The organism is Rhodanobacter sp. T12-5, from assembly GCF_008329435.1.
GTDB lineage: Bacteria > Pseudomonadota > Gammaproteobacteria > Xanthomonadales > Rhodanobacteraceae > Rhodanobacter.
The window spans coordinates 286,040-338,860 of the sequence record NZ_NPKN01000004.1; the positions used below are offsets into that span (position 1 = coordinate 286,040).

A 52,821-nucleotide genomic window follows, 5' to 3' on the forward strand; every position below is an offset into this window, starting at 1 on the left:
TGGATCGGCAGCCAGTGCGGCTCCTTGCGCACGTGATCGATGTACAGGTTGCGCGCTACGCGATACAGCCAGGTGGCGAGGCTGGCGCGCGCCGGGTCGAACAGGGCCGCCTTGCGCCACAGCGTCAGCAGCGCCTCCTGCACCAGTTCGTCGGCCATCGACTCGGGCACGCCGAGATTGCGCAGGTAGCGCTGCAGGCGTGGCGAGAAATGATCGTAGATGCGCATGAAACTGGCGCGGTCGCGCTGCGCCGACACCGCGGCCATCTGGGTCGACCAGTACAGTGAGTCCGGGACGGCGTTGCTCACGGGAGGGGGCACGGCTCGTTGCGCCCGGAAGGGCGCCACCTCGGCAGCAAATTGATCTGAACGCATCATACGCAAATTCCCGCTCGCGACGGTCGCTGGACAGCCCAGCGACGAAGCGTGCTTCTTACCGGTGGCATACGTGAGACCGGGGGAATCGGATTCATCCGATCGGGGCAGGCGCGTGCCAGGAGCCAAGGAGCGCCGGGGCCTGGGGACTTGGGAGGTGATCCGTTGCTGGATGGTGGGCCCGCCAGGACTCGAACCTGGAACCAAGGGATTCGCTTGTCCCGGAGGTTTCCCTTCGGAGCGGACTATCTCTTCACCCTTCGCGCGATGCAGTGGCATCGGCGAGTGGGGTGCGGGACGCTCGAGCCTGTGATCAAGGGCACTGAAGCCCTCAGGTAGTCTCTGCACCTTCCGGCGGTGTACCACCGGCTTGGCTCAGGGTTGCCACCGGCCGCGTTGCGCGCCGCTGAGGTTTCCCTGAATTCATCCCGATCCCATCCGCGGATTACGCCGCGGCGGCACCTTTCGATGAGTCCCCTGCTCTAACCATTGAGCTACAGGCCCACAAGCGGGCAATGGTAGAGGAGTTGCCGGGGGCGTGCCAGCGGGCAGCCGCCATTGTGGGAGCGGCTTCAGCCGCGATGCTCTTTGAGGTGGCAGAAAAAGCGTCGCGGCCGAAGCCGCTCCCGCAGGACGCAAAAGCCCCGCCGAAGCGGGGCTCTTCGGTTGCAACCATCGCGATATTTATTCGACGTCGAGGAACGAGCGCAACTGCTCGGAACGACTCGGGTGACGCAGCTTGCGCAGCGCCTTGGCCTCGATCTGGCGGATCCGCTCGCGCGTGACGTCGAACTGCTTGCCGACTTCTTCCAGCGTGTGGTCGGTGTTCATGTCGATGCCGAAGCGCATGCGCAGCACCTTCGCTTCGCGCGGGGTGAGCCCGGCGAGCACGTCGCGCACGGTTTCCATCAGGCCGGTTTCCGTCGCCGAGTCGATCGGCGAGCTGGCGTTGCCGTCTTCGATGAAGTCGCCCAGGTGGGAATCCTCGTCGTCGCCGATCGGGGTTTCCATCGAGATCGGTTCCTTCGCGATCTTCAGTACCTTGCGGATCTTGTCCTCGGGCATTTCCATTTCCTTGGCCAGTTCTTCCGGCGTGGCCTCGCGGCCGAACTGCTGGAGCATCTGGCGGGAAATGCGGTTCAACTTGTTGATCGTCTCGATCATGTGCACCGGAATGCGGATGGTGCGGGCCTGGTCGGCGATCGAGCGGGTGATCGCCTGGCGGATCCACCAGGTGGCGTAGGTCGAGAACTTGTAGCCGCGGCGGTATTCGAACTTGTCGACCGCCTTCATCAGGCCGATGTTGCCTTCCTGGATCAGATCGAGGAATTGCAGGCCGCGGTTGGTGTACTTCTTGGCGATCGAGATCACCAGGCGCAGGTTGGCCTCGACCATTTCCTTCTTGGCGCGACGGGCTTTCGCCTCGCCACTGGCCATGGCGCGGTTGATGTCCTTGATGTCGATCAGCGGCAGGAACAGCTTGCGCTCGATCGCGGCGAGCTTCTCCTGCTCGGCGTCGATCGCCTCGCGATGGGTCTTGATGTTCGGCGACCACTTCTGGCGCTTGCGGCTGAGTTCGGCCACCCACTCGAGATTGCCCTCGTTGCTGGGGAAGGTCTTGATGAATTCGGCCTTGGGCATCTTCACCTGCTTGACGAAGATGTCGAGCAGCACGCGCTCGTGATGGCGGATGTCGCCCACCACTTCGCGCAGCTTGCGCACGAAGCCGTCGATCAGCGCGCTGGGCAGCTTGAGCTTGAGGAACTCCTCGGCCATCTGGTCGCGCAGCTTGACGATCTTCTTGTCGGTGATGCTGGCGGCTTTCGGCGCGGCCTTCTGGAACTTCGCGTAGTAGTCGCGCAGCAGCTCCATGCGACGCTTGACCTCTTCCGGATCGGGACCGGTCGGGCCGGCTTCTTCCTCGTCCTCGGTGGTTTCGTCGTCGTCCTCGTCGCTCTCGTCGTTCGGGTCGGGTTCGGGCAGCAGCGCGGCGGCGGCTTCCTTCTCCTTGCGGGCGAGGTCGGCGGCTTCTTCCAGGTCGAGGAAGCCGGCCAGGATTTCGCTGAGGCGGCGCTTGCCGTCCAGGTGCTGGTCGTACTCTTCCAGCAGCAGTTCGATGGTCAGCGGGAAGCTGGCCAGCGCGGTCTGCACCTGGCCGAGGCCCTCTTCGATGCGCTTGGCGATGGCGATTTCGCCCTCGCGGGTGAGCAGTTCGACCGTGCCCATCTCGCGCATGTACATGCGCACCGGGTCGGTGGTGCGGCCCACTTCGGCGTCCACGGCGGAGAGCAGGGCGACGGCTTCTTCGGCCGCTGCCTCGTCGTCGCCGGAGGTGCTGCCGGGAGCGGCGCCGTCGGCGATGGTGTCGGTGTCGGGCGCAGCGTCGTGCACCTCGATGCCGACGCCCTTGAGCACCGCCATGATGTCTTCGATCTGCTCCGGATCGACGACGTCGTCGGGCAGGTGGTCGTTGATTTCGGCGTAGGTCAGGTAGCCCTGCTCCAGACCTTTGGCGATGAGCGCCTTGATTTCCGACTGTTGCTCGTGGGGAGCTTTGCTATTCATTAACCGACCGCCGCGGGGTTCAAGAACCGGACATTATAGCGATGTGCTGCTTTTTTGACCAGTTTTCAAGTGAGAAAAGATTCCAGGGGGCTACGCAAAAATCGCGCCAGATCACGGTTTTACCGCGCGCTGGGCGTTGCGTGCCCGCGCGTCCCTGCAGGTGTGCGCTTCAACCGGTGTCGAGCCAGAAAGTGACCGGCCCATCGTTCACCAGATGGATGACCATATGGGCACCGAAGCGCCCGGTTTCCACCCCTGGATGTGCGCCGCGGGCCAGCTCCAGCAGCCGCTCGAACCAACGCCGGGCGTGTTCCGGCGTCGCCGCGGTGGTGAAGCTGGGTCGCATGCCGGAGCGGGTGTCGGCGGCGAGGGTGAACTGGCTGACCAGCAGCAGGCCGCCGCCGGTGTCGGCGAGCGAACGGTTCATGCGGCCGGCGTCATCGGCAAACACGCGGTAGCCGAGCAGGCGTTCCAGCATGCGCTGCGCCTGTGTTTCGCCGTCGTCCGGCTGCACCGCCACCAGCGCCAGCAGGCCGGGGCCGATCGCGCCGACGGTGGATTGGTCGATGTCGACGCGGGCGGAAAGTACACGCTGGATCAGGGCAATCATCTTGTTCGGGGATTCGGGATTCGCAAGAGCATAAGCGAAGGACGGCCAGCGACTGCACGCGTCCTCTACACTTTCATGCATGCGCTTCGACATCTATCTGATCTATCTGTTCCTGCGTCTGCTGGCGCTGTTGCCGTTGCGATCGTTGCACGGCCTGGGTGCCGCTTTGGGCCGGTTGATGCTTTGGCAGCATGGACGTACGGCCCACAACACCGCGATGAATCTGCGGATCGCGCGGGCCGGGCTGGATGACGCGGCGCAGGCGGCGCTGCTGCGTGAGGTGATGGTCGAGGGCGGCAAATCGGTCAGTGAACTGGTCAAGATATGGGGCGGCGGTGCCGAGCGCGCGCTGGGACTGGTTCGCGATGTGCGCGGCGAGGCGCTGCTGGACGCCGCGCTGGCTTCGGGGAAGGGGGTGATCATCGCCGCGCCGCACCTGGGTTGCTGGGAGTTGTTGAACTACTGGCTGTGCCGCAAGACGCCGATGGCGATCCTTTACCGGCCGCCACGGATCGCGGCGATCGAGGGTCTGTTGCGGAAGGTGCGCGGTGCGCTGGCGCCAGTGCAGATACGGGCCGATGGCGCCGGTGTGCGCACGTTGTACAAGCGGCTGGCTGCCGGCGGCACCGTCGGCATCCTGCCGGACCAGAAGCCGCGCGCGGGCGAGGGCCAGTTCGCGCCGTTCTTCGGTCGCGAGGCGCTGACCATGGTGTTGTTGCCGCGACTGGCCGCACGCACCGGGGCGACGGTGCTGCTCGCGTTCGCCGAGCGGTTGCCGAAAGGTTCCGGCTACCGCATCCACCTGCTTCCGGCGCCGGCCGGGCTGGCCGATGAGGATCTCGGCATCGCATGCAGCGCGCTCAACCGGGGCGTGCAGAACTGCATCGAGCTGGCTTTCGCGCAGTACCAGTGGCAGTACAAGCGCTATTCGGCCCACGGCCGGCCCAGCCCCTACGACCGTGCGGACAAATAGCCGATTGCCGGGATTCCGGTATGCGTCAGGGTTGCGGCTTTTCCAGCCGCCGCAGAAATACCGTCATCTCTTTTTCCGCCTGCTTGTCGCCGCGCTGGCTGGCGGCAGCGATGCCGCGGCGCCAGGCGTCGGCGGCAGCGGCCTCGTCGCCGCTGGCCAGACAGGCCTTGCCCAGCAGCTTCCACGCCGCCGAGTACGCCGGATCGAAAACGATCGCGCGCGTGAGCTCCCCGATGGCCGCGTCCGCGTCCCCGTCGGCAAGCAAGGCGTTGCCGAGCGAAAAACGCAGCAGCGCGCCATCACGCGGGCCGTCGCACTGCTTGCGCAGGCTGGCGATCAACTCCGCGCTCATGGCTGCATGCTCACGGCTGCGTGTAGTGGCGCCCGCCGTCGGCCGAATACATCTGGGTGGGCTGAGGCGGTTCGGGCGGGGTGTGGCCGGCACGCAGTTCGGCCAGCGAGGTGGCCTGCCAGATCACCAGCCACGATGAGCGAAACGGCTGTACCAGCAAGGCGTAGCGCAGGTCATTGGCGTCGAGCTTCTCCGGGTGGACCACGATCACTCCGTCGGGGTGGGCACGGGCAAAATCCTGCACCGCCTGATCGCCGAACAGCTCGCTGACGGGGTGGGTCAGCCGCCCCTCGAAATGGAACTGGCCGTCGTAGCTGCCCAGGTAGCCGATCGAGCGGTCCGCCCGTTCGACCGCGCCCAGCAGGCGGGTGCTCGGGCGCAGGTCATAACGTGGCCACAGGGTCAGCGTGAACAGCGTATTGAGGGCGAGCGCGCCGATCAGTCCGGCGAAGGCGAGGCGGCGCAATTCGCCGCGTCCGCGCAGCAGCAAAAGGCCGCCCAGCAGCAGGAAGACCCCGCCGAAATAACGACTGTAAGGGGCGGCGGAGTCTGCCCATTCGCCATGCAGGTGATTGCCGGCGACCAGCGTCGGCAGGGCGAACAGCAACAGCCCGAACACGATGCCACCCACGCCCAACGGCCAGGTGCCGAACCAGGGGTTTTCGGCAAGCGCCGGCCGGCGCTCGCGCAACACGGCGATCGCGCCAGACATCAACAGCACGATGCCGCCGGCTTCCGGAAACAGGTAATACGGCTGCTTGCCGCTGATCAGCGAGAACACGATGAAACTGGGGATCAGCCAGCACAGCGCAAAGCGCAGGCCCGGGTCCAGCGGCCGCCGCAAACCGGCGATGGCCACCCACACGCGCGGCCAGCCACTGAACGGAAACAGCAGCGGCAACAGCCACAGCAGGTAGAACCAGAACGGCTCGGCATGGTTCTGCAGATCCTTGCCTTCTGACAGCTTGTCGACCACACGGCCGGCGGTCTGAGTGAAGAACAGTCGTTGCCGGTACGCCTCGCCGCCGGAGAACCCGGCCGGCAGCGCCCATGCCAACAGCATCGCGGCGCCGAGCAGCAGCGAGAGCGTGCCGCCGCCGTACCAACGTGCGCGATGCTGACGTGCCCAGTCGTTCCACAGCGGACCGAGCAGCCACGGAAAGATCACGTGCAGCAGCATCACCGGGCCCTTGGTCAGCAAGCCCAGACCGATGCACAGGCCGAACAGCAACCAGCGCGGTTCGGCCCGCTGCATCTTCGGGGTCAGGCACAGCAGGGCAGCCAGCGTCCACATGGCCAGCAACCCGTCGTACATGATCTGCAGGCCGAACAGGAACGCGCAGCCCAGCGCCAGCAGCATCCACGGCGCCGCCTTGGCCATCCACGGCCGGCTCGGGAACAGCCGCCGCGCCAGCAGCGAGACGAGCACCAGTTGCGCACCGCCGATCAGTACCTCCAGCACGCGCGGCCAGATGTCGTTGACGCCGAACACGAACCAGCCGGACTGGATCAGCCAGAACAGCAGCGGCGCCTTCTCGCTGTAGGGCTGGCCGTTGATGTGCGGAACCAGCCAGTGGTTCTGGCTCCACATCTCCCACGCCACCGCCAGGGTGCGGGTGGAATACAGCGGCATCGGCCCATGCGAAAAGATCGCCAGCAGCGCCACCGCGGTCCACAGCGGCAGCCACGGCCATACGGCGCGCAAATGTTCGGTACGACTATAAGGACGAAGTGACACAGGCGGACCCTGGACTGGTTGAGGCTCGATTCTAGCCTGCACGTTGCGTTGGCAAGACGATTACGCCGCACCCCAGTAGCCGATGCGCCGGCGTATCTTCAACTTGCGCCACAGGTTCAAGGGCTTGCGCCGGCGGTTGCGCGCGCCCGCGGCGATGAAGGCGTCGATCGCATCCAGCACGCGTTCGCTGGAGCGGCCATCGCGGTAGGGATGGATCGCGTCGGCGTAGTCGCGGATCGCCTGCAGCAGTTCCGGCGGTCGTGCCAGTGCGCGTTCGATGGCGCCCTCGAACTGCGCCGGGTCGTCGATGTCGATCAGCTGCGGGCCGGGGCGTCGGTTCTTGAACGTCACCACCGGCTTGCCGGTGAGCAGAAATTCGTTGAGCGCGGACGAGGTGTCCGAGCACATCATGTCGACCTGCGGGAACAGCTCCAGGATGTTGTCGTTCTCGGCGAAGGTGAGGTAGTCGTTCTGCAGCGCCTTGAACCTTGCGGTGGTCTCCGGATTCATCTTCGGGTGGAAGGTGACGATCCAGCGCCAGCGGCCGTCGCGCGACAGCCGCTTCACTTCCCCGTACAGCGTTTCGGCGGCGCTCCACGACGGCGAGAAGGTGGAGTGGTACAGGATCACCGGCGGCTGCCGTACCGGCGGCAACGGGCCGCTGATCTCCTTCATGAACGGGTCGATCTTGGGAAAGCCGGTCTCGATCACGCTGAAATGGCCGAGCCTGTCGGCGATCGCCTGGAACTGTGCGGTGTCGCGTGGCCCGGTGGTGCAATACAGGTCGAAGAAACCGCGCACGTAGATGTGCCGTGGCTTGCCGGCGTCGAAACCGTGGAAGGTCTCGACCTTCACGCCGGGAAAGAAGTGCGGTACCGCGTTGGACGAGGTGATCACCGCGAGCGGCTTCCATGCGCGCACTTCGGCCACCGTCAACAGGCGCTCGCCCGCGACCAGGTCCTCCGCGCCGGGGCCGTCGAAGAACCAGGCGGCTTCATCGCCGCGGGCGCGGATCGCTTCCTGCAGCGGACGCAGGATCGCCAGCGCGTAGCGCTCGGAGCCGTAGAGGAGATAGTGTTTTTTACCAGTCATCAGCGATCGATTTCGTGCTTGTGGAGCAGTGCCGCCGCACGCGTCACCGACTCCGGGTGATTGACCATCTCGTAGTAGCGCATGCGTTTGTACAGCGCATAGCTGGCGGCCGTCTGCGCGATGACGAAGCCGCGCCAACCGTCCAGGAAAGCGAGCCGGAACACATAATCCTTGAGGAAGGCCAGCGCGTACACGAACGGTGCCTGCCACATCCTCACAGGCTTGCGCCGGTCCAGCCAGTCGCGGCATTTCAGCTCGGCGTAGCGCAATACCTTGAGCTGCTTGTGCGGCAGGGTCGGGTTGTTGGCGTGGTCGAACGGTGCGTGCAGGGTCGGCGCGATGCCGTCGAAGCGCAGCGATTCGTGTACCCGCACGTCGCTCCAGCGTGCGCGGCCGCGGTGATACAGCCGCGCCAGTTTTTCGCCCACGTTCGGCCGATACCAACGCATCGGCCGCCCCATGTAGATCGTGCGGCGTCGCAGGTACGCTGCCGGCGCGTCGCCGGCCATCAACTCGGGCAGGCGCTGGCGCAGTTCCGCAGCGAGTTCCGGGCTGAGGTATTCATCGGCGTCCAGCACCAGGATCCAGTCATGGCTGCACTGGCTGCTGGCGAAGTTGCGCTGCGCGCCGAAGCCGAGCCAGTCCTGGTGGATCACGCGGGCGCCATGCGCCTGCGCGATCGCCACGGTGTCGTCCTCGCTGCCACTGTCGACCACCAGTTTCTCGGCCGCGAACGGCACGCTGTCCAGACAGCGGGCGATGTTCCCGGCCTCGTTGTGGGTGATGACGGCGAGGGTCAGCGGCAAGGTCGGCATGGGCGCGATTCTAGCCGATCGCCGCCGTCGGGCCGTGCAGCGAATCGGGCGCCAGAAGCCCGAGCTCCTCCTAGGCCAACTGTTGCAGTGCGCCCTGCAGCAGGCCCGGGAAGGCCCGCTGGTTCGCCTCGAACCATGCACGTGCCGCGGCACCCAGGCTGGCCTGCTGGGCGGAACTCATCGTGCGCAGTCGCTCGATCGCCTCCTCCAGCGCCGATTCATCGAAGCGGTAACGCATCGCCGCATTGAGCGGTCCGATTTCGCTGGCGCTGACCAGCAGGCCGCGATCCGGTCGCACCAGTTCGTTCATCGGCGGCGCATCGCAGGTTACGACCACGGCGCTGCAGCTCATTGCCTCGGCAATGTAATGGCCCCAGCCCTCCGTCTCCGACAGGCACAGGTGAAACGCGTGGCTGTTCTGCAGCTGGCGGACCTCGTCAATGCGGGACAGCGTGGCGATCCGGTGCTCGACGTTGTGGTGATCCGGCGTGGCTGGCTCGTCGCGCAGGGTATTCGGCGATTGCAGCACCAGCAGCGGCGGCCATTCCGGATGACGCCGCCACACCTCCAGCAGGCGTCGCGTGCCCTTCATGTCGCTGGCCCCGGCCAGATGCAGGAAGCGGGGTTGCCGCACGACATCCGCAAGCAGGCAGTCGCTGCTGCGAAAGCCGATGTAGATCGTGCGCACGCCGCGTGCCTCGAAGGCGGCGACGGCAACCCTGGTCTTGGCGAGCAGCGCGTCGAACCGGTGCAGGTGACGCTCGTCCCGCGGCGAGAACCATTCCGGATTGGGAATGAACAGGTTCCGCTGCGCCACTCCGAAATAGGCCGGTTGCACATGTTCCAGCATGATGTTGACGTCGAACAGCCGCGACCCGCGCCCGCCGGCGCGCAGCCATTGCCATGACAGCCGCAGGTGCAGCAGCAGGGCCTTTATCGATCGCCGACGCCGGCGCGGGCCCACCGCGGTGAAATGCACATGGTGGCCCAGCGCCTCGAGCGCCTCGCGCAACAGGCGCAGGTCGTGGCTCAGGCCGCGGCTGTTGTCCCAGCCGATCAGGTTGATGCGCAGCGACCGTTCAGTCACCCGGCGCCTCCCGTGGCGACAGGTTGCGGCTGGCGATCAGTACGGCCAGGCCGAGTACGAGGAAGAAATACAGCGACTGCGGCATGGCGCGATAAAACACGTTGTCGGTCAACGCACACAAGGCATACATCACGATCACGGCCACACCTGCGGTCGCCACGACACGCATGGCCTGATCGCCGCGACGCGCATGACGGATGAAATAGGCCAACGGAAAGCCGAAGAGCGACAGTAAAACCAGCAACCCGGGCACGCCACCGGTAGCCGCCCACTCCAGGTATTCGTTGTGCGGGTGATCGTACTTGGCGATCTCGGGGCTGGCGTGGCCTTGCGCCACTTGCTCGCGCACATAGGGGCCGAACCGATCGAGGCCCACTCCGGTCAGCGGGTGATCGAGCGCGGCATGACCGGCGATATGCCACATCTCCAGTCGTTCGCCCACGGAACCCAGCTCGTCGCTGCTCTGGTCATAGCGGACCACCTCCGTGCCCACCCTTGCGAAACGCGCGAGTACCTCGCCATGCAAGCTGATCCCGGCCAGTACGCCGCCGCAAACGACGGCAGCGATCAGCAGCAGGCTGCGGCGCCAGTGTCCGGTGTCGCGTGCGTAATTCATCAACACCAGCAGGAACACCGGAACGAAGGCGAGCAGAGGACCGCGACTCTGGGTCAACAAGGCGCCGTACATGCCGAACACGAGCCCTCCGCCATGCACGACCTTTTCCAGTCGGCCACATTGCGAGTACAGCAACTGCAACAGCGACATCAGTGCCAGCACCAGCAGAAACATGGCGAACTCGATGGCGGCCCAATCGCCGCCGTTGAGGCCATAGGCGCGAGGGGCCCCGAGCACGAGGTGCTGCACGATGCAAACCGAGCCGAGCAGGACGGCCGTCAGGCTGAAGCCAAGCCAGATCATGCGCATCCGCAGCGGCAGGCTGAATACCGCCGCTATCATCATGTACAGCAGGATATGCGACGGCCGGTCGAAAGCCGCCCAGCCCAGCCGATGGCCGAAAACGTTCAGTGCGGCATAAAGCAGTGCCAGCGCGCTAACGGCGACAACCATCCGCGCGCGCCGAAAGCTGTGCCGTGTTTCCGCCCGGCAAGCCAGCAGGCCCAGCCCCGTCAGCATGAGCAGTGCCAGAGGCAGCACCTTGACGCGCCCGGAAATCGCGAACGAAAGCGGTGTCACGGCGACCAGCAACGACAGCACATCGAGTCCATGGGTGCTCAACCTTCCATATGCACCATCGTCTTTCAATCGAATCGCCTCCCGGGTGGCATGGAATACGCGAACAGCCGCGCTTGTCGAGCCGGCGTGCATGTTACTTTAGGGCAGTACAACGGCGCCTCATTGTGGTCCTGCCGTAACGATCACGTTCACGTTTCCCCGCCATGTCGTCGAGGGCATCGTCCGATGCCGGATAGATGCCTTGAAACTGCTGTTTACCAACTTTCATGATGGCGATGGCGGCGGCCATACGACCTACGTACTCACTCTGGCAGCGGCGCTCGCCGCCCGGCATGCCGTGCATGTGGCAGCGCCGGCGACCAGCCGGCTGTATCGGCAGGCCGGCGCCGTCGCTGGCGTGCATGCCCGGGCGCAAGCGTTCCCGACGGGCGTCAGGCTGGCCGCGCACTGGCGTGCGTGGCGACAGTTGCGGGCGTTGCTGCGCGAACAGGATTTCGACGTGGTGCATGTCAACGGCTCCGCCGATCACCGGCTGGTGATCAGCGCCCTGCGCGGACGGCAACGGCGGCCGCGCATCGTGCTGACCAAGCACAATTCCAAGCCGATGACCGGCATCGGCCAGTGGTGGCGGGCACGTCAAGGAACCGATCAGGTGATCGCGGTTTGCGAATACACACGCCGCGAGCTGATGGTTTCGCCCTATCGGCGTTGTCGACTGGCCACCGTCCACAACGGCGTGGACATCGGGCACTTCAGCCCGTGGCTGGATGCGCCGGCCAGACAGGAGCGGCGGCGCTGGATGGGTGATCGGCCGGGGCTGCTGCTCGGCAGCAATGCCGGCACGGCCGACTACAAGGGCTGGATGGACCTGGTCGAGGCGCTCGCACTGCTGCCTGCGGAGCAGCGCCTGCTGGTGCATCTGCTCATCGCCGGCAAGCTGCCCTCGGAATGCGCGCGGCAACGCATTGGGGAGCTCGGACTGGCCGGACAGGTGCACTTTCCCGGCCTGCTGGCCGACGTGCGGCCGACGATCGCCGCGATCGATGCCGGCTTCGTGCTTTCCTGGGGGGTCGAGACGATCTCGTTCGCCTGCCGCGAAATGATGGCCATGGGCAAGCCGGTGCTGGTCAGCGAGTACGCGGGCCTGGCCGAGAACATCCGCCCCGGACGCGATGGCTGGAGCGTGCCGCCACGCGACCGCCCGGCCATGGCGCGCATGCTGCAACGCTTGTTGGAGGAGCGACCCGAACTTCCCGCGATGGGCCGCGCGGCTCGCGAGCATGCCGAGGAATCTTTCGGGGTAGACCATTTCGTCGAACGCACCGAAGCGGTCTATGCGGCGCTGCTGGCCGGCGAAGTCGTTGTTCAATCCGACGAATCCTGATCGCTGTCGCCGCCGCGCGGCACGCAACCGGGCACCACCGCATCGGCCCTGAACATCCACCATTCACGACGATTGGCGTGGCCGACGTGGATGGCGCGCCGGCGATCTACGCAAGCGCCCATCGCCTCGTCGAGGCTGAAGATCCAGCGCTGCGCAGGCGCTTGTTGCAGCCACGCAACCGCATCGGCATATTGCTGTGGCCATGGCTTGAGAAAACCGAATTCGGCAACCGGACCTTGCGCCATCAGCAGGTTCTGCTCCTTCCAGGCGAGCAGGCCGATGGTTGCCTCGGGTCCGGCGATCGTGCGCGCCTGCACCATCACGTCGCGTGCCGAGCGATCGCCGTTGAGCATCGGGTAACCCCACAGCCCGTACACGCACCACAGCACGCTGGCGAACAGCAGCCAGCCGAGCGGCGCGCGGCGCACCCGGGTGAATGCAGCGATGATCAAACCGGCCACACCGATGCCGAGCAGCATCCACCAGATCTGCGGGTCCAGGCTTTGTTCGATCCTGATCGCCCAGGCCGGATGCCGATGAATCGCCAGCGCGGCGGCGATACCGAGTATCGCGGACAGCAGCAGGGTCAGAACGAACACCGCGATGCGCACGCCGCGCCGACGCAGCAAGCCGGGCAGCAGCGGCGCCAACGCCAGCGCGGCCATCGGCAGCGCCGGCAGGATGTAGACGTCGCGCTTGCCCGGGCTGAACGAGAAGAACAGCAGCACCAGCACGATCCAGCCCAGCGGCAGCAGGAATCGCGCGTCGCGACGCTTCAGCCGTCGCCACCACGCGGGCAGCGCCCATGGCAGCAGCAATGACAGTGGCAGCCAGTCGACCGCGATGATGCCGAGAAAGTAGAACGGCGAATGGATGTGGCCGCTCGGGGTGGCGTAGCGATGCACGGTCTGCCCGAACAGGATGTTCTGCACGTAGGCGGCGTGCTGCGGATCGCCATCGGCGCGGGCGGTCAGCAGCATCGGCAGCAACCAGCCGAGGATCGGGATCAGGAAACAGGCCAGCCCTCCGGCCCAGCGCCAGCCGCCGGTGGGCAAGGCCGCGTGACGCCAGTATCCGGGGCGCGCGATCACGTAGGGAATCAGCATCAGCAGTGCCAGCACGCCGACGCCCTTGGTCACCACGCCGACGCCGGCGAAGAAGCAGCCGACCGCGAACCAGCGCCATGACGGCCCCAGCAGCAGGTGGCGCAGCAGGCCGTAATTGGCCAGGGTGATCCAGCCCAGCAGCAGGGGATCGATCTGCGCGTTGCGCATCTGGTAGGTGAAGTGGATGGTCAGCAGCAGCGTGGCGGCGGCCAGCAATGCGCTGCGGTGGTTCCACAACCGGCGCGCGAGGTCGTAAACCAGCGCCAGCGCACCGAGCGCGGCAGCCAGCGAGGGCAGCAGGAAGGCCACTCGCCAGTTGCCGCACACCAGATAGGCAAGTGCCTGCAGCCACATGAACACCGGCGGCTTGTCCGGGTACAACTCGTGGCCGCGATGCGGGAACAGCCATTGTCCGTGTTCCACCATCCAGTGGGCGACCAGCGCGAAACGCGGTTCGTCGGACGGCCACGGATCGCGCATGCCGATACCGATGCCGAGCAACAGCAGCGCGAACACGCCGAACAGCAGCAGTTCCCAGCGGGCACTGCGCAGCCACAACGGGCGCGCACGGGACAAGGAGGGCTTCACGGGCGGGAGGGTTCCGTCGGTGCGGTCAAGGGAGTGCCTAGCATAGCCGTCAGAGTGTCATGCCGACCCAGGGCATTGCCTGGCGCGACTTCTGCAGCACGGCGTAATACATGCCGTCGAGGTCGCCGTCGCCGGGCAGGATCTGCCAACCGATCGTCGCGGCCTGCCCCGCCGGCAAAGTGAACGACAGCGCCTGTCCGTCGGCTTGCGCGTCCAGCAGCCCGGCCACGATCGCCTCGTTCTCTGCGCGCAGCAGCGAGCAGGTGATGTAGACCAGCCGCCCGCCCGGTGCCAGCAGCGGCCACAAGGCGGTCAGGATGCGTTGCTGCTGCGCATGCATCGCGGCGATGTCGCTTTCGCGCCGGTGCAGGCGCACGTCGGGACGCCGGCGCAGCACGCCGGTGGCCGAGCAGGGTGCGTCGATCAGGATGCGGTCGAATGGCTGACCGTTCCACCAGGTCTTCGGGGCGCCGGCATCGCCGACCACGATTTTCGCGTTCAGGCGCAGCCGCATCAGGTTCTGGCGGATGCGTTCGGCGCGCGCAGCGTCGAACTCCAGTGCGGTCAGGTCGATGTCGGCGCGCTCGAGCAGGTGACAGGCCTTGCCTCCGGGGGCGGCGCAGGCGTCGAGCACGCGCAGGCCGTCACTCAGGTCGGCGAGGTCGGCGGCGACTTGCGCGGCACCATCCTGCACCGCGAACAAGCCGTCGTCGAAACCGGGCATGCGGGTGACGTCGGTGCTGTGCGGCAATACCAGCGCGTCGCTCAGCCACGGATGGATTTGCGCGGCGTGACCGGCGGCCTGCAGTTGTTCGAGCAAGGCCTGGCGCTCGCCGCGCTGCCGGTTGACCCGCAGCATCAGCGGCGGCTCCAGGTTGTCGGCGGCCATCACGGCCTCGGCTTGCGCGGGCCAGTCGCGTTGCAGCGCCGCGGCCAGCCAGGCCGGATGCGCGTGGCGGGTCTGCGGCTTGGCGTCGAGTTTCGCCAGCAGGCTTTCACGTTCACGCTGCCACCGGCGCAGCACCGCGTTGACCAGTCCGGCCAGCTGCGGTCGCTTGAGTGCACGCACGGCCTCGACCGTGGCGGCCACCGCGGCGTAGTCCTGCAGTTCGAGGATCTCCAACTGGACCAGGCCAAGCACCAGCAGGGCATGCACCGCCGGGTCCTTGTGCCGCAGGGATTTTTCCAGCAAGCCGTCGATGGCGGCGTCGAAGCGCAGCCACCAGCGGGCGCCTTCGCTGAGCAGCGCCATCAGCAGGGCGCGGTCACGCGGATCGGCCAGTCGCGGCGCGCTGCGCTCCATCACGTCGCGCAGCGAGGCGCCGCGCAAGGCGATCTCGGACAATCCCCGGGCAGCGAGCGCGCGGGTATCGGCTTTCATCGGCCCGGCTTTCATGGACGCTGGCGCAGTTCGGGGCGCGCGTTGAGATAGTCGATCGCGCCGATGCGCCTGCCGCCGGCGCGTTGCAGCGCAGTGACGCGCAGCGCGCCGTCGCCGCAGGCGAGGTCGATGCCGTCGCGACCGGCCGCGAGCACGCTGCCGGGGGCGCCGTGGTGATCGAGCGCGATCGCCTGCGCCGCCCATATCCGCAAGGGCTCGCCAGCGATCACGCCTTCGGCCACCGGCCACGGATCGAACGCGCGTACCTGGCGTTCCAGTTCAGTTGCCGGGCGGCTGAAATCGAGCTTCGCCTCGGCCTTGTCCAGCTTGTGCGCGTAGCTCACGCCGACTTCCGGCTGGGACGTGGCGATCAGCGTCTCGCCGGCCAGGGTGCGACGCAGGCCTTCGGCCAGCACTTCGGCGCCCAGCGCGGAGAGGCGATCATGCAACGAGCCGCCGGTGTCGTCGCGGCTGATCGGAGTGCGCCGCTGCAGCAGGACCGGTCCGGTATCCAGCCCGGCCTCCATCTGCATCAGGTCGACACCGCTCTCGGTGTCGCCCGCGAGGATCGCGCGCTGGATCGGTGCCGCGCCACGCCAGCGCGGCAGCAGACTGGCATGCACGTTCCAGCAGCCGAGCCGCGGGATCGCGAGCACCTTGCGCGGCAGGATCAGGCCGTAGGCGACCACCACCAGCAGATCCGGCCGGTAGGCGGCCAGCGCCTGCTGCACGTCGGCGGATTTCAGCGATTCGGGCTGTTCGACCGCGATGCCGGCGGCCAGCGCGGCCTGCTTGACCGGGCTGGGCGCGAGCTTGCGGCCGCGGCCGGCGGGGCGATCGGGCTGGGTATAGACCGCCACCACCTCGGCACCGCTGGCGCGGCAGGCATCGAGGCAGGGTACGGCGAACTCGGGAGTGCCGGCGAAAACCAGCCGCAGGGGCTGGTTCAAGCGCTCGCCGCCTGCTTGCGCTGCTTGTCGAGCCGCTTCAGCAACAACGTGCGCTTCAGCGACGACAGGTAGTCGACGAACACCTTGCCTTCCAGATGATCCAGCTCGTGCTGGATGCACACCGCCAGCGGGCCCTCGGCCTCGACGACGATGTCCTTGCCGTGCACGTCCTGCGCCTTCACTTTCACGCGCAGCGCGCGGGTGACGTCGGCATACAGGCCGGGGAACGACAGGCAACCTTCCTGATAGACCTGCGACCCCTCTTTTTCCACTATTTGCGCATTGATCAGCGCCAACGGCTGCTTGCGGTCGTCGCTCATGTCGGCCACCAGCACGCGCTGGTGCACGTTGACCTGGGTCGCGGCTAGGCCGACGCCATTGGCGGCATACATGGTTTCGAACATGTCGGCGACCAGCTGTTCGAGCCGGGCGTCGAACACGCTGACCGGCTCGGCACGGGTGCGCAGGCGCGGGTCGGGGAATTCGAGAATGGAGAGTACGGACATGGATGTTTGCCTCGGCGCCGGAATTGCGGGCGATTTGGTAAAAAAGCCACCCCGGTGCGATCTAGAATGTGTCTCATTGTACGTCGGCAAGCATCCGAGTGCAGACGATTTTTGCCAACTGGCGCCTGTTGCGTGCATTAACCATTCGGTTACACTCGACCGAGCATATGGGGAAGGGGGATTCCCGCCAATGATCAGAAAAATTATCGTGTTGCTGGCCGGCATGCTGGTTACGGTGGCCGTCTATGCAGCTGGCGCGCAACTGCGGGCCAACCACCCCGACACCTATACCGTGCGCAGGGGCGATACGCTCTGGGACATCTCTGCGAAATTCCTGTCCAAGCCATGGCTGTGGCCGGAGATCTGGCAGGCCAACCCGCAGGTACGCAATCCCCATCTGATCTATCCCGGCGACGTGCTCAACCTGTCCTTCATCAACGGACCGAGCCTGCGCCTCGAGCCGAGCGTGCATCGCGAAGGCGAGGCGGTGCCGGCGATCCCGCTGTCGGAACTGAAGATGTTCCTCAAGGACATGCGGGTCGTGAATTCCAACGAGGTCAGCTCCGCGCCTTATGTGGTCGGCTTCGAAGAAGCTCGCCTGCGCGGCGCGGTAGGGCAGAACATCTACGTGCGCGGTCTCAAGGGCGAGCCGGGGCAGCGCTGGGCGATCGTGCGTCCCACCCACGTTTTCCGCGGATTCGAGCAGGACGATGCGAACGACGCCGACAACGGCATTGTCAGCCACACGCTCGACAGCAATGCGGCGATGGTCAACTCGCCATGGCGCGAGGATTCCCGCAACGACGGCCACTACGGCAAGGGCGACGACCTGGGTGTCGAAGTCAGCGTGATCGGCACGGCGGAAACACTGCGGATGGGTGATCCGGCAACCTTGTTGCTGCTCGATTCGACCCAGGAAATTCGCAGCGGCGATCGCCTCATGCCCGTCGACGACAAGCCGTATGATCCCTTCTATTACCCGCACTCGCCGAAGTCGGTACCGGCCAACGCCCGGGTGATCGGTTTTGCCGATGCACTTGATGCCGCCGGTTCGCGTCAGGTCGTGATGTTGTCGGTCGGTGCGCACGACGGGGTCGACAATGGCCAGACCTTCACCATTTACGAGCCGGGCGAGACGATCCATGACGACGTGGCCAGCAACAGCTGGAATCGTGGTGTCGGCAAGAAAGTCACCCTGCCGGACGAATACGTCGGGCACGTGATGGTGTTTCGCACCTTCGACCGGGTCAGCTATGGCCTGGTGATGGACAGTTTGCGGCCGGTGCACATCGGTGGCCGTCTGCGCATGCCGGAATAACCCTCGGCGCGGCTTCAACGGCATTCACCTACAGCACGGCGCGGTCACCACCGCGCCGTTTCTGTTTGGGCCGGTTCCGTAAACTGCGGGCATGGAGATGAACGACATGGATGAACTGCGCGCATGGTTGATCGCCTTGCGCACGCCCGGCCTCGGACCCGGCGGCCTGCGCGAGCGGCTGGATGCCGCTGGTGGCGATATCGCGATCTTGCTGGCCGGGCTGCGTCGCCACAGCGCGCCGCTGGGCGAACTGGCGCGTGCATGGCTGTACCAGCCCGACGAGACGCAGCTGGCGACCGATCTTGCCTGGCTGGCGCGGCCCGGGCATCGGCTTCTGCGCTGTACCGAAGCGGACTTTCCGTCACAGCTTGAAAACATCCCGCAACCGCCCGCCGCGCTGTTCGTGGCCGGCGATGCCAGCTTGCTGCTTTACCCGCAGGTGGCGATCGTCGGCGCCCGTCGCGCCAGCGCAGCAGGGTTGGCGCATGCACGCGCGTTCGCGCGGGAGCTGGCGCTGGCCGGCTTCGCCATCACCAGCGGCATGGCCGACGGCATCGATGGCGCCGCCCACACGGCGGCGCTGGAGGTCGGCGCAGCGACGCTGGCGGTGATCGGCACCGGGCCGGATCGGGTCTACCCACGCAAACATCACGCACTGGCCCGGCGAATCGCCGGCAGCGGTGCGCTGATCAGCGAATTCCCGCCCGGCACGGCGGCCCGGGCCGATCATTTTCCGCGGAGGAACCGGATCATTTCAGGTCTGTCGCTGGGTACGCTGGTGATCGAGGCCGGGTTGCGTTCCGGTTCGCTGATCACCGCCCGCCTGGCCGGCGAACAAGGCCGTGAGGTATTCGCATTGCCTGGCTCCATCCATAATCCGCTGGCCCGCGGCTGCCACCGTCTGATCCGTGATGGCGCGCGGCTGGTGGAGGGTGCGGCGGAGATTGTCGAGACATTGGCCCCGGCAGCGCGCATGCTTGGCGGCGAACTGGCGGCTCGCCTGCAGTCGGACAGCGGCAGCGAAGCCGTTTTGCCTGGCTCGGTCGAAGGTGCGGATGGCATCGAGACGCCGGCGTCGCGGAGACTTATGGCCGAACTTGGTCATGATCCAGCGACATTGGACGAACTTGTAGAACGTACCGGGCAGTCGGCCGCCGTGTTGTCCTCGACCTTGCTGATGCTGGAACTGGAGGCGAGGGTGGAGTCCTTGCCGGGTAATCGCTATCAGCGGTTGCCGCCCGGCGCTGGCGATGGCTGACTCTCCGCGACGCCGCCGTTTCGCCTCGCTTTGACCGCGCCGGGCTTGACAGCCGCTGGCGTGGCATGGTTTCAACTATATATATGTCCGGCACGGAAGCGCCGGTGGATCACTTGCGGAATTCAAGCTTCATGGCAAAAAACCTGCTCATCGTCGAGTCACCGGCCAAGGCCAAGACGATCAACAAATATCTCGGCAAGGACTTCCAGGTCCTCGCCTCCTACGGTCACGTGCGCGACCTGAAGCCGAAGGAGGGCGCGGTCGACACCGAGCACGGTTTCACCATGGCCTACGAGATCATCGAGCGGAACGAGAAGCACGTCGACGCGATCGCCAAGGCGGCCAAACTGGCCGACGACATCTATCTCGCGACCGACTTGGATCGCGAAGGCGAGGCGATCTCCTGGCACATCAGCGAGATACTGAAAGAGCGCGGCCTGACCAAGGGCAAGCAACTGCACCGAGTGGTGTTCTCCGAGATCACGCCAAAGGCGATCAAGGCCGCTGTTGCAGCGCCGCGCCAGCTGTCGCACGACCTGGTCGACGCGCAGCAGGCGCGCCGTGCGCTGGATTACCTGGTCGGCTTCAACCTGTCGCCGGTGCTGTGGCGCAAGGTGCAGCGCGGCCTTTCCGCCGGTCGCGTGCAGTCGCCGGCGCTGCGCATGATCGTCGAGCGCGAGGAAGAGATCGAGGCGTTCAAGGCGCGCGAGTACTGGACCATCGAAGCCCAGCTCAAGCACGCCGACGGCGATTTCACGGCGCGCCTTTCCCGCCTCAACGGCAAGAAATTCGAGCAGTTCGATCTCACCAACGAAGCCGACGCACAGGCCGCCCGCGATGCGCTGAAACAGGCCGCGCATGGCCGCCTCACCGTCAGCGAGGTCAGCTCGAAAGAGCGCAAGCGTCGTCCCGCCGCGCCGTTCACCACGTCCACGTTGCAGCAGGAGGCCGCGCGCAAGCTCGGTTTCACCACCAGCCGCACGATGAAGGTGGCGCAGGGCCTGTACGAGGGCGTGGCCCTGGGCGACGAGGGCAACGTCGGCCTGATCACCTACATGCGTACCGACTCGACCATGCTCGGCGACGACGCGATGGCCGAGCTGCGCCAGTTGATCGCCCGCGACTTCGGCGGCCACGCACTGCCGGACGCGCCGCAGGTCTACAAGACCAAGTCGAAGAACGCGCAGGAAGCGCATGAAGCGATCCGTCCGACCTCGGCGATGCACACGCCGAAATCGGTGGCCGCCTACCTGAACGACGACCAGCGCAAGCTGTACGAATTGATCTGGAAGCGCACCGTCGCCTGCCAGATGATCCACGCCACCTTGAACACCGTTTCGGTGGAATTCGCGCTGCCGGACGTCGTTGGCGGCGACGCCTCGTTCCGCGCCAGCGGCACCACCGTGATCGACCCGGGTTTCCTCGCCGTGTACGAGGAAGGCAGCGACCAGAAAAAGGCCGACGACGACGATGAAGGACGTCGCCTGCCGCGACTGGAAAAAGACGAGGCGGTGCCGTTGCACGAGATTGCCGCCGACCAGCATTTCACCGAGCCGCCGCCGCGCTATTCCGAAGCCAGCCTGGTCAAGGCGCTGGAAGAACACGGCATCGGCCGCCCGTCGACCTACGCCAGCATCATCCAGGTGCTGCAGAACCGCGAGTACGTCTTCCTCGACAGCCGCCGCTTCAAGCCCAGCGACGTCGGTCGCGCGGTCAGCAAATTCCTCACCGCGCATTTCACCCGCTACGTCGACTACGACTTCACCGCCAAGATGGAAGACGAGCTGGACGCCGTCAGCCGCGGCGAGGAAGCCTGGGTGCCGCTGATGGAGCGCTTCTGGGTGCCGTTCAAGCAGCAGGTGGACGAGAAGACCGAATCGGTCGACCGCAGCGAAGCCACCGGCGCGCGCGAACTGGGCAGCGACCCGAAAACCGGCAAGCCGGTGTCGGTGCGATTGGGCCGCTTCGGGCCGTATGCCGCGATCGGCACCAAGGACGACGAGGAGAAACCCACCTTCGCGTCCCTGCGCCCGGGCCAGAGCATGCACACCATCACCCTGGCCGAAGCGCTGGAGCTGTTCAAGCTGCCGCGCAAGTTGGGCCAGGCCGAGAACGGCGACGAGGTCAGCGTGGCGATCGGCCGCTTCGGCCCGTTCGTGAAGCAGGGCAGCACCTATGCCTCACTCAAACCCGAGGACGATCCGTACACGATCGAGTTGCCGCGCGCGCTGCAGATAGTGGCCGAAAAACTGGAGATGCTGGCGAACCGGTTGATCCTCGACTTCGGCAACGGCGTGCAGGTGCTCAACGGCCGCTACGGCGCCTACATCACCGACGGCGAGAAGAACGCGCGGATTCCCAAGGAGCAGGAGCCGAAGGAGCTGACCGAGAAGCAGTGCCTCGAACTGCTGGCGGCCGCACCGGTACGCAAGGGCCGTTTCGGCAAGAAGGGCGCAACGAAAAAAGCCGCCGCGAAAAAGGCGGCGCCGGTGAAAAAGGCGGCGGTGAAAAAGCCGGCCGCCAAGAAGGCTGCCAAGACGACCGCCAAGAAGACCGCCACCAAGAAGACGGCGGTGAAGAAAACCGCCGCGACGAAGAAGGCCGCGGCCAAGAAGGCGGCGGTCGGGAAGGTCGGGGCCTGAATGCTTCGGCGCTTCGCTTCCACCGAGTCCGCTGTCGCCGCGGAACTGCTGCACGCCGGTGGCGTGATGGCCTATCCGACCGAGGCGGTGTTCGGCCTCGGTTGCGATCCGCGTGATCGCGTCGCGTTCGAGCGGCTGTTCGCGCTGAAGCAGCGTCCGGCGACCCAGGGCGTGCTGCTGATCGCGGCGGACTTCGACCAGGTCGAGCGCTATATCGAACTCGCCGCGGTGCCCGGCGAGATCCTGCAGCAGGTCCGTGCCGGCTGGCCCGGGCCGAACACATGGATTTTCCCGCGGTCGGCCGCGGTGCCGGCCTGGATCGCCGGTGCGCATGCCGGTATCGCGTTGCGGGTGACTGCGCACGAGCCCGCCGCGGCGCTGTGCCGGGCATTCGGTGGCGCGCTGGTGTCGACCAGTGCGAATCCGCATGCGCAGCCTCCGGCGCGCTCGGCGCAGACCGTCGTGGATTATTTTGGCGATGCGCTGGACGGCCTGCTCGATGCTCCACTCGGCGGTCAGGTCAGCCCAACGACGATACGCGATGCATTGTCGGGCGCTATCATCCGCGCTTGAGAAATCGAGGGAACACGTCGACGCGCATTCGCCCTGGCGATGGTGCAAGTCGCGGGACAACGGGCTCCGCCATGCACGCGTGGGTGAATCGGTCCGGGCAATGCTGTTCTGCGGCGCGACACATTGAATCTGGAGGACGGCTTGGCGATTGTCTACGACACCTATCGGCATGAAGCACCGCAGCGGCTGCCGCTGCTGGGCGTGTCCGATCCGGGGCGAATACTGACCTGGCGCAACGGCAAGCCGATCAGCGCGGCCGAATTTCTGGCGCAGGTGCATGCGGTCGCCGAAGGCCTGCCGATGGCCGCCGCCGCGGTGAACCTGTGCGAAGACCGTTATGCCTTCCTGGTGGCGTTCTGCGCGGTGGTGCTGCGTGGGCAGACCAACCTGCTGCCCTCTTCGCGCGCACAGCAGGCGATCGACGAAGTGATGGCGGCACATCCGGATTGCTATGCGCTGGGCGAACAGGCGCTCGATCCCGCGCCGCCCGGCTATCGGCAGCTGCCGCCCCTCGATGCTGCACTTGCGCCCGAGGCCGCCACGGTGTGGCCGCTGATCCCGGCCGAGCAGGTGGTGGCGATCGGATACACGTCCGGCTCCACCGGCGTACCCGGCGCCAACCCGAAGACCTGGCGCAGTTTTTGCGCCAGCAGCGCCGGCAATCTGGCGATGCTGCATGCCTCGCTCGGGCCTCGTTTCGAGATCGTCGCCACCGTGCCGCCGCAGCATATGTATGGACTGGAGATGTCGATACTGCTGCCGCTGCTGGGCGAGGCGGGCGTGCACGCCGGCCGGCCGTTCTTTCCTGCCGACGTGGCGGCCGCAGTGGCCGAAGTGCCGGCGCCACGGCTGCTGGTGACCACGCCGGTGCATCTGCGCGCGCTGGTCGAATCGGGCATCGCGCTGCCCCCGATCGCGGCCATGTTGTCGGCCACCGCGCCGCTGCCGGCCGAGCTGGCGCGGGCCGCCGAACAGCGTTTCGGTGCGCCCGTGCTTGAGGTATTCGGTTCGACCGAGACCTGTGTGTTCGCCAGTCGCCGCCCCGCCGTGGACGAGGACTGGGCGTTGTATGACGGCGCCGTATTGCATCCGCAGCCCGATGGCACCGCGGTCGAGGCGCCGCAATTGGATGCACCGGTCACCCTGGCCGATATCGTCAGCCTGTCCGACGCTGGCCGACACTTCCGCCTGCGCGGGCGGCACGCCGACATGCTGGAGATCGCCGGCAAGCGCGCTTCGCTCGGCGACCTCACACGCCGCCTGCTGGCGATACCCGGCGTGCGCGACGGTGTCGTGTTCCAGCTCGATGGTGGCGATGCGCTCGGTGTACACCGCATCGCTGCACTGGTGGTCGCCCCGGGACTGGACGAGCACGTGATCCTCGATGCGTTGCGGCGCGCAGTCGATCCGCTGTTCCTGCCGCGGCCGCTGAAGCTGGTCGCGGCCTTGCCGCGCAACGAGACCGGCAAGCTGCCGCGTGCGGCGCTGCTGGAAGTGCTGCATCGCCACGATTGATCACGGGGCATCCGTCGCTACCGCTACAATGCGCGCCTGCGCCGCATGGCGCGTCGGTATCCCCGGAGTGCAGACATGAAGGTTCTCGTCATCGGCAGCGGCGGGCGCGAGCACGCGCTGGCGTGGAAGCTCAGGCAATCGTCACAGGTCGACGAGGTGATCGTGGCGCCCGGCAACGCCGGCACTGCGCGCGAGCCCGGCGTGCGCAACGTCGACGTCGCGATGAACGACATCGATGGCCTGCTCGCGCTGGCGAAGCGCGAAAAGATCGGCCTGACCGTAGTCGGCCCCGAAGTGCCACTGGTGGCGGGCGTGGTTGACAAGTTCCGCGCCGCCGGCCTGCGCATCTTCGGGCCGCGTGCGGTCGCGGCGCAGCTGGAGGGCTCCAAGGCGTTCGCCAAGGATTTCCTGCAGCGGCACAACATCCCCACCGCGCACTACGCGGTGTTCACCGAATTGAACCCGGCGCTGGCTTATGTGCGCAAGCATGGCGCACCGATCGTCATCAAGGCCGACGGCCTCGCTGCCGGCAAGGGCGTGGTGGTGGCGCTGACCCTCGCCGACGCCGAGCTGGCGCTGCACGACATGCTCGGTGCGCACGCGTTCGGCGATGCCTCGGCGCGGGTGGTGGTCGAGGAATTCCTCGATGGCGAGGAGGCCAGCTATATCGTGATGAGCGACGGCAGCCACGCGCTGCCGATGGCTTCCAGCCAGGATCACAAGCGCCGCGACGAGGGCGACCTCGGCCCCAACACCGGTGGCATGGGCGCCTACTCGCCGGCGCCGGTGGTCACGCCGGAGGTCGAACAGCGCATCCTGAAAGAAGTGATCGAACCGACCCTGCGCGGCATGGCGGCCGAGGGTGCGCCGTTCATCGGTTTCCTCTATGCCGGGTTGATGATCGACAGCAACGGTGCACCCAAGGTGATCGAGTTCAACGTGCGCTTCGGCGATCCGGAAACCCAGCCGATCATGCTGCGCCTGAAGTCCGATCTGGTCGAGCTGATCGATGCGGCGCTGGATGGCCGGCTGGATCAAGCCAGGGCGCGCTGGGACGCGCGGCCGGCAATCGGCGTGGTCATGGCGGCCGATGGCTACCCCGGCCGGGTGCGCAACGGTGTCGCGATCGGTGGCATCGACGAATCATTCGCCGCCGACGTGAAAGTGTTCCATGCCGGCACCCGGCTGGATGCCGAGGGCAGGGCAGTCACCGCCGGTGGCCGGGTGCTGACCGTCTGTGCGCTGGGCAGCGACCTTGCCGCGGCACGCGATCTGGCCTACGAGGCGGCCAGCCGGATCCGCTACGACGGTGCGTTCTACCGCCGGGACATCGCATACCGGGCGCTGCAGCGCGGGTGATTGTTCAAAAAATGCGTACGGCCGCGCATGGAAGGCCGCCGATCGGCTTGACTTTTGCGCACCGGTACTTTTGGGCTATGCTTGGAACTTCCCCCGCGTAAAACCGCGGCGCACAAGCGCCTGAAAGGTTTCGTGCCCTGTTTCATGTCAACGAGGTTTTCCCATGCGCAAGACGGTTTTGTCGCTGATGTCGATCGCAGCGCTGGCTCTGGTCGGATGCACCCCCCATTCGTCGTCGCAGACGAATGCCGATGCTCCAACTTCCGCCGGCACCGCGGCCGTGACCAGTGTTCCCGGTGAGGTCAGCGGCACGATTTCCGTGCGTGGCACCGTTCAGCCGTCGGACAAGGCGCAGCTGGTGATCAATCTGGTCGACGTGTCGTCCACCGCGGTGGGTTCGCCGCCGCTGGCCAGCAAGACATCGCCAGCGGGCACGTTTCCGCAGCCGTTCAAGTTAACCTTCAACCCGGCCGAGGTGAAGCCGGGTGACCTGTACGTGGTACAGGCGATCCTCACCGATGGCGAGCGTCACTACTCGATGCCGATCCAGGCACCGGTGCTGGCCAAGGGCAGCAAGAACGACGCCGTGGCCATCGAGCTGATCGCCGAGCAGACACCCGGTGAAAAGGTACTGGCCGATTTCAATGCCGAGCAGAAGCAGCTTGGTGCGATGAAGGTCACCCATGGCACCAAGCTCGAGAAGGACGCCTCGCGCGGCTGGCAGCTGTTCCGCCAGGATCGCGAAGTGAAGTTCATCCGCGAGCTGGTCGACTACGGCGCCAAGGGCTTCACCAGTACCGACTACGCCTTCAAGGATGGCAAGCCGTGGGCGATCGTGCAGGAGACCAAGTCCAGTAGCGATGCCAAGCCGAGCGCGATCGATCGCGCCGGCTGGAGCGACGACGGCAGCCTCGTCCTGAAGCAGCATCAGGTCGGCAGCGACGTGCAGGTGCTGGATGCCGCCGCCGCGGAGGCGCTGAAAAAGCAGGCCATGGACATCCTGAGCGTGGCGACCCACGGCAAGAACAAGTAAGTCGACCCGGACGTTCGCAATCCGAAAAGCCGCCCGTTCTACGGGCGGCTTTTTTTCGGGTCTGGCATCGACGGCATATGGCGGGAATGTTCCACGGGTCCCGGACCTGTTGCGAAAAAAAAGGCCGCCTGCGCGAGCAGGCGGCCTTTTCGTTGCGCGGCATGAACTCAGAACTTCACTCTGAAGCCCATGTTGAAGCTGTTGTACTTCTGGGAGCTGTCGCTGAAGTGGCCGTTGTAGCCGATCCAGCTGGTCATGGTCGGGGTGAGCTCGGCAGACAGTCCCAGGTCGACCGTGCCCCAGTTCTTGTCCGGCGTGAAACCGGTCAGCGCAAACGTGCCGTTCAAGCCATTCAGACCCGCCGTGATCTCACGCGAGTCGGCCTTGCTGTCGCGGTTCCAGGCCAGTTCGGCATACGGCGAAAGCACCGTGTTGCCGACGTTCCAGTGACCCTGAAGGCGCCAGCCGAGGCTGGCGATCAGCGCGTCGCGCTGTTGCCGTCCGAACCACATCGAGCTGCTGTCGTTGCCGCCTTCGGTATAACCGTTGACCTTGACGGTCTGCCATTCGACCGTGGCGAACGGGCCGGTGCGCAGGCTGTTGAAATCGAACCACCAGCCACCGGTGACGCCACCGCCGAGATGCGAGCCATCGGCCTTGCCGCTCTCGGTGCGGCGCATCGTGCCTAGGTCGATGCGGCGCTCGATGTCCTTGAAGTTGGACTGGCCGAAATCCGCGTAACCGCCGACGTAACCGCCGCCGACGTGATAGGTCAGGTAGCCGAGGCCGCTGATGTCCTGCAGCTTGTAGCCACCGCCGCCGGAGAAGTTGGCGTTGCTCTGGCCGATACCCAGTGCAATGCCGGCTGAGACGTTGTCCGTCGCATGGGCATCGACGCCGAGGGTGAGGTTGAAGTTGTCGCTGTTGGTTTTCGGCGAGCCATTGCTGGCGTCGAAACGCTGCTGGCCGTAGTCGATGTTGACGAAGGTACGGGTGTCGCCGCCGGCACTGTCGACCAGCATCTGGTTGCGGATGGCGCGGGTCTGCGTGGCGCTGGCGGCCAGCGGTGCCTCGCCGAGCAGGGAGATTTGCCCGGGTGCCTGCAGGACCGACACCACATATTGACTGAGCAACGCGTGCGCGGCGGTGGTCGGGTGCACGCCGTCGGCAAACACATAGCTCTGGTCGGCACCCGCGGCATAGGTGTACGGCAAGCCCGAACCCTGAGGGCCGCACTGCACGGAACTGGAGCCGGCACCGCAGGCCGGGGCGACCGCGTTGGTGAAGCCGTAAGCGGTGGGATTGGCGACCACCTCGGACAGCAGGCCGTAGGCATTGATCGGGATGATGCCGACGCCGAGCTGGCCGATGCCCGAGTTGAGCTGGCCGTTGAAGATCTGGCTCAGGCCGGTCAGCCCTGCGGCAGCCTGCGCCCCCTGCGCGGCGGCGGAAGGCGTGGTGCCGATGTTGGGGAGGTTGAAGACCAGGATGTTCTTGACTCCGGCGGCCTGCAGCTGGCCGATCAACTTCACTTCCTGCTGGGCGGCCGCGGCGATGTTCGCCTGTGCCTGCGCGGAGGTCTCCAGCGCCGCCACGCCGGCTTGCGCAGCCACGGCGGCGTTGACCTGCTGGGTAACGATCGGAGTGATCTGGGCGATGAATCCCGGCACGGCGCTCGCCGGGAGGCCACCGGCCTGTGCCGCTGCCACCTGGCCGGCGATCGTCTGCTGGATCAGCTGCTGCGCAACGGCGCCCGCACCGGTGGCCGTCGCGTGATAGAAAATGTCATTGGCGCCGCCCCAGATCGAATACAGCGCGTTGCGGTCCACCGTGCCGCCAGCCAGATAGGCATCGACCTGGCCGGTCAACGTCGGGACTGCCGCGGGCGTGCCGGGCGAGTTGCTGTTGACGCCCGCGCCACCCCAGGCGAAATCGCTGCCGCCGGCCAGCGAAGGGCTGAGAGTCAAACCCAGGTGATCGGCGACGTTTTCGATCGCGACGTGGCCGGGGTTGGTCGTGAAGCGCAGCGGCGGCTGGATGCCGGGAGCGGTAGCCAGCGAAATGTTGCCGTTGTCGCTGAGGCTGTCGCCGAACACGACGACCTGGCTGAATTCGGTGGCGGCGGCAGCACTGCTGAACAGCAAGGTGGCGGCGATGGCGCCGGCCAGGTGGCGGGTACGGAACATGGGTAACACTCCTGTGGCCGAAATGGCCTTGTTATCTGCGCGTTACGTTAATCCACCCCATACGGAAGCGCATGCTGCATTGCAGCGCGCTTCCGCGTGCTGGCTGCGTCAGCGTTTGGCGGCCCGCGCCAGGGCGTCGGCGAAGGCGCTGTTGGCCGGGGCAGGCGCGGGTTTCGGCGCGCTGTTGCCGGCGCGCCCGCCGTTGCGGACGTCGCGCTTGCCATCAGTGTTGCCGCCAGCTGGCCGCCCGCCGCGCGCCTGCCCGGGTTCGTCGTCCAGCCGCATGCTGAGGCCGATGCGCTGGCGCGGCAGGTCGACCTCCATCACTTTCACCTTGACGATGTCGCCGGCCTTCACCGCATCGCGTGGGTCCTTGACGAAGCTGTGCGACAGTGCCGAGACGTGCACCAGCCCATCCTGGTGCACGCCGATGTCGACGAATGCGCCGAACGCGGCCACGTTGGTGACGCGGCCTTCGAGGATCATGCCGGGCGTGAGGTCCTTAACGTCCTCGACGCCTTCGGCAAAGCTGGGAGCGACGAACTCGGGGCGCGGATCGCGGCCAGGCTTTTCCAGCTCCTTGAGGATGTCGCGCACGGTCGGCACCCCGAACTTCTCGTCGGTGAACTGCTCGGGCTTGAGGCCGCGCAGGAAGCTCGCGTCGCCGATGATGTTGCGTACTTCACGTCCGCACTGGGCGATGATCCGCTCGACCACCGGATACGCTTCCGGGTGCACCGAGCTGGCGTCCAGCGGATTGTCGCCGCCGGACACGCGCAGGAAGCCGGCGCATTGCTCGAACGCCTTGTCGCCCAGCCGCGGTACTTTCAGCAGCGACTTGCGATTGACGAACGGGCCATTCGCGTCGCGATGTTTCACCACGTTCTCGGCCACCGACGCGGACAATCCGGCCACGCGCGACAGCAATGCGGCGGAGGCAGTGTTCACGTCCACGCCGACCGCATTGACGCAATCCTCGACGCGCGCATCCAGCGCGCGCGCCAGCTTGATCTGGTTCACGTCGTGCTGGTATTGGCCCACGCCGATCGCCTTCGGCTCGATCTTCACCAGTTCGGCCAGCGGGTCCTGCAGGCGGCGCGCGATCGAGACGGCGCCGCGCAGGCTCACGTCCAGTTCCGGGAACTCCTTCGCGGCCAATTCGGAGGCGGAGTACACCGATGCGCCGGCCTCGCTCACCACGATCTTCGACAGCTTCGCATCAGCCAGCTTCTTGATCAGCTCGGCGGCCAGCTTGTCGGTCTCGCGTGAGCCGGTACCGTTGCCGATGGCGATCAGATCCACGTTGTGCTGCTTGCACAGCCGGGCCAACGACACCAGCGATTCGTTCCACTGCCGCCGAGGTTCCAGCGGGTAGATCGTGTCGGTGGCCAGCAGCTTGCCGGTGGCATCGACTACCGCCACCTTGCAGCCGGTGCGGATGCCCGGGTCCAGCCCCATCACGGTCTTCGCGCCGGCCGGCGCGGCCAGCATCAGGTCCTTGAGATTGTCGCCGAACACGCGGATCGCCTCGTCCTCGGCACCCTCGCGCACGCGGCCGAACAGGTCCAGGGTGAGATGCAGGTGCAGCTTCACGCGCCAGGTCAGGCGCACGGTCTCGCGCAGCCACGCGTCGGCGGCGCGGCCCTGGTTGCGGATGTTGGCGTGCGCCGCAACGCGGCCTTCACCTTCGGCGTGGCCCTGCTCGCTGTCGGCGGCCGGTGCGAGCTCGAGTTCGATCACGCCTTCGTTGCGGGCGCGCATCAGGGCCAGCAGGCGGTGCGAGGGAATCTTGCCGATCGGCTCGACATGGTCGAAGTAGTCGCGGAATTTCGCGCCCTCGTTCTCCTTGCCTTCGACCACCCTGGCGCGGATCTGCCCCTGCGCCCACAACCAGTCGCGCAGCTCGCCGACCAGGTGCGCATCTTCGGCGATCGATTCCATCAGGATTGCGCGCGCGCCGTCGAGCGCGGCGCGTACGTCGGCAACACCTTTTTCGGTGTCGACGAAGGCTTCGGCGAACGCTTCGGGCGATCGCGTGGGATCCTCGCGCAGGCCCAGCGCCAGCGGTTCCAGCCCGGCTTCGCGCGCGATCTGCGCCTTGGTCCGGCGCTTGGGCTTGAACGGCAGGTACAAGTCCTCCAGCCGCGCCTTGGTATCGGCAGCGAGCAGGTCGGCCTTCAACGCATCATCGAGCTTGCCTTGTTCCTCGACACTGGCAAGGATCGCCGCGCGGCGTTCTTCCAGCTCGCGCAGGTAGCGCAGGCGCTCTTCCAGCAGGCGCAGCTGAGTATCGTCGAGACCGCCGGTGACTTCCTTGCGATAGCGCGCGATGAACGGCACGGTGGCACCGCCGTCGAGCAGGTCGACGGCAGCACGCACCTGGACGGTGCTGGCGGCGATATCGTTGGCGATGCGTTGTTCGATGCTTTGCATGAGCGATTTTCTATTCCTTGCGACGGCCTGGTGGTTCGCCGGATTGAACGGGATCAAGCCGTCGATGATAGCAAGCGGTCTTTCGTTTCGATGCTCGGCGCGCGCGGTTCTTCAGCACTGCTCGCGCGAGCCACAGCCGCCTCGCTGGCTTCGGCAGGCGACCGCCGATGGCCGCGTCACCGCGAAGGAGTGCGCCGGGGTTGCACTCGCCGCTCGGCGGATTGGCGCCGCTCGGCCATCCGGTTGTCGATCGGGGCTGCGCCCTTCGAGTCGATTCCAGCCCCGGCAAATGCGGCAGGTGAAGCTTGCTGCCGGTGCACCATGCCGACGAAGCGATAGCCAAGACAGTTCACGGTGGCGATATACCGTGGTTGCCGCGAGGAATCGCCGAGGGCGTGGCGCAGTTGCGAGATGACGCGGCTCAGCACTCCCGGCGTCACGTTGCGGTGGCCCCACGCCGAATCGAGCAGCGCATTCTTGTCGAGCATCGTGCCGGCGTGTTCGAGCAACATGACCAGCACGGTATAGGCCTTGGGCTCCACCAGCACCGGTTGGCCAGCGCGCTCGAGCCGATGAGCGCGAGGTTCGACGACGATGTCGTCGCATCGGTAAACCCAGCCATCGCCTGGCGCGGGCAAGATCGTGTTCGTGACCATGATCAGGTCCCGTTGTACGGCCCCTGCCATGCAAGCATGCCCTCGGCAACGGAGGATGTCACCCCTGTCTGATGGCATGAGTGCGCGGCCTCGTCGCTGCCCGAAACCGGTACCCCTTCGGCGACCCGCGTGACCGATTCGATACATGTTGCGAGGCGGAATTCCTGACCAGGGTTCCACCGCCAAGGGCGCCGGCAATCATCGAATTTTCCGCGGATTTCCTACGCAAATACCTCATGCAGCTTGTGCGGCGTCGGCTTATGTTTCGCCAACGGACATCGCCTGTCCGTCAGGAGGCTTCCATGAAATATTCAATCCTTGCCGCCACGGTTGCACTCGGCCTGGCTTGCGCCGACAGCGCCAGCGCCAGCGCGGCCCAATACGAGACATACAGCGTCGACTTGCATTTCGGCTACGGCCTGCGTGCCCTGGTCGCGCATTCACCGGCCGGGTACGCGCAAGCGCAACGGGACGCCGACAGAGCCGAGGGCGCACGGCACGTGGGGCTTGGTCCGCTGACGATCGTGACGGTGGCGGTCGACAACTCCACCGGCATGGCGAAACAAATCCGCTGGGTCGCCCCGGCCAACACGGTTGCCGTCGTCAACATCCACTGATCCGGACAAGGCCGAATCGCGGCAGGGACTGACCTGCATGACGTCAGTCCCCACCGACCTGGTTCAGGCGCTGAAGGAGTTGTTGTCGCCCGGTGACGCCTGGCTCGACTTGAATTCGCTGGCCCGGCCGTTCAGCACCAGCGTGCCGACCATCATGTCGTGCAGGCCCTGCTTGCGCCGGGTCCAGGCGACCATCAGCAGGCCGATCAGAAGGATGAGCGCGCTGATGAGCTTGGCGCCGTAGCGACCCAGCGCGCGCGGAAAGCTGATCCGCTGTCCCTGCAGGTCGGTGACCCGGATGCCCAGCGCGAGCTTGCCCACGGTGGCTTGCCAGGCGGAGCTTTCGCAGAGCGCGAAATACACCCAGGCGATCACGATGCTGATCACGGTGGCCGGCCACATCACGGACCAGTACTGCATCTGTGCGGCGTGAATGGCTGCCATGTCGCCGGCGGCGTTGCTGACCGCCAGGGTCATCGCTTCCTTCGCGGCGTCCGCGCCGAACATCTTCTCGACCAGTGTGCTGGGAATCCACAGCACGATGGCGTCGAGGATGTACGCCGCGAAGCGCTTCCAGAAGCCGGCATAGTCCTCCAGCGCGGCCGTGGTCATCTGCGGCAGAGGTGTCGCGGGCGGGACGGCGGCGCCGGCCGACGTCGATGCCGCTGCGCTGCCCGCCTCCCCGGGAAACAGCACCGACAGCGGCTGCCAGTCGGCCAGGCCTTCGTACCATGCCAGGTCCGCCGGACTCACCTGGCCGCTGCGCAGCCACTGGCGGACATCGTCTTCCTTGTACGGGCCATGGCGTTCGCCGTCGCGGCCGATCCAGATTTCCATCGTGCACTCCCCATGCTGATAAAAGCCGCATGATGCCATGATCGGCGCGGCCGTCGTGTGCCGGAGGCACGTGGGCGCGCCGGCCCGTCGAAAGCCTGTGCCGGCTTCGCCGTTCAGGCCGCGGTGCGTTTCAAATGCACCAGCAACAGGGAGATTGCCGCCGGGGTAATGCCGCTGACGCGGGCGGCCTGGCCGAGCGTGGCGGGCCGTGCGTGCTTGAGCTTGAGCAACGCCTCGGCCGACAGCCCCCGCACCTTGTCGTAGTCGAAGCTGGCCGGAATCGCGGTGTGTTCGTGCCGGCGCTGGCGCTCGATCTCCTCGCGCTGGCGTTCGAGATAGCCGGCGTACTTGACCTGCACCTCGACCTGGGCGGCCACATCGTCGCGTTCGACGGCCGGCCCGAGTTCCGCCACGGCCATGAGCCCGGCGTAGTCGATTTCGGGGCGGCGCAGCAGGTCGATGGCGCTGGTCTCGCGGCTGACGGCGATGCCGAGATCGCGTTCGACCGCCGCGCCGCGCGCGTTGGCCGGCGACACCCACAGCCCGCCGAGGCGCTGCAGTTCGCGTTCGACCGCGTCGCGCTTGGCGCGCAGCGCATCGAACCGCACCTGCGGCACCACACCAAGTTCGTGTCCTTTCTCGCTCAGGCGCAGGTCGGCGTTGTCCTCGCGCAGATGCAGCCGGTATTCGGCACGCGAGGTGAACATGCGGTACGGCTCGATCGTGCCGTTGCTGGTGAGGTCGTCGATCAGCACGCCGATGTACGCCTCGTCGCGGCGCGGATACCACGGCGCCTTGCCCTGCACCGCCAGCGCCGCGTTGAGGCCGGCGATCAGGCCCTGCGCGGCGGCTTCTTCGTAGCCGGTGGTGCCATTGATCTGGCCGGCGAAATACAGGCCGGCAATCGCTTTCGTCTCCAGCCACGGGTGGAGTCCGCGCGGGTCGAAATAGTCGTATTCGATGGCATAGCCGGGACGGGTGATGTGTGCCTTCCCGAAGCCCTTGATCGAATGCACCAGAGCCAGCTGCACGTCGTACGGCAGCGAGGTGGAGATGCCGTTCGGGTAGATCTCGAACGTGTCCAGTCCTTCCGGCTCGATGAAGATCTGGTGCGACGACTTCTCGGCGAAGCGCACCACCTTGTCTTCGATCGACGGGCAGTAGCGCGGGCCGACGCCTTCGATCTGGCCGGTGTACAGCGGCGAGCGGTCCAGCGCGCCGCGGATGATCTCGTGGGTCTTCTCGCTGGTGTGGGTGATCCAGCAACTGACCTGGCGCGGATGCTCGTCGCGCGTGCCGAGGTAGGAAAACACGGGCGCGGGATCGTCGCCGGGCTGCTCGTCAAGACCGTCGAAGTCGATGCTGCGCAGGTCGATGCGCGGTGGCGTGCCGGTCTTCAGGCGGTCGGTGGCGATCGGCAATTCGCGCAGCTTCGCCGCCAGCGCGCTGGCCGGTGGATCGCCGGCGCGCCCGCCGGCGTATTGCGCCGGGCCGATGTGGATCTTGCCGGCGAGGAAGGTGCCGGCGGTCAACACCACGCTGCGCGCACGGAACGACAAGCCCATCTGGGTGACCACGCCGGTGACGCGGCCACCTTCGATGATCAGGTCGTCGACTGCCTGCTGGAACAATTCGAGATTCGGCTGGGTTTCCACGATCCGTCGGATCGCCGCCTTGTACAGCATGCGATCGGCTTGGCAACGGGTGGCGCGCACGGCCGGGCCTTTCGACGCGTTCAGCGTGCGCCACTGGATGCCGGCGCGATCGGCTGCGTGCGCCATGGCGCCGCCGAGCGCATCGATTTCCTTGACCAGGTGCCCCTTGCCGATGCCGCCGATCGCAGGGTTGCAGCTCATCTGCCCGATCGTCTCGATATTGTGGCTGAGCAGCAGCGTGCGCGCACCGGCGCGTGCGGCAGCCAGCGCGGCCTCGGTGCCGGCGTGACCACCGCCGATCACGATGACGTCGTAGTGGGTCGGGTGGTGCATCGGACTGACCTGGGCGCGCGAAAAGTGACGAAACAGGGCGCCATGGTAACGCCATCGGCAGCGTGCCAGCCGCCGTTGCATTCCATGGCATGTTTCCTGCTTGATAAAACCTGCACTTTCACGGGCAGACGCAGTGCGGCAACGCACGCCGAGGTCGGACGGACAGGGGTTCGATCGCGTACCAGGAAAGGAAGCATGACGGCACCCTTCGGGGTGCCGTCGCCTTTTGTGGAGTCGCAAAAGACAAGACCCCGCGGCTTGGCGGCCGCGGGGTCTTGTGCTGATAGATCTGGCGCTCGGCGGGTCTCAGGAACAGGGGGAATCCAGGATGACCGTATTGCCGAGCACCAGAAACCGGAAATGTCGGCCGCGAAAGCATCTCTGCTGGCGCGAAGTGCAGGCCGATATTCGCCGCGAACGCGTGAACACGAGGTGACTAAAAAAGGATTTTGTGTCCCGCCGCAGCAACAATTGACGTGGCGCGTCAGGTGCGTGACGGAGGACACAATCGGCATCTGTGACGCGCGTCACAAATGGCATGCTCGATGCATCGTCGTCCTCACCAAACCACTGAGGGTTGCGTCATGGGCTTCGATTTCGAACGGGTATATCCGCATCACGACTTGCTGATCGAGGTGGGCCAGGTCGAGATGGCGATTGAAGGTTTGAACACGCGTGAAGACAGTGAGCGCGGCATGCTGCAGCCGGGCCTGGAGTCGCGCCTGCAAAGTCTGCTGGAAGCGCTCGACCATCTGGCCGTCTGAATGAAAAATCCGCCGGTGTACGTGGCGACGCAGTCACGTACACCACGGCGGCATGGCTAGGTCGTGCAGGCCTGGTCAGTGACCGCCGAGTACGCTGCCGATGATCTCGGCCAGGTTGCGCGAGAGTCCCGCGTGCTGTTCCAGCCCCGCGATCGCCTCGCGCGCCGATGCGCGGCGTAGCGGCTCAAGACGCTGCCAGCCATTGAACGCCGTGGCCAGTCGTGCGGCCACCTGCGGATTCAATGCATCCAGCGCGACCAGCCTTTCGGCCAGCAGCCGGTAGCCGGCCCCGTCGGTGCGGTGGAATCCGCTGGGGTTGCTGCGCACGAAGCTGCCCAGCAAGGCCTGCACACGGTTCGGATTCTTCAACGTGAATGCCGGATCGGCTTCCAGCGCCAGCACGCGGTCCAGTGCGCTCTCGCCCGGCAATTGCGCCTGCACCGCAAACCACTTGTCCAGCGCCAGCGCGTTGCCGGCGTAGCGCTGCCTGAAATCGAGCAGCGCGGCTTCGGCCTGCGCGGCACGCCCGTGCACCATGAGCGCGAGCGCGGCAAGTCGATCGGTCATGCCCGGCGCGTCCCGATACTGGATGGCGGCCAGCTCGCAGGCGCCGCGGTTGTCGAGCAGGTTCAGCAATTCCAGCACGCGGCGCTTGAGCCGACGACGTGCCTGGCTGGAGGCATCGAGCGCGATGCTGGTGTGCCCAGCCAGTGCGTTGTAGCGCTGACGCAAGGCGTCGGCGCCGAGCCGCTCGGCCAGCCGCCGCTGCAGGTCCTGACGCAGGTCGTGGATTCGTTGCGGATCGATCGCCGTCTCGCGTTCGGCCAGTTCGACCTCGCCCGGCGGAGTCAGCAGGTCGGCCAGCAGGGCGTCGTCGACTGCAGTGCCGCCGAACAACTGCTGGAGCGCATCGCACCATGCATGGAGCGAGTCGCCCGGGCTGCCGTCGCGCAGTTCTTCGTAGGCGCGGGCAGCCAGTTGCTGGCCGGCCTCCCAGCGATTGAAACCGTCGACGTCGTGTGCCAGCAACAAGGCCAGTTCATCCGGCATGTAATCGCATTCGAGGATGACCGGTGCGGAAAACCCGCGCAGCAGGGACGCTACCGGTGCGTCGGCGATCCCGGTAAAGACGAAGCTTCGCTCGTGCTGGTCCAGCACCACCACAAGCTCATGGCAAACAGATGTCTGGCCGTCCATATGCAGCGGAAGCATGTCGCCGTTGCGCGCGAACAGCGCCAGCTTGACCGGGATCGGCAGCGGCGCGCGCGCGCCGGTCCCGGCAGTCCCGGACGGGTGCTGGATCAGTGTCAGCGTGTACTCGCGCCGGGTGGCGTCGTGATGGCCGCGGGCCTTCAGTCGCGGGGTGCCGGCCTGGCCGTACCATGCAAGGTACGGGGTCAGGTCGGTGTCGTTGGCCTCGCCGAGCGCGGCGAGGAAATCCTCGAGCGTGGCGGCGTGGCCGTCGTTGCGATCGAAATAGCGGTCCATGCCACGCCGAAAACCTTCCTGGCCCAGAGCGCCGGCCAGCATGCGCACCAGCTCCGAACCTTTCTCGTACACGGTGGCGGTGTAGAAGTTGTTGATCTCGCTGTACTGCGCCGGGCGCACCGGATGCGCCAGCGGGCCGGCGTCCTCGGGGAACTGTGCGCGGCGCAGCAGGGCTACGTCCTCGATGCGCTTCAACGATGCCGAGTTCATGTCGGCCGAGAAGCTCTGCTCGCGGAACACGGTGAGTCCTTCCTTCAGCGACAGCTGGAACCAGTCGCGGCAGGTGACGCGGTTGCCGCTCCAGTTGTGGAAGTACTCGTGCGCGACCACCGCCTCGACATGGCGGTATTCGTCGTCGGTGGTCGAATCCGGATCGGCGAGCAGGCACTTCGCGTTGAAGATGTTGAGGCCCTTGTTCTCCATCGCGCCCATGTTGAAATCGTGGGTTGCGACAACGTGGAACACGTCCAGGTCGTAGTTGCGGCCGTAGGCCTGCTCGTCCCAGCGCATCGAGCGTTCCAGCGCGTCCATCGCGTAATGGCAACGGCCGATCGCGTCGGCCTCGGCCCAGATCTTCAGCTGCACCGGGCGGCCGTCGGCGGTGACGTAGTCGCGCTCGATGACTTCCAGATGTCCGGCGACCAGGGCGAAAAGGTAGCTAGGCTTCGGGTGCGGATCGACGAAGCGCGCCCAATGTCGGCCACCCTCCAGTTCACCGGCGCCATCGGGGTTGCCACCGGCCAGCAGCACCGGAAAGCGTGCGCGATCCGCGCGCAGCGTGACCGTGTAGCGCGACTGCACGTCGGGTCGGTCGGGGAAGAACGTGATGTGGCGAAAGCCTTCGGCCTCGCACTGGGTCAGCAGGAAGCCGGTCTCGCGCGGGCCGGACAGGTACAGCCCTTCCAGTGCGGTGTTGGCCGCCGGGCGCAGCCGCACGCGGGTCTCCAGCACGCTGCCGTCGCGGGCGCCGTCGACTTCGAGCACGTTGCCGGCGTAGCGGTACGCGGTGGCGGGCAGCTGCGTGCCGTCGAGTGCGATCGACAATAGTTGCAGGTTCTCGCCATCCAGCCGCAGCGGCGCATCCTGCCCGGGGTCGCGGCGCAGCAGCAGGCGCGCGGACAGCTCGCTGGCGTCGATGCCGAGGTCGAAATCCAGTTCGACCGACTCGACCTGCCAGGCGGGCGCACGGTAATCGACCAGCCGGATCGGCGCGGAGGCCTTTTGCTCGGAAATGGCTTGCATGGGGACACGATGGGATCGGGATGCGTCAGGTTAACATGGGGTGTTTCCATCACAGGAGAACCCCCATGGCGGCACTGCAGGCCATGCGCTACGCCAGCGAGCGATCCGCGCTGGGCGATCAACCGGTCGTGGTGCTGACCGATCGCCTCGCGCACCGGCGCCTGTGCATCGCGCAGCACGGCGCTGCCCTGCTCAATTTCGAGACGGACGTGGGCGGGGCCATGTTCGATCTCGCCGACGGCTATCGCGACGCGAGCGAGATCGTCGCCCGGCCCGGTTCGCGCTTCGCGATCATGGCGCCGTTTGCCGGGCGCATCGCCGATGCGCGCTACCGTTTCGATGGCCAGTTGCAGGATCTGCAGCCGGGTGTGGTCGGCAGCGAGCGCGCCAGCCGGCACGGTTTCGTGCGCGGGGTGGACTTCGACGTCAGCGCCTTGAATGCGGATGACGATGGCGCGCGGGTGACCCTGGGCAGCGCGGCGATCCGTCCGCAGCCGGGCTATCCGCACGCGATCGACCTCGCCGTGACGTTCTCGCTGGATGCCGGCGGGCTGACCCTGGAGGCGCGCATGCGCAACGTCGGGAACGACGCGGCGCCGTGTTTCTTCGGCTGGCATCCGTATTTCCGGCTGGCCGCCAGTCTGGTCGACGGCTGGCAGCTGCAGATTCCCGCGCAGACCCTGATCCGCACCGACGCCACGCTGATCGCATTGCCCGGCGCCGCGGCGTACGTGCCGCTGGACGATGCCCCCGCGCTGGACTTCCGCGAACCCCGCGCGATCGGCGACAGCATCCTCGACCAGGGCTACACCGACCTGGAGGCCGATACCGATGGGCGCATCCGCACCCGTCTGCGCGATCCCTCCAGCGGGCTCGGCATCGCCGTATGGCAGGAGCGCGGCGTGATGCATGCGTTCACCGCCGACACGGCCAGCCGCGATGCGCGCCGCGCCATCGCGCTGGAGCCGATGGAATGCATGGCCGATGCCTTCAACCGTCCCGAGTGCGCGCAGGCGATCCGCCTGGAGCCAGGGGCCGAACGCAGTTTCCGTTGTGGCGTGGAGATCGAGTTGTCATGAATACCCGGATGGATGATCTGCCTGGCATCGACCAGATTCGCGATGCCGCTGCGCGCATCGCGCCGCATGCGCGCGTGACGCCGGTGCTGCGCAGTGCGGCGCTGGATGCGTTGAGCGGTGCCGAACTGCATTTCAAGGGCGAGCACCTGCAGCGTGGCGGCGCGTTCAAGTTTCGCGGTGCCTGCAATGCTGTGTGGGCGCTCAGCGACGAACAGGCCGCACACGGCGTGGTCACGCACTCCTCCGGCAACCATGGCAACGCGCTGGCGTTGGCCGCGGCCACGCGCGGCATCGCCGCCCATGTGGTGGTGCCCGAGGGCGCCGTGCGTGCGAAGGTCGCGGCGATCGAACGCGCCGGCGCGATCTTGCATCGTTGCGCACCGAACCAGGCCGCGCGCGAGGCGATGTGTGCCGACGTGCAACGCAGCACCGGCGCGTTGCTGGTGCATCCCTATGCCAACACCAACGTGATGGCCGGTCAGGGCACCCTGGCGCTGGAGCTGTTGCAGCAGGCACCGCAGCTTGACGCCCTGATCACCCCGGTCGGCGGCGGTGGTCTCGCCAGCGGCGTGGCGATCGCCGCGCATGCGCTGAAGCCCGAGCTGGCCCTGTTCGGCGCCGAGCCGCTGGGCGCCGACGACGCGGCGCGATCGCTGGCGCAAGGCGACCGGGTCACCACGGTCGTGCCCGACACCGTCTGCGACGGCCTGCGCGCGCTGGTCGGCGAACGCAACCTCGATGCCTTGCGCTTGCACCGTGTCGAGCTGATCACCGTCAGCGACGCCGAAACCATCGCCGCGATGCAATGGCTGTGGACGGAGCTGAAACAGGTCGTGGAAGTGTCCAGCGCCACCGTGCTGGCGGCGATCCTCAAGCAGCCGCAGCGGTTTGCCGGCAAGCGCGTCGGGGTGGTATTGACCGGCGGCAACGTGGATCTGCAGGCACTGCCCTGGTAGGACGCGTGTCGTTCAACCGGGCACGGTTTCGCCCGTTGCCGGGTTGCCGGCAAGGGCCGCTGTCGGCATCTCTGCCGCCGGCGAGGCATGCCCGAGGGCATGCAGGTCCACCTGGCTGACCGGAATCGGTACGTAGTCCGCGCCGAAAGCCACTTCGCCCGGCTTCCAGCCGGCAGGACGACGCACCGCACCCCAGAAACGCTTCAACGCGACCCAGTGCAGGCCGATCAGGCCGTAGTTGTTGTCCGCATCGACGATCGGGTCGCCTACGCCGGTCGCCCGTGGCGGCTCGCCATAGAGCGCCGTGCCGAACAGCACGTCCCAGATCGAGAGGACCTGGCCGTAATTGCAGTTGTGCAGGGTCGGCCGTGACGGATCGACCAGCATGTGGTGCAGGCGATGGAACTTCGGCGCGACGAAGACGCGGTCGAACACGCGACCGAAACCCAGTCGCACATTCGTGTGCGAGAGGTTCTGCATCAGTTCGCCGATCAGCATCAGCCACGCGAACTCGTCCGGATCCACGCCGATCACCAGGCCCACCGTGGCCAGGATCACCGACTGGATGAAGCCGTCGACCAGGCTGCCGCGGTCGTTGGTCCAGCAACTCATCTGGCGCTGGCTGTGATGCATGCTGTGCAGCGCCCACCACCACGGGATCGCGTGCTGGGTGCGATGCATCCAGTAGTACACGAAGTCGTAGACCACGTAATAGGCCGCGAACAGCAGATAGGGATGCTGGTTGAACCACGGCATCCAGTGCGTCAGCCCCAGTGGCGAGCCGGTGCCGGGATCGACGGTATCGCCGCCGCCGCCAAACAGATGGCTGAACGGCATGAGCACCAGGTAGGTGAACAGTGGAAAGATGCCAAGCAGCATCAGCAGCGTGTAGTTGCGATCGACCCGGGTCAGCCGGCGATCGGCCCATCGCTCGGCCGGAAACCAGGTCTCCAGCGGGCGGAAGACGAGGCCGATGATGCCGACCTGCAACGCGGCGATCAGCAGCGCCGCGGCGATGTCGTCGGGATTGCCGCTCAGGCCGCTCAGGTGCAGCGCCTGCAGCAGCGGTACCACGGCATGGTCGCTCACCCAGCTGGTGAGGTGGGCCCACAATGGCGAAAGATCGAACATGGACGTTTCTTCAGTTCCGGCAGCGCCGCATCATATCGCCGCTGCCAGGCGTGCAGGCTGAATCGGCCGATCAGGGCTTGTGGAGAAAACCACTTCCTGTGGTTTTCTTCTATCGCGAGCCCGGTGCACGCCCGGACTCGCTCACGCGGATCGAGCAATTGCGTGCCCGATCCGCGACCGGGCATCGGGCAACCGCTCCATGCGTTGCCTCAACTCGGGCATCGGGCAACCGCTCCATGCGTCGCCTCAACTCGGGCATCGGGCAACCGCTCCATGCGTTGCCTCAACTCGGGCATCCATGCCCTCGCCATGCCCTCGCCATGCCCTCGCCGTGGCCGGGCTGAGAGGTTGAATAGTCACAACCGCTCAGTCGCGCCGGCGCGTGCCGATGCCACTGACGGCGAGCAACCCCAGCAGCACGAACACGATGCCGAGCAACTCCATCGCCGATGGCTGCTCATGCAGGATCAGCCACGCCAGCAGCACGCTGACGATCGGCACGCCGAGGCTGGACACGCTGGCCACCGTCGTCGACAACCGCTGCAGCACGATCGACCACAACCACCACGCCACGCTCGATGCCAGCACCGCGCTGTACGCCAGCGCGCCGATGAACGGCCAGTCCCATTCGATCGAACGTTGCGGCACCGCCAGCGCGGTGACGCCGAGCGCGATGCCACCGATCAGCATCTGCCATGCGGTGAGGTTGAGCACCGACGGTGCATGCCGGCGGAACATGCGCTTGCTCAACACCGTGCCGGCCGCCCAGGCGCCACCGCCGGCCAGGGCCAGCGTGGTGCTCAGCACGCTGCCCAACGCATGCCACGGTTCGATGATGCACAGCAGCCCGATCGCGGCGAACGCCAGTCCCAGCCAGTGCCGCGCGGTCGGCTGATCACCGAGCAGCAGCCACGCCAGCAGCACTGCCCAGAACGGCATCGTGTAGGCGAGCAGGGCGACATGCCCGGCCCCGCCATCGAGCAGCGCCCATTGCTCCAGACCCTGGAACGCGGCGGTCTGGCAAAGCCCGATCAGGATCGTCGGCAGCAGCGGCGGCGGCCGCAACGATTGCCGCGACAGCAGCAGCGCCGCAAACAGCACCGCCGAACCGATCAGGTAACGCAGTGCTGCGAAATCGAACGGCCCGGCATGCGCCAGTACCTGCTTCATCACGATCCAGCTGTAGGCCCAGATCAGAATGGTGGCGAGCAACGCCAGCAGGGCGCCGCGTGATGACGAGGGTGAGGGCGACATGCTGAGCCAGGCCGGGATGGGGGCGACAAGTCTAGCGGCGTGGGTTACGTTGTGCGGCATCCCGCCGCCACCCCCACCAGCCATGACACAAGCCACTGAACCGAAGCGCTGCCATTGGGCTGCCGGCAACGATGCGCTGATGCGCGACTACCACGACACCGAGTGGGGCGTGCCGCTGCACGACGACCGCGCGCTGTTCGAGTTCCTGTGCCTGGAAGGTGCGCAGGCCGGCTTGTCTTGGCGCACCGTGCTGACCAAGCGCGAGAACTACCGCAAGGCTTTCCACGACTTCGAGATTGCCCGCGTCGCTTCGATGACCGACCGCGAACTGGAAAAGCGACTGCTGGATCCGGGCATCATCCGCAATCGCCTGAAGGTTTCCGCCACACGCGGAAACGCGATCGCCGCGCTGAAGGTGATCGACGAGTTCGGCAGCCTGGATGCCTGGTTGTGGTCGTTCGTCGATGGCAAGCCGCTGCGCAACCGTTGGCGCAGCCAGGCCGAGGTACCGGCCAGCACCGAACTGTCCGACCGCATGAGCAAGGCGATGAAGAAACGCGGCTTCCGCTTCGTCGGTACGACGATCTGCTACTCGCTGCTGCAGGCCACCGGGATGATCAACGATCATCTGGCCGGGTGCTTTCGGCATCGCGACTGTGCCCGGATGTCCTGAGCGGGGGCTTGGCAGTTGCGCCATGGGCTCCGGCAGCCGACGGGCACGAACCGAATATTCCGGCTGACTGTCCTCGCCGATCCGGTGGTATTTTGCCCCGGGACAGCCGTGCTGCGGCCGTCGATGCACGCGCGAGGATTGACGCTGACAAGGAGCAAGCCATGCAAGTCGGTTCTGGAACGGATCGGTATCGCACTGCGGCCTTCGGCGCGCTGGCGTATGTGAAATCCCACTTGTTTTTCGGCGCGTCGAACGGCCTGAAGTTCTACAAGGATGCCGCGCACCTGGGGATGTTCTCCCCGACCCTCGCGATGGGCTGGTTGGACGTGGGGCTGGCCAGCCATGTGCAACTTCAGGTGGGCGTGTGGCTCGAGTCCAGGCGCGAAGGAAGGGCCGCCCAGGCCGCCGGCCACCCCTATGCCAAGGGCACCAGAAGGATGAAGAAGGCCCTGATGGAGATCTTCGCGAAAGAGGCGCTCCGGTTCCATTGCGGCAACTGTGGCGCGCAAAGCGCCCTGGCGTTCGTACGACTGCGCGATTACTGGAAGGTCTTTCCGCTGGATTGGGTGCAGGTGAAGAATGGCGACCATGGCTTCGTCGTGATCGGACGCGACGCACACACCGACCCGTCGAACATGGCCACGTGGAACGACGATGCGATCGTGTGCGACCCCTGGCGCGATGTCGTCCTGGCGGTGAAGGCCTATGCAGCCGCGTACGCAAAGACGCTGGAGCTGATCTATCGGCAGGAATCGGCCAGCGACGTGCCCAAGGACTGATCCGACTCGCCGACACCCGATGTGAAATATGCCGTGTCGTTGTGGCACGATCGCCGCGGACCGCAACCAGGAAGCTTCCCGCATGTTCGACAATGCAGCATTCGCCAGTTCGTCATTGGGCATGCGCCCGGCCACCGCGATGGACGCCCCCTTCCTGGAGCGGCTGTACCGCTCCGCCCGCCCGGACCTCCAACTGCTGGATGGTTCGCAGGAACAACGCGAGGCGCTGGTCGCCCAGCAGTACGGCGTGTTGCAGGCCGGCACGGCGGCCAACCATCCGAACGCGATGCATTTCGTGGTCGAGAAGCAGGGCAGCCAAATCGGTGGGCTGATCGTCGACTTCGGCGCGAACGTGGTTCACCTGGTTTATCTGGCGCTGATCCCGGCGGTACGCGGGCAGGGCCTCGGCCGCGAGTTGGTGCGTGGCTTGCAGCAGGCCGCGGCGCGTGCGCATGCGCCGTTGACCGCCGTCGTGTGGCGCAGCAATCCGCGCGCGCGCCAGCTCTACATCGAGCTGGGCTTCACCGTGGAAAGCGCGCAGCCGGCGGCCGAGCAAATGGTGTGGTATCCCGATGCGCGGCCGATGGTCGTCGTGCAATAGTCCGCGCAGGATTGAAGGCTCCGCCAGGAACCCTAGTTGAAGGCGATCTGGAAATACGCGCCGGCATGGTCGCGGCCCAGCGCCGCCATTCGGCCGATCCAGATGTCGCGCACGCAACCGAGTTCGGGCAGTTCCAGCGCGCACAGGCCATCGACAAAATCGGTCGGCTCCAGCGCGGTAAGTGTCACCAAAAACGGCAGGCGCCGCTCGGCCGGCGCATCGGGCATGCGTGCCAGCGGCTGTTCGCGCACGCTGTCGATGCGCACCGCCAGGACATGGCCGTCGGGCAAGGTCAGCTGGTACGGCTGGTCGACGAGCGGCGTGAAGTGTTTTGCTTCGAGGCGATCGAGCATCAAATAAACGTCCTTGAAAGTACCGCGGCGGCCATGGCCACCGCGGCGGTATATCAATTGCGCGAAGGGAAGATGCCTTGCATGGCGATGCAGAAATTCAGCACCAGGTAGGGGTTCATCAGTCCGAAGGGCTGACTGCCGCCGCTTGGGCCGACGGTGACCGTGCCGTTCACTCCGCCCATGTCGACCGGACTGTTGAGTGCGTCGGACCATATGGTCGCCGAACCGGCCGCCCCGCCGGATGCGCCAAGGAACTTGTTGGTGGCGGTGGGGGCATTGGTCGGGTTGCTGTTGGTGCCGGCCACCTGCACACCGAGGGTACCGGTGACTGGATGGTTGTGTATCGGCATGTTGTTGATCGTCAGCATGGTGTTCTCGGTGCCACCCATTTCGCCGATCGTGCGGGGTGTGAGACCCCCGCCGCTGCCCTGGCTCATCGGCATACGGCCGCTCAGATTCGGCAGTCCGAACGTGGTCTGCCCATTACCGCCATAGGTGGTGCCCAGCAGCGAGAACAGCGCGCTGTTCTGCGCGATGGCGATCAGCTGGCCTTGGCAAGTAGCCCAGTCCCTCGGCGCGAAATTGAAGCCGAAAGGCTGGATGGTACCCATATAAACTTCCATGATTTTCCCCTTGTGTTTCGTGACGGCGTTAGCGCCGATTGGGCTCCCTCGACAGCAGCGACAGCAGCGACCGCCGCTCTCTCCTGCGCCCCTTTGTGCCGCGTACGTCCTTCGGACCTGATGCGCGGTCCGGCATATTTAACGCAATAAACTTCCCTTGGGAACGGGCGGAATGATCGAACGTCGGCGCAGCCATGCACTCGCCGCCACTGATCCATTCGCGGTGATACCATTCCGGCAACAGGGGGCCGTGTCACCACACGGGAAGTGTTCCATGGGGAAGATGCATTTCATCTCGGGATTGCCACGGTCGGGCTCCACGCTGCTGGCCGCGTTGCTGCGCCAGAACCCACGCTTCCACGCGGGCATGACCAGCCCGGTAGGTGCTCTCTTCACCGGCATGCTCAACCAGTTCGGCGCCGGCAGCGAGTTCGGCCCGGTGCTCGATCGCGACATGCGGCAACAACTGTTGCGCGGACTGTTCGATACCTACTATGCCGCGCAAGCCGACAAGGCCGTGGTGTTCGACACGAACCGCCTGTGGTCGGCCAGACTGCCGGCCGTACTGGATCTGTTTCCACAGGCCAAGGTCATTGCCTGCGTGCGCAATGTCGCCTGGGTCATGGACAGCCTGGAGAGGTTGTACCGCGCCAATCCCTACGAACAAACCAAGCTGTTCAACGGCGACATCGAGCGCAACACCGTCTACAGCCGGGTCGACACGCTGGCCCAGCAAAACCGGTTGGTGGGTTTTGCCTGGTCGGCGCTGAAAGAGGCCTACTACGGGGCGCAGGCCGATTCGCTGCTGGTGGTCGAATACGAATTGCTGGCGCAGGCACCCGAACGGGTGTTGCGGCTGGTCTACGAATTCATCGGCGAGCCATGGTTCGAGCACGACTTCGAACATATCGAATACGACGCCCCGGCATTTGACGAGGCGTTAGGCGTGGCGGGCCTGCATCGGGTGCGGCCGAAGGTGGCGGTCGAGTCGCGCCGCACGGTGCTGCCGCCGGACCTGTTCGAGAAATACGCGCAGCTGTCGTTCTGGCGCAACGGCGATGGCAGCGCTGCCCACGTGATACGCACGAAAACGGACTGAACGCACCGCGAAGCGGTGGTGTAACAAGGAGACAATCCAATGGCATGGTTCAAGCGCAATCCATCGAAACTTCCAGCCACCCGTAAACCGCTGGTGCCGGCCCGCCGACCGCTGGCGATGGCGCTGGAGCCGCGGGTGATGTTCGACGGCGCGATGGCCGTGAGCGCGGCATCGTTCCAGGTCGCGCCGGAAGCGCATGCGCCGCCGGCCGCGCACGCCGACTTGAGCCACGACACCGCTTTGCACGCACCCGCGGCGATCCTGCCCGGAGAAACTGCGCATGCGGCCCGCGACAGGGACGTGGCATCGGCGACCACCGCGCCGGCCCACGACGTGCTGTTCGTCGATGCGCGCATCGCGGACGCCTCGTCGCTGCTCGCCCATGTCCGCGCGGGTACCGAGGTGGTTTACCTGCAGCAGGGCCGCGACGGCCTGCAGCAGATGTCCGACTATCTCAGTCTGCATCCCGGGGCCGCCTCGGTGCAGATCATCGCCCACGGCAACGACGGCGACCTCTGGCTGGGCAGCACCTATCTGTCAGCCGACAACATCGGCCAACACGCCACCGAACTGGCGCAGATCGGCGGCAACATCAAGGCCGGCGGCGACATCCTGATCTATGCCTGCGATACCGCAGCCGGCGACAAGGGCATGGCCTTCGTCACCTCGCTGGCACAGTTGACCCATCGCGACATCGCTGCCTCCAGCGACCGCACCGGCGCCGGCCACGACTGGGATCTGGAAATCAGCACCGGCCACATCGACGCGACACCCGTGTTGGCGGCTGTGGACCAAGCGGCTTACACGCACGATCTGGCCCAGATCACCGTCACCACCGGCGCGGACAACGGTCTGGATGCCACATTCGGAGTGAGCCAAGCCGCCGACCTGGCCGATGGCAGCGGCTTGTCGCTGCGTGAGGCTCTGCACTGGGCCGGTAACGGCGACACCATCACTTTCAGCAGCGGGTTGACGATCGCATTGGAGACACACGCTACGGGTGATTCCCTGCTGCTGGTCGACAAGAGCATCACCATCGAGGGTGATATCAACGGTGACGGCACGCCCGACGTCACGCTGAACGGCCAGTACAACGGCCGTGTGTTGGAGATCACCACCGGAATCGTGCATCTCGACGGGCTGACCATCGAACACGGCCTGGTGTCCGGGAATGGTGGTCGGGGTGGACAGTCGGGCAGCATCAATGGACAGCCCGGCGGCGATGCGCTTGGCGCCGGCATCCTGGTCAGCGGCGGTACCGTAACCATCACCCATTCCGTGATCACGCAGAACGTGGCGGCGGCCGGCGGCGGCGGTGATGCTTATGGGGCTACGTCCTATGGCGGCGGCGGTGGTGGTGGGTTTGGCAGCAAGGGCGGTGGCAAGGGCGGTGACGCCAATACCATTCCCGGCCCCTACGCGGCTTATGGCGGAGCAGGTGGGAGCGGCATCGGAGGCGATGGCGGTGCCGCTCCCACCAGCGGGACCTATGCCGGCAAGGGCGGTTCCACCTCCGGTGGAGCCGGTGGAACAGCCGGTACCGGGTTTCAGGCTGGAGGTGCAGGCGGCACGGCATCGGCCGGCGGTTTTGGCTCCATCGGCGGTGGCGGTGGTGCGTCCGGTTATGGCTACGCTCCGGCAACGGCCGGTGGCGCCGCGGCGGGCGGGCTTGCGATCAAGGCGGGGGCGACCGTCTACCTCGGTTCGAGCACGTTCTCGCAGAACCTGGGCGCCGGCGGTGGCGGCAACGGCGGCAGCAGCGGGCTGGCAGGCGGTGTGGGCGGCATGGGCATCGGCGCCATCCTGGTGCAGGGCACGCTGCACTACGACAGCGGCGACGTCACCTTCAGCAGCAACGCTGGCGCGGGCGGTGCAGGCGGACAAGGCAACGGCACGACCGCCGCCACCGGCACCTCATCATTGAACGTGCAGAACGGTGGAGGCACGGTCGATCCGAGCTACGCGTTCAGCTCCATCACCAGCGCCACCTACGATGCCAGCACCGGCGTGCTGAGCGTCACCGGCGCGAGCATGACAACCGGCGATACGATCGATCCGAGCAAACTCACGCTCACCGGACAGAGCGGAAACACCTACACGTTGACCTCGGGCAGCGTGACTGCCAGCAGTGGCACCTCGTTCACCATCACCCTGAACGCGGCCGACAAGCTGGCCATCAACGGCCTGCTCAACAAGAACGGCGTCAATGCCGTCGATGCCACCACGTTCAACTTGGCCGCCGCAGCCAACTGGGATTCCACCGCCGGCGCTTCGGCTGACCTGACCGGCAACGGCGTCACCGTCAGCAACGTCACCTCGCCCACCATCACCTCCGCCACCTACGACGCGGGCACGCACGTGCTCACCGTCACCGGCAGCAACTTCGTGGGCACGGTCGGCGCGAACAACGACATCACCACATCGAAATTGACGTTCACCGGCGAAGGCGGCACGACCTACACGCTGACCTCTTCGAACGTCGAGGTCACCAGCGCCACCTCGTTCTCCGTGACGCTCAATGCCACGGACCGGGCGCAGATCGAGGCGATATTCAACAAGAACGGCACCAGTTCCACCGGCGGCACCACCTACAACCTGTCGGCAGCCGACGACTGGGACAGCGTCGTCAACGGTACCGATACGTCCGACACCACCGGCAACGGCATCACCGTCAGCAATGTCGCGATACCCGCCATCACTTCCGCCACCTACGATGCCAGCACCGGCACGGTGGTGGTGACCGGCACCGGCTTCCTGTCGTTGAACGGCGCCAGCAACGACATCGTCGCGAACAAGTTCACCTTCACCGGTGAAGGTGGCAGCACCTACACGTTGACCGATACTTCGAATGTCGAGATCACTTCAGGCACCAGCTTCACCCTGGTGCTGAGCGCCACCGACAAGGCGGCCATCAACGAGTTCGTCAACAAGAACGGCACCAGCTCGACCGGCGGCACCACCTACAACGTGGCCGCCGCGGAAAATTGGGCCGCCGGCGCCGATGCCGCGGTGGTTGTTGCCGATACCACCGGCAACGGCATCACCGCCAGCAATGTCGCGGTGCCCACCATCACCTCGGCGACCTACGATGCCAACACCGGTTCGATCGTGGTGACCGGCACCGGCTTCCTGTCGTTGAGCGGTGCCACCAACGACATCGTCGCCAACAAGTTCACCTTCACCGGCGAAGGCGGCGCGACCTACACGCTGACCGACACGTCCAACGTCGAGATCACGTCGGGCACCAGCTTCACGCTGAGCCTGAGCGCTACCGACAAGGCGGCGATCAACCAGTTCTTCAACAAGAACGGCACCAGCTCGACCGGCGGCACCACCTACAACGTGGCCGCCGCCGAGGACTGGGCCGCCGGTGCCGATGCGGCCGTGGTCATCGCCGACACCACCGGCAACGGCGTCACGACCAGCAATGTCGCCGTGCCGACGGTCACCAGCGCCACGTACGATGCCAGCACCGGTGCGCTGGTCGTCAGCGGCACCGGCTTCCTCTCATTGAACGGCGCCACCAACGACATCGTCGCCAACAAGTTCACCTTCACCGGCGAAGGCGGCGCGACCTACACGCTGACCGACACGTCCAACGTCGAGATCACCTCGGGCACCAGCTTCACCCTGACCTTGAGCGCCACCGACAAGGCCGGCGTCAACCTGATCGAGAACAAGAACGGCACCAGCTCGACCGGCGGCACCACCTACAACGTGGCCGCCGCCGAGGATTGGGCCGCTGGCGCCGATGCTGCGGTGACCGTTGCCGACACGACCGGCAATGGCATCACCGTCAGCCACGTCGCGCCCAAGGTCACCTCGGTCGGGGTGCCAGCGGACAGCACCTATATCGCCGGCCAGAACCTGGATTTTGCGGTCAACTTCGACAGTGCCATCATCGTCAACACCGGCGGCGGCACACCGCGTATTGCGATCACGCTCGATACTGGCGGCACCGTCTACGCGGATTACGTGTCCGGCAGCGGTACCTCCGCGTTGACCTTCCGCTACACGGTCGGTTCGGGCACGCTCGATACCAATGGCATCACGGTGGGCGCCTTGTCCGCCAACGGCGGCACGCTGAGGGATGCCGCCAGCGACGACGCCGCGCTGACTTTGAACAGCGTCGGCAGCACCGCGGCGGTGCTGGTCGACGGCGTCGCGCCGAGCGTGACGTCGATCAACCGTGTCACGAGCGCCAGCACCAATGCGACCAGCGTCGATTACACGGTGACGTTCGCCGAGAACGTCACCGGCGTGGATGCCTCCGACTTTGCGCTGACCGCCACCGGCACCGCCGCCGGCACCATCGCCTCGGTCACCCAGGTCAACGGCAGCACGTATACGGTCACCGTCAACAGCATCAGCGGCGACGGCACGATGCGGCTGGACCTGAACGCCTCGGGCACGGGCATCGCCGACGCCCCGGGCAACGCGATCACCGCCGGCTACACCAGCGGGCAGACCTACAGCTTCGACCACACCGCCCCGGCGGTGACCTCGGTCGGCGTGCCGGCCAATGCCACCTATATCGCCGGCGACAATCTCGATTTCACGGTGAATTTCGGCGAGGCGGTCACGGTCAACACCGGCGGCGGCACGCCGCGGATCGCGATCACGCTCGATACCGGCGGTACGGTCTATGCCGACTACGTCAGCGGTTCCGGCACGAGTGCCCTGACCTTCCGCTACACCGTCGCCAGCGGCAACCTCGACACCAACGGCATTGCCGTCGGCGCTCTCGGAGGCAACGGCGGCACGCTCAAGGATGCCGTCGGCAACGATGCCACGCTGACCTTGAATAGCGTCGGCAGCACCGCCGCGGTGCTCGTCGATGCGGTCGCGCCCACGGTGTCGTCGGTCGATGTCCCGCCCGACGGGACCTACGCGGCCGGGAACAACCTCGACTTCACCGTCAATTTCAGCGAGGCGGTCACGGTCAACACCGGCGGCGGCACGCCGCGTATTGCGATCACACTCGATACCGGCGGCACCGTCTACGCGGATTACGTGTCCGGCAGCGGTACCTCCGCGTTGACCTTCCGCTACACGGTCGGTTCGGGCACGCTCGATACCAATGGCATCACGGTGGGCGCCTTGTCCGCCAACGGCGGCACGCTGAAGGATGGGGCCAGCAACAATGCGGCGCTGACCTTGAACAGCGTCGGCAGCACGACCGCCGTGCTGGTCGATGGCGTCGCACCGAGCGTGACGTCGATCAACCGTGTCACGAGCGCCAGCACCAATGCGACCAGCGTCGATTACACGGTGACGTTCGCCGAGAACGTCACCGGCGTGGATGCCTCCGACTTTGCGCTGACCGCCACCGGCACCGCCGCCGGCACCATCGCCTCGGTCACCCAGGTCAACGGCAGCACGTATACGGTCACCGTCAACAGCATCAGCGGCGACGGCACGATGCGGCTGGACCTGAACGCCTCGGGCACGGGCATCGCCGACGCCCCGGGCAACGCGATCACCGCCGGTTACACCAGCGGGCAGACCTACAGCTTCGACCACACCGCCCCGGCGGTGACCTCGGTCGGCGTGCCGGCCAATGCCACCTATATCGCCGGCGACAATCTCGATTTCACGGTGAATTTCGGCGAGGCGGTCACGGTCAACACCGGCGGCGGCACGCCGCG

The 52,821-nt window shown here is 66.3% G+C and carries 41 protein-coding genes (1 of these 41 running past the window's edge); 18 read left to right on the plus strand and 23 right to left on the minus strand.

Translation table 11 applies throughout. The annotated features are described in order from the left end of the window. From CIW53_RS10915 to dtd, 3 genes are all read right to left on the minus strand, one after another. On the minus strand, positions 1-308 hold the 5' portion of the coding sequence (locus CIW53_RS10915; RefSeq protein WP_242451859.1) for a sigma-70 family RNA polymerase sigma factor. Its footprint begins 259 nt before the window's first position; only the first 308 of its 567 coding nucleotides appear in the window; the start codon lies at positions 306-308; its stop codon lies beyond the left edge, outside the window. A 750-nt stretch (positions 309-1,058) separates the two neighbouring features. Beyond that, positions 1,059-2,939, minus strand: a complete 1,881-nt coding sequence (gene rpoD, locus CIW53_RS10920; RefSeq protein ID WP_149364740.1) for an RNA polymerase sigma factor RpoD — start codon at positions 2,937-2,939, stop codon at positions 1,059-1,061. 169 nt (positions 2,940-3,108) lie between these two features. Then, complete coding sequence (gene dtd, locus CIW53_RS10925; protein WP_149364741.1) at positions 3,109-3,549, minus strand: D-aminoacyl-tRNA deacylase; 441 nt, start codon at positions 3,547-3,549, stop codon at positions 3,109-3,111. 79 nt (positions 3,550-3,628) lie between these two features. Here dtd and CIW53_RS10930 point away from each other — a divergent pair, with 79 nt between their 5' ends. After that, positions 3,629-4,522 (plus strand): lipid A biosynthesis acyltransferase, encoded by an 894-nt coding sequence (locus tag CIW53_RS10930; protein ID WP_149364742.1) that lies wholly within the window; start codon positions 3,629-3,631, stop codon positions 4,520-4,522. A gap of 25 nt (positions 4,523-4,547) precedes the next feature. Here CIW53_RS10930 and CIW53_RS10935 read toward each other — a convergent pair whose 3' ends face one another. The 6 genes from CIW53_RS10935 to CIW53_RS10960 all read right to left on the minus strand — a co-directional run bounded on the left by CIW53_RS10935 (position 4,548) and on the right by CIW53_RS10960 (position 10,843). Beyond that, positions 4,548-4,874 carry a tetratricopeptide repeat protein gene (locus CIW53_RS10935; RefSeq protein WP_149364743.1) on the minus strand — a complete coding sequence of 109 codons (327 nt, stop codon included), beginning with the start codon at positions 4,872-4,874 and terminating at the stop codon, positions 4,548-4,550. 10 nt (positions 4,875-4,884) lie between these two features. Beyond that, entirely contained in the window at positions 4,885-6,612 is a 1,728-nt protein-coding gene (locus tag CIW53_RS10940; protein ID WP_149364744.1) for a glycosyltransferase family 39 protein, read from the minus strand. A 60-nt stretch (positions 6,613-6,672) separates the two neighbouring features. Then, positions 6,673-7,704, minus strand: a complete 1,032-nt coding sequence (locus CIW53_RS10945; RefSeq protein ID WP_149364745.1) for a CDP-glycerol glycerophosphotransferase family protein — start codon at positions 7,702-7,704, stop codon at positions 6,673-6,675. Further along, positions 7,704-8,519: a glycosyltransferase family 2 protein gene (locus CIW53_RS10950; RefSeq protein WP_149364746.1), complete on the minus strand. Its 816-nt coding sequence runs from the start codon at positions 8,517-8,519 to the stop codon at positions 7,704-7,706. Before CIW53_RS10950 ends, CIW53_RS10945 begins: the two co-directional genes overlap by 1 nt. A 70-nt stretch (positions 8,520-8,589) precedes the next feature. Beyond that, positions 8,590-9,606, minus strand: a complete 1,017-nt coding sequence (locus CIW53_RS10955) for a glycosyltransferase (RefSeq protein WP_242451860.1) — start codon at positions 9,604-9,606, stop codon at positions 8,590-8,592. Then, complete coding sequence (locus tag CIW53_RS10960) at positions 9,599-10,843, minus strand: O-antigen ligase family protein (protein ID WP_242451861.1); 1,245 nt, start codon at positions 10,841-10,843, stop codon at positions 9,599-9,601. Before CIW53_RS10960 ends, CIW53_RS10955 begins: the two co-directional genes overlap by 8 nt. 199 nt (positions 10,844-11,042) lie before the next feature. On the opposite strand from CIW53_RS10960, the gene CIW53_RS10965 reads away from it, so the two are divergent. Next, the gene (locus CIW53_RS10965; protein WP_149364748.1) at positions 11,043-12,185 is read left to right on the plus strand and encodes a glycosyltransferase family 4 protein; all 1,143 of its coding nucleotides are present in this window, start codon (positions 11,043-11,045) and stop codon (positions 12,183-12,185) included. On the opposite strand, the gene CIW53_RS10970 is transcribed toward CIW53_RS10965, so the two are convergent. From CIW53_RS10970 to def, 4 genes are read right to left on the minus strand one after another with little or no spacing between them, the layout of a single operon-like run. Continuing rightward, entirely contained in the window at positions 12,167-13,879 is a 1,713-nt protein-coding gene (locus CIW53_RS10970) for a glycosyltransferase family 39 protein (RefSeq protein WP_172969641.1), read from the minus strand. The genes CIW53_RS10965 and CIW53_RS10970 overlap by 19 nt on opposite strands. 49 nt (positions 13,880-13,928) lie before the next feature. After that, positions 13,929-15,260 (minus strand): 16S rRNA (cytosine(967)-C(5))-methyltransferase RsmB, encoded by a 1,332-nt coding sequence (rsmB, locus tag CIW53_RS10975; protein ID WP_149364749.1) that lies wholly within the window; start codon positions 15,258-15,260, stop codon positions 13,929-13,931. 11 nt (positions 15,261-15,271) lie between these two features. Then, positions 15,272-16,210 (minus strand): methionyl-tRNA formyltransferase, encoded by a 939-nt coding sequence (fmt, locus tag CIW53_RS10980; RefSeq protein WP_149364750.1) that lies wholly within the window; start codon positions 16,208-16,210, stop codon positions 15,272-15,274. After that, entirely contained in the window at positions 16,207-16,716 is a 510-nt protein-coding gene (gene def, locus CIW53_RS10985) for a peptide deformylase (RefSeq protein WP_149364751.1), read from the minus strand. The genes fmt and def overlap by 4 nt, the downstream gene beginning before the upstream one ends. A 190-nt stretch (positions 16,717-16,906) precedes the next feature. On the opposite strand from def, the gene CIW53_RS10990 reads away from it, so the two are divergent. The 7 genes from CIW53_RS10990 to CIW53_RS11020 all read left to right on the plus strand — a co-directional run bounded on the left by CIW53_RS10990 (position 16,907) and on the right by CIW53_RS11020 (position 26,414). Continuing rightward, positions 16,907-18,034, plus strand: a complete 1,128-nt coding sequence (locus CIW53_RS10990; protein ID WP_149364752.1) for a LysM domain-containing protein — start codon at positions 16,907-16,909, stop codon at positions 18,032-18,034. A gap of 91 nt (positions 18,035-18,125) precedes the next feature. After that, on the plus strand, positions 18,126-19,292 hold the full coding sequence (gene dprA / locus CIW53_RS10995; protein WP_149364753.1) for a DNA-processing protein DprA: 1,167 nt from the start codon (positions 18,126-18,128) through the stop codon (positions 19,290-19,292). Positions 19,293-19,423: 131 nt separating this feature from the next. Next, positions 19,424-21,934: a DNA topoisomerase I gene (locus tag CIW53_RS11000; protein WP_149364754.1), complete on the plus strand. Its 2,511-nt coding sequence runs from the start codon at positions 19,424-19,426 to the stop codon at positions 21,932-21,934. Continuing rightward, positions 21,935-22,507: a Sua5/YciO/YrdC/YwlC family protein gene (locus CIW53_RS11005; protein WP_149364755.1), complete on the plus strand. Its 573-nt coding sequence runs from the start codon at positions 21,935-21,937 to the stop codon at positions 22,505-22,507. Positions 22,508-22,648: 141 nt separating this feature from the next. Beyond that, positions 22,649-24,022, plus strand: a complete 1,374-nt coding sequence (locus CIW53_RS11010) for an AMP-binding protein (RefSeq protein WP_149364756.1) — start codon at positions 22,649-22,651, stop codon at positions 24,020-24,022. Positions 24,023-24,097: 75 nt separating this feature from the next. Continuing rightward, on the plus strand, positions 24,098-25,381 hold the full coding sequence (purD, locus tag CIW53_RS11015; protein WP_149364757.1) for a phosphoribosylamine--glycine ligase: 1,284 nt from the start codon (positions 24,098-24,100) through the stop codon (positions 25,379-25,381). Positions 25,382-25,544: 163 nt separating this feature from the next. Beyond that, positions 25,545-26,414, plus strand: a complete 870-nt coding sequence (locus CIW53_RS11020; RefSeq protein ID WP_149364758.1) for a YbaY family lipoprotein — start codon at positions 25,545-25,547, stop codon at positions 26,412-26,414. A gap of 167 nt (positions 26,415-26,581) precedes the next feature. On the opposite strand, the gene CIW53_RS11025 is transcribed toward CIW53_RS11020, so the two are convergent. The 3 genes from CIW53_RS11025 to CIW53_RS11035 form a co-directional block, all read right to left on the minus strand. After that, on the minus strand, positions 26,582-28,600 hold the full coding sequence (locus tag CIW53_RS11025) for an autotransporter domain-containing protein (protein ID WP_149364759.1): 2,019 nt from the start codon (positions 28,598-28,600) through the stop codon (positions 26,582-26,584). 108 nt (positions 28,601-28,708) lie between these two features. Beyond that, a complete protein-coding gene (locus CIW53_RS11030; protein ID WP_149364760.1) occupies positions 28,709-31,033 on the minus strand; it encodes a Tex family protein in 2,325 nt (774 codons plus the stop codon). Positions 31,034-31,209: 176 nt separating this feature from the next. Then, positions 31,210-31,689, minus strand: a complete 480-nt coding sequence (locus CIW53_RS11035) for a winged helix-turn-helix domain-containing protein (protein WP_172969642.1) — start codon at positions 31,687-31,689, stop codon at positions 31,210-31,212. A gap of 302 nt (positions 31,690-31,991) precedes the next feature. Here CIW53_RS11035 and CIW53_RS11040 point away from each other — a divergent pair, with 302 nt between their 5' ends. Continuing rightward, positions 31,992-32,306: a hypothetical protein gene (locus CIW53_RS11040; RefSeq protein WP_149364762.1), complete on the plus strand. Its 315-nt coding sequence runs from the start codon at positions 31,992-31,994 to the stop codon at positions 32,304-32,306. A 63-nt stretch (positions 32,307-32,369) separates the two neighbouring features. Here CIW53_RS11040 and CIW53_RS11045 read toward each other — a convergent pair whose 3' ends face one another. Together CIW53_RS11045 and mnmG are read right to left on the minus strand one after the other, a co-directional pair. Beyond that, entirely contained in the window at positions 32,370-33,143 is a 774-nt protein-coding gene (locus CIW53_RS11045; RefSeq protein ID WP_149364763.1) for an RDD family protein, read from the minus strand. Positions 33,144-33,256: 113 nt separating this feature from the next. Next, positions 33,257-35,131 (minus strand): tRNA uridine-5-carboxymethylaminomethyl(34) synthesis enzyme MnmG, encoded by a 1,875-nt coding sequence (mnmG, locus tag CIW53_RS11050; RefSeq protein ID WP_149364764.1) that lies wholly within the window; start codon positions 35,129-35,131, stop codon positions 33,257-33,259. 584 nt (positions 35,132-35,715) lie between these two features. Between mnmG and CIW53_RS11055 the strand changes: the two genes are divergently transcribed. Further along, positions 35,716-35,895: a hypothetical protein gene (locus CIW53_RS11055; RefSeq protein WP_149364765.1), complete on the plus strand. Its 180-nt coding sequence runs from the start codon at positions 35,716-35,718 to the stop codon at positions 35,893-35,895. A 75-nt stretch (positions 35,896-35,970) separates the two neighbouring features. On the opposite strand, the gene pepN is transcribed toward CIW53_RS11055, so the two are convergent. Beyond that, on the minus strand, positions 35,971-38,625 hold the full coding sequence (gene pepN, locus CIW53_RS11060) for an aminopeptidase N (RefSeq protein WP_149364766.1): 2,655 nt from the start codon (positions 38,623-38,625) through the stop codon (positions 35,971-35,973). A gap of 74 nt (positions 38,626-38,699) precedes the next feature. Here pepN and CIW53_RS11065 point away from each other — a divergent pair, with 74 nt between their 5' ends. Both CIW53_RS11065 and CIW53_RS11070 read left to right on the plus strand, forming a co-directional pair. Beyond that, positions 38,700-39,704: an aldose epimerase gene (locus CIW53_RS11065; protein ID WP_149364802.1), complete on the plus strand. Its 1,005-nt coding sequence runs from the start codon at positions 38,700-38,702 to the stop codon at positions 39,702-39,704. Positions 39,705-39,712: 8 nt separating this feature from the next. Then, positions 39,713-40,660: a pyridoxal-phosphate dependent enzyme gene (locus tag CIW53_RS11070; protein ID WP_149364767.1), complete on the plus strand. Its 948-nt coding sequence runs from the start codon at positions 39,713-39,715 to the stop codon at positions 40,658-40,660. A gap of 12 nt (positions 40,661-40,672) precedes the next feature. Here the strand turns inward: CIW53_RS11070 and CIW53_RS11075 are convergent, their stop codons facing one another. Further along, a complete protein-coding gene (locus CIW53_RS11075) occupies positions 40,673-41,791 on the minus strand; it encodes a sterol desaturase family protein (protein WP_149364768.1) in 1,119 nt (372 codons plus the stop codon). A gap of 366 nt (positions 41,792-42,157) precedes the next feature. Next, complete coding sequence (locus CIW53_RS11080; RefSeq protein WP_149364769.1) at positions 42,158-43,045, minus strand: EamA family transporter; 888 nt, start codon at positions 43,043-43,045, stop codon at positions 42,158-42,160. 82 nt (positions 43,046-43,127) lie between these two features. Here CIW53_RS11080 and CIW53_RS11085 point away from each other — a divergent pair, with 82 nt between their 5' ends. From CIW53_RS11085 to CIW53_RS11095, 3 genes are all read left to right on the plus strand, one after another. Continuing rightward, entirely contained in the window at positions 43,128-43,718 is a 591-nt protein-coding gene (locus CIW53_RS11085) for a DNA-3-methyladenine glycosylase I (RefSeq protein ID WP_149364770.1), read from the plus strand. A 161-nt stretch (positions 43,719-43,879) separates the two neighbouring features. Continuing rightward, the gene (locus tag CIW53_RS11090; protein WP_149364771.1) at positions 43,880-44,497 is read left to right on the plus strand and encodes a hypothetical protein; all 618 of its coding nucleotides are present in this window, start codon (positions 43,880-43,882) and stop codon (positions 44,495-44,497) included. An 82-nt stretch (positions 44,498-44,579) separates the two neighbouring features. Continuing rightward, positions 44,580-45,098 carry a GNAT family N-acetyltransferase gene (locus CIW53_RS11095; protein ID WP_149364772.1) on the plus strand — a complete coding sequence of 173 codons (519 nt, stop codon included), beginning with the start codon at positions 44,580-44,582 and terminating at the stop codon, positions 45,096-45,098. Positions 45,099-45,130: 32 nt separating this feature from the next. Here the strand turns inward: CIW53_RS11095 and CIW53_RS11100 are convergent, their stop codons facing one another. Together CIW53_RS11100 and CIW53_RS11105 are read right to left on the minus strand one after the other, a co-directional pair. Continuing rightward, positions 45,131-45,451 (minus strand): hypothetical protein, encoded by a 321-nt coding sequence (locus CIW53_RS11100; protein ID WP_149364773.1) that lies wholly within the window; start codon positions 45,449-45,451, stop codon positions 45,131-45,133. A 53-nt stretch (positions 45,452-45,504) separates the two neighbouring features. Then, positions 45,505-46,062 (minus strand): tail fiber protein, encoded by a 558-nt coding sequence (locus CIW53_RS11105; protein WP_242451862.1) that lies wholly within the window; start codon positions 46,060-46,062, stop codon positions 45,505-45,507. A 286-nt stretch (positions 46,063-46,348) separates the two neighbouring features. On the opposite strand from CIW53_RS11105, the gene CIW53_RS11110 reads away from it, so the two are divergent. Both CIW53_RS11110 and CIW53_RS17675 read left to right on the plus strand, forming a co-directional pair. Continuing rightward, entirely contained in the window at positions 46,349-47,173 is an 825-nt protein-coding gene (locus CIW53_RS11110; protein ID WP_149364775.1) for a sulfotransferase, read from the plus strand. A gap of 39 nt (positions 47,174-47,212) precedes the next feature. Beyond that, positions 47,213-52,821, plus strand: a 5,609-nt coding sequence (locus tag CIW53_RS17675) for a DUF4347 domain-containing protein (RefSeq protein ID WP_172969643.1), incomplete at its 3' end; no start/stop codon positions are given.

Excerpts from the sequence above, each read along its gene's own strand:
- CIW53_RS10950 (WP_149364746.1), bottom strand. The coding sequence starts at position 8,519 with ATGCCGACCTTGCCGCTGACCCTCGCCGTCATCACCCACAACGAGGCC.
- dtd (WP_149364741.1), bottom strand. The coding sequence starts at position 3,549 with ATGATTGCCCTGATCCAGCGTGTACTTTCCGCCCGCGTCGACATCGAC.
- def (WP_149364751.1), bottom strand. The coding sequence starts at position 16,716 with ATGTCCGTACTCTCCATTCTCGAATTCCCCGACCCGCGCCTGCGCACC.
- purD (WP_149364757.1), top strand. The coding sequence starts at position 24,098 with ATGAAGGTTCTCGTCATCGGCAGCGGCGGGCGCGAGCACGCGCTGGCG.
- CIW53_RS11085 (WP_149364770.1), top strand. The coding sequence starts at position 43,128 with ATGACACAAGCCACTGAACCGAAGCGCTGCCATTGGGCTGCCGGCAAC.
- CIW53_RS11000 (WP_149364754.1), top strand. The coding sequence starts at position 19,424 with ATGGCAAAAAACCTGCTCATCGTCGAGTCACCGGCCAAGGCCAAGACG.
- CIW53_RS11030 (WP_149364760.1), bottom strand. The coding sequence starts at position 31,033 with ATGCAAAGCATCGAACAACGCATCGCCAACGATATCGCCGCCAGCACC.
- CIW53_RS11070 (WP_149364767.1), top strand. The coding sequence starts at position 39,713 with ATGGATGATCTGCCTGGCATCGACCAGATTCGCGATGCCGCTGCGCGC.
- CIW53_RS11110 (WP_149364775.1), top strand. The coding sequence starts at position 46,349 with ATGGGGAAGATGCATTTCATCTCGGGATTGCCACGGTCGGGCTCCACG.
- mnmG (WP_149364764.1), bottom strand. The coding sequence starts at position 35,131 with ATGCACCACCCGACCCACTACGACGTCATCGTGATCGGCGGTGGTCAC.
- rpoD (WP_149364740.1), bottom strand. The coding sequence starts at position 2,939 with ATGAATAGCAAAGCTCCCCACGAGCAACAGTCGGAAATCAAGGCGCTC.
- CIW53_RS11075 (WP_149364768.1), bottom strand. The coding sequence starts at position 41,791 with ATGTTCGATCTTTCGCCATTGTGGGCCCACCTCACCAGCTGGGTGAGC.
- CIW53_RS11095 (WP_149364772.1), top strand. The coding sequence starts at position 44,580 with ATGTTCGACAATGCAGCATTCGCCAGTTCGTCATTGGGCATGCGCCCG.
- pepN (WP_149364766.1), bottom strand. The coding sequence starts at position 38,625 with ATGCAAGCCATTTCCGAGCAAAAGGCCTCCGCGCCGATCCGGCTGGTC.
- CIW53_RS11040 (WP_149364762.1), top strand. The coding sequence starts at position 31,992 with ATGAAATATTCAATCCTTGCCGCCACGGTTGCACTCGGCCTGGCTTGC.
- CIW53_RS11055 (WP_149364765.1), top strand. The coding sequence starts at position 35,716 with ATGGGCTTCGATTTCGAACGGGTATATCCGCATCACGACTTGCTGATC.
- CIW53_RS11080 (WP_149364769.1), bottom strand. The coding sequence starts at position 43,045 with ATGTCGCCCTCACCCTCGTCATCACGCGGCGCCCTGCTGGCGTTGCTC.
- CIW53_RS11025 (WP_149364759.1), bottom strand. The coding sequence starts at position 28,600 with ATGTTCCGTACCCGCCACCTGGCCGGCGCCATCGCCGCCACCTTGCTG.
- CIW53_RS10930 (WP_149364742.1), top strand. The coding sequence starts at position 3,629 with ATGCGCTTCGACATCTATCTGATCTATCTGTTCCTGCGTCTGCTGGCG.
- CIW53_RS11035 (WP_172969642.1), bottom strand. The coding sequence starts at position 31,689 with ATGGTCACGAACACGATCTTGCCCGCGCCAGGCGATGGCTGGGTTTAC.
- CIW53_RS10990 (WP_149364752.1), top strand. The coding sequence starts at position 16,907 with ATGATCAGAAAAATTATCGTGTTGCTGGCCGGCATGCTGGTTACGGTG.
- CIW53_RS11005 (WP_149364755.1), top strand. The coding sequence starts at position 21,935 with ATGCTTCGGCGCTTCGCTTCCACCGAGTCCGCTGTCGCCGCGGAACTG.
- CIW53_RS11090 (WP_149364771.1), top strand. The coding sequence starts at position 43,880 with ATGCAAGTCGGTTCTGGAACGGATCGGTATCGCACTGCGGCCTTCGGC.
- dprA (WP_149364753.1), top strand. The coding sequence starts at position 18,126 with ATGGAGATGAACGACATGGATGAACTGCGCGCATGGTTGATCGCCTTG.
- CIW53_RS10935 (WP_149364743.1), bottom strand. The coding sequence starts at position 4,874 with ATGAGCGCGGAGTTGATCGCCAGCCTGCGCAAGCAGTGCGACGGCCCG.
- CIW53_RS10945 (WP_149364745.1), bottom strand. The coding sequence starts at position 7,704 with ATGACTGGTAAAAAACACTATCTCCTCTACGGCTCCGAGCGCTACGCG.
- CIW53_RS11105 (WP_242451862.1), bottom strand. The coding sequence starts at position 46,062 with ATGGGTACCATCCAGCCTTTCGGCTTCAATTTCGCGCCGAGGGACTGG.
- CIW53_RS11020 (WP_149364758.1), top strand. The coding sequence starts at position 25,545 with ATGCGCAAGACGGTTTTGTCGCTGATGTCGATCGCAGCGCTGGCTCTG.
- CIW53_RS11045 (WP_149364763.1), bottom strand. The coding sequence starts at position 33,143 with ATGGAAATCTGGATCGGCCGCGACGGCGAACGCCATGGCCCGTACAAG.
- CIW53_RS11100 (WP_149364773.1), bottom strand. The coding sequence starts at position 45,451 with ATGCTCGATCGCCTCGAAGCAAAACACTTCACGCCGCTCGTCGACCAG.
- rsmB (WP_149364749.1), bottom strand. The coding sequence starts at position 15,260 with ATGAAAGCCGATACCCGCGCGCTCGCTGCCCGGGGATTGTCCGAGATC.